The following is a 57,671-nucleotide window of genomic DNA, read 5'->3' as shown; positions in this document are numbered from 1 at the left end:
CTGAGCTACGTCACACATAAAAGATACCCAGTTTATGAAGTCTTCTTCACTCAATTCATTACCATAAGGGCGAGTTGTACCAGTTAAGAATTGATACCCTTTTTCGTCAACCTCACTCAGCTCTATTTCATAGTTTTCGCTGAGCTGTTGGGCTAATTTATTTAACTTCGATGAAACGTCACAAAAATGAGAAAAATCTATAGCGAAAACTGTTTCCTCATTTGCTCCAGAGCTTACAACAGCATTCCATAATTGAGTTGCTTCATCTATTTTTCTGTTTTTGATTCGGGCGTAATATTCTTCCCAAGTTTTTTGCGGATCGCTCATAGAACTCCCTGTATAGCTAACGCCCGCATAAACGGGGCAAAATGCTTGGCTATAATTTGAGAGGAACGTACACAAGCCAAGCTTTTTATGTCCGCCTCTTAATGCGCTCGTTAGGTGTTTTTACTAGTTTGCTTTCCTTGTCGATAGATACGCCGAATCATTTCATTTGCTTCGAACGTAGTACCCGAAAGATTTTCTCCTGTCCAATTTGGTCCGATACGTATATTTGACGCAACCAAATCAAGTACCCATTCAGCTTCAAATTCATCGAGTTCTATTGAAGTCGGTACTCCGCTATCAAAATCTTTAAGGAGCTCAATCACTTTTGTTACTCTGGATTCAGAAGACCAAAATGGAAGTACCTGTGAACCATCTTCTTCAAACCACTGCAATAAAGATTCATCTTCAAATTCAATAGTCCAAAGCAGTTTCGTCTTGTACACCTCTCTGCAGAATGCTGCCACCTGCGACATCATACTCATAAGAACACCTAACAGTGTATTACCCGCTCTTCTACTAGAAACCAACGAATAGAGTTGAACATTGGAATTAGCTGAGTAAATAATTTAATTATTCTAATAAGTTAGCATTAACCTCAGTATGGTATCAACGTTTTTCATCCTGAAAAATCGAGTCCCTATTAACCGAGAAGCATTTTGGCTTGTTAAAAAAGGAGGTGGATATCATTTGGTATTTCCTCTTACTTAGGAAATACAGTAAGGTGTAACAAGAGTTTGTTTCCTTTGACCAAAAACCAGCGTAAATCAGCTTCTTAGAAAACGTAGAGAGGGTTCGACTCCCTCAATACGTTTTGCACATTCGAGATAGTGAATAAGCCACTTATAGCGAAAATCTCCGTATGCTTTTAAAGCGACAGTTAACACTGATGTCCGAAAGGTGAGTCATGGTGATTTGCGAGACGACCGTCCGCCCCATGGACGGGGCGGTCGAGCATCCACGGATGGACTAGCTGCGTGTCGGTGAGAAAGTGCCATGACAAGCCTAAACTCTTGGGCTAATTAATAAAAAAGCCAGCAAAGCTAAATGCTTGCTGGCTTTTCTGTCTAACTTATTCACTCGCTTTATAACATCACACGAGCACTTAATCTCAGCGGCTCAACTATGACTTCTTAGGAAAAATCGGATAGGACTCAGTGCCTAACACTTTGCCATCAACAGTGAGACCATAGTAATCGCTGTCATTATGGTATTTTTCCTGCGCTTGCTTTACATCACTTTTGCTACGTGGGTCCTGCGGACGCTCATGGGAGTTGATATAAGCGGCAACATCCCAAGCCTGTTGGTTCGTCAACTGCATACTCTTACCAAAGGGCATGTTTTCATAAATGAAAAATGCGGCAGTATTGACCCTGTGCATTCCCGCTCCCCAGTTATAACTTTGAGGTCCCCACAGCGGCGGCAGTGCATAAACACCCGCAATGGCTTGACCTTGCCCATCAACACCATGGCAAGTTTGACAATGGGCGACATACACGGCTTTACCTCGTTCAGGTGAATAGGCTTGTTCGGGTTTTGGGATCTCAGGATAAGCGCGACCCGGCAAGTTAGCACGTTGCTCAACTGTCATCGCCTTAGCTAATGCCTCTGGTAGTGGGAAGTCATCCCGCTTGGCACCTTTGACTAACTCAGCATCACTGATCTCAGGAACAGGGCCGCTGATATTAGCCTCATCCATCAAGCCGCCCATGCCTAACCAATAGGCGTAGGCAGAAAGCGCCACTAACTCAGGGCTACCTGATGCAGGGGCTTTACCATTCATCGAATAGTTAAAACAACCTTGGATGCGTTCTTCAAAGCTACTGACTTTATTGTCTTTTTTACGATACGCCGGATAAGCAAAATACGCACCCCAAAGGGGTGATGCATTGGCTTTACGGCCTGCATCCATATGGCAATTGGTACAGTTAAGCTCATTACCCACATACTTATCACGCAGCTGTTGGGTATTCACAAACAGTTGATAACCTAAACGCACTTTGTCACCAAAGGCGCCTTCGGGAATCGCACTCAAAGGTCTAGGGGTAAGATAGGTTTGATCTGCTACCTTAGGGAAAGAAGGCAGCGGAGCTTGCTTATCTGGGCGTTCTTGTACTGGCTCAGTTTCAGCTTGCGCCTGAACGGTTAACGACCCCATCGCGGCCAGTAATAACATTGCGGAATATTTCATGGCCGGCTCCTTATTTTAAATTCGCAAAGTAGTTGGCTAACGCATCAATCTCGGCGACAGTGAGCTTATTCGCGACGCTCCCCATCATGCCATCGACGTCACCTTTACGTGTGCCCGACTGCCATGCCAATAATTGCGTTTTGATATAACTCGCCTGTTGACCTGCTAAGCGAGGAAATAAGCCACCACCTAATGCAGAAGGACCATGGCAGGTCACGCAGGCTGGTAAACCACGGGACCAATCACCTTGATAGGCTAAACGGGCGGTATCGTCATTAAAAACAACTTGTTCACCGCGGATAACAGGCTTGACGTCATTGGCAGGCTTAGCTGAAAAATAGCTCGACACTTGCTCAATACCGTCACCTTGGAGCGTCATTGCCATCGGCATCATGGTCGCATTTTGGCGAACGCCCGCTTGGAAATGCTGCAATTGTGTCGAGATATATTCTTTAGATAATCCCGCTAATCGAGGGCCGAGTGGTTCAATACCCTCACCCGCTGCCCCATGGCAAGACACACATAACTGTGCAGCTTGTGGAATAACGTTCATCGATTGTTTGTCAGAAGGCTCGGCGGCAGCGGCATAGCCGCTACATAGCGTTAAGCCTATGACTAATGTTTTAATCTTCATGTTCTATCCTTGAAGAGAATTAAGCTCTAAAGCATAGGGGTTATTGTTATTTATGTTTGTGCTCACACACTAAACCCATTTTAAAATCCGCCGCTCATTTTTAAAACAGCCAATAAATGAGACTTAACATTCATTAAGAGTCACTTATTGTTCAATTCAAACGGGATAAATTTACCTTACTCTGTACAAGGTTAAGCTGCAAGCCTTCAAGACTTAATGGCCTGCTCAATAACCAAATCGCGTCGATTCGAAACGATTCAATAACTTATGTATCAAATAGCATAAAAGTAACGTGCCAACGATAGCGATTAAAATACTGCTCACTCGGTATAAGGCACTGAAGATTAAGTCGTTACCTGGGGTCAAATACTGTCCAAACAAAATCCCTAACGTGGTCATAGCACCAAAACCGACACCTGAGCCATTCGCCTCGCGCACATGGGCTTGGCTAAAAATCATCAGTCCAATCCACAACAAGGGCACAACTAACATCAATAGCCCTGACCAATCATAGAGCAGCAACTGCACGAGTATCCCAAACGACACCCCCAACAGGGTGCCTATGGCGCGCTTACGGGCATAGTCGAGTGCACCATTCCAATGCATAGGAAACAATAGCAAAAGAGTGGTCGCTTGAGCCGACATCGAATCCCGCAGATCAAATATTTGGAACACCAGAAACGATGCCGTCGCTATGGTCGCGCCGAGCAAGGCTTCGTGGCGCATTCGATGCGGCGCCTTAGGCCCAGGTTTGCAAGCCGCTCTTGGTTCCACATCGGGCCAGAGTGCCGTCATAGCGTAGGCGATAACTACTGAAAGTGCTGTCGCCCAAAAATTACTGAAAACTAAGTCGTTTAAGTCAACGCCGGGATAGCTTGCAAAGTGCAGCATGATACTGAGACTCAGCACACCGTTGGCACCAAAGAGAAACAAACTGCCGCGGGACATGGCCGCAAAGCGGTATAAAAATAATAGGAAAACGATGGGAGTCATCATGCCGGGATGGCTGCCAAAGAAACCGCCGAGTAACCCAACCTCTAACCCAGCCATGGCAGATGAAGCCAATAATTGGCGCATAGCATGACCATTCATCACTGGCACTAATCCGAGTAGTAGCATAGGTGTCACAGTGAAAAAGACTCCATTGCTCCAACCAAAAATTTTACACAGGGTAAAACCTAAGGTCGCGCCAGTCGCAATCCGTAAACACTGGCGTAAATCGTTGGCCGTCAATGGGCTATGGCGTAGTAACATGCTCGTCGCCTTGTTCTATCGATACATTAAATGAGGATGTTTAGCTGGCTTATGCTACGTTCACACTTATGTTGCTTTGAAGCGTTCACTCAAGCCGCTCGCGGCAAATACAAACCAACCGCGAGTCACTCGTGCTCGTCAACACAGATAAGTACTAATGGATATGCCGGTAAAGATGCTGGTAAATACGCTAGTAAACATTCGAGTAAATAGGCTAGTAAATATAGTGCAGCAAGCTGATTGCTTTAATCTGCACCTTAGCGAGCAAGCTAAACAGGCTATTCTCGGGCAGCAGTTGCACGGTCGCGCGCGCACCCGCAGGTAAGCTGTTCATTGCCATACCATCTAACACTAGATGTAATCTCAATCTTTGGGCATCACGTACCCAACGGTCCGATTCCTGCGGCGCGGCTAAACGGCCATTGGCATCGAATTGCCCTGCACTCACGCCCGCATCAACACTGCTCACCGTCGCACGATATAAACGCCCAGGTTCGCCATCGAACGCAATCAAAGCGGTCGAAGAAGCATTCACGCCACGCAGGCTCTTCTCGCGAAAATCGGCAATAATATCCACTTTATCCGATACCACGGCCAACAGAGGTTGCCCCACGGTCGCAAAACTACCGACTTCTAATTGCAAGTTAGTCACTATCCCATCTTGATCGGCACGTATTTGGGTGTAAGACAGATTAAGCTCGGCTTGGGCTAAATGGTTTTGCGCCTGACGCACTTTAAGATTCTCTTCGCCATAACTGCCGCGACTCACTTTGAGTTTTTCTAAACGCGCATTGGCGGCAAGCAAATTGGCTTCAGCAGCTGCGGCATCGCTATCGGCTAGCTCCTTTTGCTGCTGCGATACACCATGGGTGGCATACAGGGCATCGAGACGTTTAGCCTCGCTGCGTTTTTGTTGTGAGGTGGTTTTATTGGCATTGACCTCGGCCTTAGCAGCCAGTAGCGAAGCATCTAACTCAGCATTATCTTGACGGGCTTGCTCTAAGGCCAATTTAGCTTGCGATACCGCTAACTCATAGGGTGCGGGATCGACTTGAAACAACAAATCACCCTTGGCAACCGCTTGGTTATTGGTCACGGCTATGGTCTGGATTTTACCGCTGATCTGCGGTGTCACTTTCGTCACTACACGGGTCGCCATGGCTTGAGGCGTCAATGGCATCATAGTGTCGGCCAGCATGAAATAGCCAAAAACCATCACAAAGCCAAACATGGCAAATTTTACTAAACGGGCAAACTGTTGATCCGGTGTCATCTTCTTTCTCACAAAAGGGTGTCTGTAACCTTGGTTAATTTGGCGCTGGCGTTGTCGCTGATCAGGCTAATAATGCGTTCAAATTCGCTCAACTCTTCGGCACTGATCCCGCCTAATAACTCACGGCGCACTTGAATAATCCGCGCTTCCATTTGCTTTAAAACATCTAATCCCGCTGGCGTCAGGCTCACAATCCTTGCCCGCTTATCTTTGTCACAACAATGACGCTCGACTAGACCTTGCTCTTCTAATTGCCCTAAGGTGCGCATTAGCGAAGCCAATTCAATTTCTAAGGCATCGGCCAATACTTTCTGGCTCACGCTGTCGCCTAAACGCAGCAGTTTCCAAAGGGCAGTCCAACGGGGATGAGTTAATCCTAAAGGTGCCAGCTCAACATCGGCCACGGTACGCCACAGTCGATGCAGACGGCCTAAATGCTCCGCCAGTGATAACTCTTTTAGTCGCTCTAATTCTTTTTGCATCTTGCTCACCCACTTAGTTAGCGTGCTAAGCATTATACTTAGTTAGCAGGCTAAGTAAATATTTAGGTCACAAATAGATCTGTGTCCAAGGGCACGAAACAAGCGTAAGAGGGAATAAATAACGTAAAAAGGTTCGCGCCCTCTCAAATCTTATCAAGTTGTATCTCTATAATATCAAACGGATAAATTGAGTTGATTTGCACATGAATTGGAGGCTGTTTTGATAAATCTAAAAATTAGTACGAGGATCGTTATTGGGATCTGTCTATTACTGTTAACAGTAATGAGCTTTATCATGCCGCTCGTTCTCTCTGAATTCAGTCGCCAAGTTGCAGAATCAGAGCAAAGAGAACTCCATAAGATCTATGAAACCGCTGTTGCCGAGATAGCCTCATCGGGCAAATTAGCCGAAGCAATGGCAACCATCATCTCACTCACGCCAGAAGTTCAAAGCACCTTTGCAACAGGTGAACGTGATGAACTCACCGCGCGTACCTTACCTATATTTACCCAACTTAAGCGCGATTTTGCGGTTCAGCAATTCCAATTTCATAGGCCACCAGCCACTTCTTTTTTACGCTTGCATCGTCCTGAAAAATTTGGCGATGATCTCACCAGCATACGCAAGACCATAGTTGAAACAAATAGCCAAAAGCGCCCTCTTTATGGCTTGGAATATGGAGTGGAAGGATTAGGTATTCGTGGTTTAGTTCCAATGACTTACAACGGACAACACACGGGCTCAGTTGAGTTTGGCATGTCCTTCGGTCAACCCTTTTTTGATAATTTTAAACAAGCCTATCAAGCAGAAATTGCCCTCATCTTGCCAGATGATTCTGGATATAAGTTATTTGGCGCTACATTCACGCCTGATACCCAAGCGACAGATGAACTCAATAACGTCATGCAAGGCCATGAAGTCATACGCACTATTTCCTTAAATAACAAAACCTATGCTCTGTATCGCAACGCCATAAAAGATTACTCAGGAAACGTGTTTGGCGTACTCGATATTGCGATGGATAGAACCCATTCAGAACAAGCGATAGCGGATATTCGCCTTAAGTTGATCCTTATCGGTTTAGTGGCTCTGGTCATTGGAACTGCCATTGCTTGGTTTATTGCCAAAGGGATTACTCGCCCTATCGCTGAAACCACCCAAGCCATGAATGATATCGCTGAAGGTGAAGGCGATTTAACCCGCAGAATCGCGGTAAAAGGTAAGGATGAAATTGCTGAATTATCGATGGCATTCAACCGCTTTGTAGAAAAAATCCACAACACAGTTTCCCACGTCGCCGACTCAACAAGCCTGCTCGCCACCTCTGCTGAAGAAATGTCGAGCATTACGCGGGAAACCCAGAAGATGGCGAGTCGTCAGCACCTCGAAACCGAGCAAGTTGCCACCGCAATGAATGAAATGGCCGCAACGGTTCAAGAAGTTGCCCATAACGCGACCGATGCGGCCGATGCCGCCAATCATGCCAATGACTCAACCGAACAAGGCAAATTGGTTGTACAAAAAGTGGTAACCACTATCGCCATATTGGCCGAGGAAATAGCCACAGCAGCGAGTGAAATCAATGAATTAGAGCGTAATACCGCTGAAATCGATTCTGTGCTTGTGGTTATCCGTAATATTGCCGACCAAACTAATTTACTCGCACTCAATGCGGCAATTGAAGCCGCAAGGGCGGGAGAACAAGGTCGAGGATTTGCGGTCGTTGCCGATGAAGTACGCACTCTGGCGAGCCGCACTCAAGCATCTACGACGGAAATTCAGCAGATGATCGAAGCGCTTCAGCATAAAGCTAAGTCTACAGTCAATGCGATGGAAACCAGCACCCGCACCACCCAAAGCTGTGTATCCCAAGTTCACCAAGCGGGTGAAGCACTCGAAGCCATTACCCATGCGGTTTCCACCATTAGCCAGATGAATATCCAGATCGCCAGCGCTGCAAATGAGCAATGTGCGGTTTCGGCAGAGATTAATAAAAATGTTAATAACATCAATGATATTGCGACCAATGCGACAGATAGTGCGGTACAAACTGCACGCGCTGGCGATGAACTTGCCCAACTCGCAGCCCGTTTAACAACTTTATTAGCTCAATTTAGAATTTAAGCAAAACAAAACGCCGCATTCTCTGCGGCGTTTTTATTAGTTTATTTTATAAGGTTTTATTTAGGACGCACGCCTAAAGTGTGGCAAATCGCGTAGGTCAATTCGGCGCGATTTAAGGTGTAAAAATGGAAATCCTTCACACCTTCGCGGGACAGCACTTTCACCATGTCGATGGCCACGTTTGCCCCCACCAATTGGCGTGTACCCGCATCGTTTTCTAGGCCGTCGAATTGCTTATGTAACCAATTCGGTAACGACACATTGGTCATACCCGCGAAACGTTTTAGCTGGGTAAAGTTAGTCACAGGTAAGATGCCCGGCACAATTTCAACGTCGATACCGGCGGCAACGCAGCGATCACGAAAACGCAGGTAAGATTCCACATCGAAGAAAAACTGGGTAATGGCACGGCTAGCGCCCGCATCAATCTTACGCTTAAGGTTGATCAAATCCGCCTGTGCATTGCTCGCATCGGGATGCACTTCTGGATAGGCCGCAACGGAAATATCAAAGTCAGCCACTGAGCGCAGCAAACGCACTAAATCCACCGCAAAACGGGTTGGCTTGGGGCTGCCTGCGGGCAAATCACCACGCAGTGCCACTATGTCACGAATGCCCGATTTCCAATAATGCTTAGCCAGCTCTAACAGCTCTTCATCGCTGGCATCCACTAAGGTTAAGTGCGGCGCGGCAACGAGGTCGGTTTCCTGTTGGATACGTTCAATCACGCCATGGGTGCGGTCGCGAACACCTGAGTTAGCACCGTAAGTCACAGACACAAACTTAGGATTCAGCGGCTCTAAACGACGGATAGAGTTCCACAGGATCTGTTCCATTTCGGGGGTCGATGGCGGGAAAAACTCAAAAGAAACATTAATATCGCCATTAAGCTCAGACAAGCTCTGGTTCAGCGATTGTGAATGTTGTGCGTGATGAAAAGCCATGTGTATTTCCTCAACCGCCCTTGGCGCTACTCTTTGCTAGTATGAATTCGTTCAAATGGACGTTTGGACGTCTACATGTCCATATACTAGAGAAACTGAGATGTAAGTCAAGCCCAAAAATACCCATAAACCGCATTTAATCTCGGTTAATTCAATAGATTTATTCTAACCAATAAAAAAGGACTCGAATGAGTCCTTTAAGAAGCTTGATACCGCGTTATTCCTGCAGCAGATCGCGACAGATCTGGGTCAGATCCGACTGCACCGCCGCCGCGGTCACTTCGCGTCCTGCGCCCGGTCCACGGATGATCAGCGGATTACCTTGGTAGAAGACACTGCGGATCACAAACACATTATCACCAGGGGTTAAATTGGCGTAAGGGTGATGAGTATCGATCCACTGTAAACCCACTTCGGCCTTGAGCTCTGGGCCGCTGTTGTCTAAGGATGCCACATATCTGAGCACCTTATTTTGCTCCGCCGCCGCACCATACTGTTGCAACAGATCGGCATCTAACTCGGCAATGCGGGTGAGAAATTGATCTAAGGGAATATCCGCCAAAGCGGCTGGTACGAGTGAGCGCAGTTCAATATCTTCGAGCTCGATTTCAAGGCCAATTTCACGGGCCAAAATAAGCAGTTTACGCTGCATATCACGGCCGGAGAGATCGTCGCGGGGATCGGGTTCAGTAATACCTAAGCCTCTGGCTTCAATCACTAATTCTGAAAATGGCTTGCTAGTATCGTATTTCTCAAACAACCAACACAGGGTGCCGGAGAAAATCCCGCCCACCGCTTCAACGCTATCACCACTGTTACGCAGATCATTTAGCGCATGTTGGATAGGTAAACCTGCGCCACAGCTGGCGTTATAGCGCCAAAATAATCGACGATTACCCAGTTGCTGCTTTAACTCTCGATAGAAAGGCAGTGGACCCGAGCCCGCAAGTTTATTCGCGCTCACCACATGGATGCCACGCTCGAACAATTCTGGATATTGCAGCGTCAAACTGGCGCTAGCACTGATATCTAAGGCCACCAGCTCATCGCAGTTAACTTGCTCTAATTGCTCGAATAAATGTTCATACTGCCAAGGCGTTGCTTCAGTATTAAACTCTGTTTGCCACGCGGCAAGATTAATCCCAGTGGATTTAATCAAGGCTTTACTCGAACTGACTAAACCGACTAACTCAACACTGGCTTCGAGTTCATGGTCTAGTGAGGGTGAAACCGACTTAAACAGATCGATCCAAGCCTCACCGATATTACCCACACCGAGCAGAAGGACGCCAATGCGTTTACGCGGCCCAGCGCAGCGACGGTGAACTTTTTGGGTTAACAGATTCACCTGTGACTGGGGCACTAACGTCACTAAACTTAAATCGCCACTGAACAAAGGTTTAGCATCACGGCTCAGTAAACGGGCGAAGCTGCGACGATAATGTTCGGCATCGGCACTCACTAATGCGACTAAACCAAAATCTGTGTTGATCTGCTGCTCGCTAATCCCTAATGCTTCTGCCTCGGCATCGAGTAATCTTTGAACTTGTTTTTGATTCTCAGCGGTATAGGCAAGTTCAACCCTTTGATGGGCAGAGGTCCAATGGGCCAATGGCGTTAAACCTGCGGCGATCAATAGATCTAATAAACGGGTTAACTCACCCGTGAGTTTAAAGCCGAACAGGACAACAGCATTAAGGTTAGTCACCACAGGTGCGCTCGCCGACGAACTGTGGGGAGCGATCAAGGTAAAGTCGGTGTGGGATGCATAACTTGAGCGTACCGCTAAACTCACTTCGGTATTAAACAAAGGCTGCAGAGTGCGCGAATGTAATACTGGCGAGCCTAAACGCGCTAGGCGATCGGCTTCGGCAAGTGACATGCTTTTCAGTAACTTGGCATCGTTGATTTTATTAGGATCGGCGTTGAACACCCCTTCCACATCGGTCCAAATGGTCACGCGCTCGATATCGGCGAGACTAGCAATCAGGCTGGCGCTAAAATCTGAACCATTACGACCAAGTAACAGGGTATCGCCACGCTCGTTAGCGCAGATAAAACCTGTGATCACTAAGCGTTCATTGGGATGCGCGGCTAATAGGGCTTGTACTTTAGCGCGGGATTCTTGTACCCGAATTTGTGGCACAGCGGCTTCATCGGCCACTAAAATTGAACAGGCATCCACATGGCTTGCCGCCACGCCAGATTCGCGCAGTAGCGCCGCCATTAAACGTGCCGACCAACGTTCGCCAAAGCTCACCACATGGTTGATTTGGTATTCATTGCGCTCATCTAAGGACAACAAGCTGATGAGTTGCGCTTTATCAGTGGCCAAACGCTCACGCAGATCGCGGGCTTGTTCATTCGACAACAACTGCTCAATCAACCCCTGTTGGTAGCTGATCAGCACTTGTAATTCTTCTTGCCATAGCTGACCCGCATCACGCAGCGCTAATAATTTATACAGGAAATTCGTGCTTTTACCCGCCGCAGAGACCACCACGAGATCATCACTATGACCGTGGGTTAACAGGATATGGGCGACTCGACGATAACAATCGGCATCCGCTAAACTGGAGCCACCAAATTTATGTAAGTGACAACGTGCCATCTATTATTCCTCTACTGACAAGCCGCAACGGCGGCTAATCCTGCTTGAATATCTGCAACTAAATCGGCGGCATCTTCAATACCCACCGATAGACGCAATAGGGTGTCCTTAATACCAGCCTCGAAGCGCGCCTGCGGCTCCATGGCTCTGTGGGTCATAGTGGCGGGCACTGCCACTAAACTTTCGACGCCACCTAAACTTTCCGCCACGCTAAATAAGCTGAGTGCACCTAAAAAGGCCACCACTTCGGCCTCGCCGCCTTTGAGCTCAAAGCTCAGCATAGCGCCAAAGCCCTGTTGTTGCTTGGCCGCAATGGCGTGGCCTGGGTGATCCGCAAGCCCTGGGTAATAGACTTTACTCACCACAGGGCTTTGCGTTAATACCTCAATAATACGCTGGGCATTGGCTTGATGCTCGCGAATACGCACAGCTAAGGTACGCAGGCCGCGCAGGGTCAGATAACTGTCAAAGGCTGACCCCGTTAAGCCTAGAGTGTTCGACCACCAATGTAAGCTTTCGCCGATTTGCGCGTCTTTGGCGACCACTGCGCCGCCGACTACATCGCTGTGACCATTGATATATTTAGTGGTGGAGTGGATAACGATATCCGCGCCTAACAATAGGGGTTGTTGCAATATCGGCGATAAAAAGGTGTTATCGACCACCACCAGCGCGCCGACCTCATGGCTCGCCTTAGCAATGGCTTCGATATCTACCACACGCAATAACGGGTTCGATGGGGTTTCGAGCCACACCATCTTAGGATTCTGCGCAATGGCGGCGGCTAACGCTTGGCTGTCGGTTTGGTCGACCACAATGAGCTTAAACTGGCCTTTCTTCGCCAAGTTGGTAAATAAACGGTAGGAACCACCATAGCAATCATGGGGCACAACTAATAAGTCATCGGGGCCGAGCAAAGTAGTCACTAAGGTGATGGCCGCCATGCCAGTGCACGTCACTATGCCAGTGGCGCCCTTTTCTAATTGCGCTAATGCTTCGCCTAAAATGCAGCGCGTTGGGTTGCCTGAACGACTGTAATCGAATTCGCGGGGATTTTTATGACCATCGAAGGCGTAATTAGTCGACAAATAAATCGGTGGCACAACTGCGCCATATTGAGTATCGCTTTCGATACCCTGACGCACTGCCAGTGTGGCTAATTGACGCTCTGCCATGGGTGGACTCCTAAATTCGATAGACTAATAGAGATGTCTGGACGTCTAAATGTACCTAAGCCCAACGCCATCGTCAATAGGCGTGAAGACGTTTAGACGTCTGAACATAAAGAAATCTGTTTGCAATCACAAAGAAATAGTAGCAATAATTTGACTGTTCTTTGTAAGGGTTTAAAATCTGCCCCGAATTTAGCGTTATAACAGGTGAGTCAATGACTGAATGGAATGGGGAATACATCAGCCCCTATGCTGAACATGGCAAGAAGAATGAACAAGTAAAAAAAATTACTGTGTCTATTCCGCTCAAAGTGCTTAAGGTCCTCACGGACGAACGTACTCGTCGTCAGGTCAATAATTTGCGTCACGCCACCAACAGCGAGCTGTTGTGTGAGGCATTTTTGCACGCCTACACTGGCCAGCCATTGCCCAACGATGAAGATCTGTCAAAAGATAACCCAGACAGCATTCCCGCCGAAGCCAAGTTGTTGATGGATCAAATGGGAATCGAGTGGGAAGACATGGAATAGCGACTCGTCGCTTTCAAAGTCATATCACAGTGCTCATCAATAGGGATCGTTAACGATCCCTTTTTGTTTATACCCAAGCGACTTCAAACTTTAAATTTCACCATCTTGAGGTGGTTTGGGATATAGGAAATCCTATGTTTTCTATGATAGATCCACAGACACTCGCCTTAGCCTCGCTGGTCGTGTTTCTGGGCGCCTTAACCCAAAGTCTGATTGGGTTTGGGCTTGCGGTTGTCGCCAGTCCTTTGCTGTATATCGTCGATCCACAACTTGTACCTGCGCCTGTTATTGCTATGGGTTTCTCCATCGCCCTGCTGACCTTAGTGCGTGAACGCGGTCACTTAGAATTCAATGGCTTGCAATATGCGCTCATAGGCCGCGTGCCCGGTGGTTTTATCGGCGCGAGTTTATTGCTGTTTGCGCCTCAACCCATACTGGGTTTATCCATCGCCGCCATTGTGACTGTCGCAGTGATCCTCAGCCTGTATAAATTCAGCCTGCCAGTGAATAAGAAAACCCTCTTCGGTGCAGGTGTGGTTTCAGGGATCTTCGGCAATATCGCCGCGATTGGTGGCCCACCGATGGCGATTTTGTTGGCAGGCAAAGATGCCTCGCAGTTTCGCGCAGCCCTGTCGGCCTTCTTCATTTTTAGCTCCATGATTGCACTGATCATTTTAGCGATCACTGGCTTATTAGAATTAAAACATCTGTGGCTGTCGTTGATGCTGCTCCCCTCAGTGATTTTAGGTTACTTAGTCGCAGGACGATTAGTGGGCCGTGTCGATAAAGAGAAGACAAAAATGGCGACGTTAGTCCTGTGCAGTATCAGCGCCTTAGTGCTAACGGTGAAGTCGGTTATCGAGTTATTACCCCAATAAGCGTCCTGCTTGTACTGGCAAACCTTCTCAAGATTCAAACAATAAAAAAGCACTGACATTGCCAGTGCTTTTTCTTTATCTATCAATATGTAAAGCCAGATTACACTCAGCTTAAATAGCTTTGCCCTGCGTACACAATAAAGTGTCTTAAGGCGAGTACGCCCGTTAAGCTCGCACAAGCCACCATGATCATCGCCCCCTTAGTGTGGCGAGTCGCGGCGGGTAGCAGCATAAACAGCAATGGAATACCAAAACCTATACCGACAACGCCTATCCAGAACACGCTTGCCCATAGCCCAGAAGTTAACGATGCTAAGGCCGCAGCCGCCGCGCCGCCCTTGAAGTACAAGGCGCAGAACAACATGAACAGGAACAGGATTTCAATCGCCATCACAGGCAATTCTAAACCGTGCATCTTCACTAAGGTTTTGTCGTGGCTGTCCGTCTTAAACATCAGCAACGCCAGTACCGCATTTGCCGCAGCGCCCGCCGATAGACCTGACACTAAAAACAGCGCAGGCAGTACCGCAGTGTTGAGCATAGGATAGGCATTCATCGCCGAAATTAAGAAGCCAGTGTAAGCCCCTACGCCAATGGCGAGGACAAACAACAATACTTCAATCAGCTTTCGAAATGGCATAAGTAACTTAGCGATAGGTGTTAGGAAACCCAAACCCCATTTTGGTAAGTCATTCCGCAGCACAATAATGGCGTATGCAAAGGCCAAGGGAGAATACGCCAGCAGCGCCAGCACCCCGATTGCCATAACTGACTGGAAGTTATAGTGAATTAAGATCAGCCAAAAGTGGAATGGTTTGGTTAAATCAAACACTAAGCAAGCTAAACCTAAGCTAATTGCCACAGGTCCAATAATCGCTGCCGCCTTAAGAATGCTGCTTTCAGCTCCCGCGCTGAGTTCCTTATTCGCCCAGCGCAAACCAATGCCAATCAGTAAACTGCCCGCGGATAAACCCGCCATAAACAGGTAAACGGCGATGACCCAGTGCCAAGTGACAGGATCATATTGCGCCATGTCGCCCCAAGTATTGTTCATAATCAAATCCCCCCTCTTTTGGTAGGAACGCGATATACCCTAGGTTTAGTGCCCAAATGGGTTTTATCTTGGTAAGTGATTTTAGTGTTGAGCATGATGGCCACTTCACTGCTTGGATCATTAGCATCACCAAACACTAAGGCATCGGTTGGACACACAGTCACACACGCTGGCTCTTCGCCCCGTGCTAAACGACTGTCTTTACAGAAGTTACACTTATCCGCGGCCTTGGTTTCTGGGTTCATAAAGCGCACTTTATAAGGGCACGCTGCCACACAGTACATACAACCGACACACTTCTCGGTATGGATAGAGATAATGCCATCTTCACCCACATAGGCCGCGCCTGTTGGGCACACTTTAACGCAGGGTGCATCTTCACATTGCTGGCAAGATACCCTGTGATATTTGAAATGCAGATTGGGCATCTCACCAAAGGGGCCTTCCACACGCACTTGCAGACGAGTTACGCCTTCGGGTACGCCATTTTCACTGCGACACGCCACGTTACAAGCTTGGCAGCCGATGCACTTATTCTCGTCGTGCACCATTACATATCGTTTATTCATTTAAGCCTCCGATTAGCGCTTTGCCAGCGTGACGCCCGTGGTGTGCACTGTCATGCCACACACAGGAGCAGTAACGTGCGGCAGTAAGTTACCGCAGTGGATACCTTTGCCCGTTGCTCTGACCAACTCTTTGTTTTTAGAACCAAAGCCCATGTAAGCAAACACAGTATCTTGGCGAATGCCCGGCGTGACTAAGGCATGGCCTTCTTCTGTGCCAACACTGCTGGTGAGGCGGATTGGGTCGCCATTGCTGATGCCTAATTTGCCCGCAGTGACGGGGTGAACCCACACAGCGTTATCCGACATCAGGTTAGCGAGCATAGGCACATTGTGGGTTGCACCATTGGTGTGCACCGCCACTTTGCCTTGGATAAAGTACAGCTCATCTGCTTTTTTAAGATTCACTTCGCGGAACTTGATCACCCCACGGCCCGGTGCCATGGCTTCGACTTTCGCGGAAGTGAGTTCAATCTTGCCGCTCGGGGTTTTAAAGGTCAGTGCACTGGCGTAAGTGCCGTCTTCATCGGCAGGTCGCGCATTGGGGTATGCCTTAATAAACTCGGCAACCATCTTAGGCTCGCACAACATAATTGGCTTACCGAAGCTCACAAAACCTTCGTCTTTGATCCGGCGCAGCAGGTCAGTGTCGCGGTTCACCTGCAGCATTTGCAGGGTTTCCATGTTTTCCCATGGATAGAACTCGCCAAGGCCCATAGCCACACCCACATCCTTAAAGATCTGCCAAGAAGGCTTAGTATCACCTAAGGTTTCAACGACCCGTTGGCGCACATAATAGGCCGGATTTTTACCTGACTTGTCAGCAATTTCTTCATCACGTTCAAGATAAGTCGACTCAGGTAAAATCACGTCAGCATAGGCGGCGGTTTCGCTGATATAAACATCACACACGGCGATAAAGTCGAGCTTTTTCATCGCTTCAACAACGCGTGCTCTGTCTGTCATGGTTTGCATTGGGTTAGTGCGTGACATCACCCAGCCGTGTAACTGGTAGGGCACTGCGCTTAAGGTGGCATCGAGAATGGTTTGGTAAACGCCGCCCGATGTCCACATCATGGCGTACTGTTCTTCCACTTGATCGATACGTTTCGCTGCTGGTTTTGGCATGTCTTTCACGCCAGGTTTGGCCAATACGGGCGCAACCGCTTCACCGGCAAGCTTGTTGTAATCACCGGGTTTCTGGCCGATATAAATCCCGCCCTTACGCTCAATATTACCAATCAAGACGTTAGCGGCGTAAAGGGCGCGGCGCATCTCAAACTCTTCGGTGGTAAAGGTGGCTCTGTGACCAAAATCGACCACAGCATGGGGCGCTTTAGCGGCATATTCGTGGGCGATGCGACGAATGTCTTTGGCAGGCACATCGGAGATAGTTTCTGCCCATTCAGGGGTATAGGCTTTCACTTCGGCGGCAAAGGCTTCGAAGCCTTCCACATAGCGCGCGACAAATGCCTTGTCGTAAAGATTATCTTCAATCAATACATGGCATAACGCCAAGGCGACGGCCACGTCGGTTCCGGGGCGAATGGCATACCATTCATCGGCCTTGTCGGCCACAATGGAGAATCTTGGCTCGAACACCACCAGCTTGGCACCTTTGTCCATTTGCGCCGCCATCATGCCGCGGGTTTCGGACATATTAATGCCTTCGTACAGGTTATGGCCGAAGTTAATGATGTATTTAGAATTACTTAAATCACGTTTGACCTTAGTGCCAAAAATAGCCTTAGCGGCAATTTCATAACCACCAGGGCAAGTCGACGCGTGGGTAAAAGTATTTGGACTACCAAAGGCGGTCGCAAGGTGAAACAAATGCTTTTCTTGTGAGCCAGATTTTGACGAGAATGCCACGGCTTCTGGGCCATGTTCTTTTTTGATTTTATTGAGGTTTTCAGCGATTAATTTATAAGCTTCATCCCAACTGATCTCAGCCCATTTGCCTTCGCCGCGCTCACCGACCCGCTTTAACGGTTTAACGATACGCTGTGGATCGTACAATAAACTATGGCCTGCGCCGCCACGGGCACACACTTTACCGCCAAAGGATTTAGCGGCCTTGTTGCCACTAATGAAGACGTTTTTGCCCTCAATCACCCGCGCCGAAATCGGGCAGCGAGTCGAACACATTTCACAAATACTGGCAATGTCTTTGCCCATGCCCTTTAGCTGCTTATTCTCTAATGCCGCTAAGCTGCCCGGCAGCAGACTGGCCAGCGCACACGTGGCGCTGCTCGCTCCTGCTCCCTTTAAAAAGGTTCGCCTATTAAGCTCAATCATGGTTACCTCCATCACGCTCATCCCACCCGTCAGTCGCCACATTGGACGCCATCGAGCAGAGGTTTGCTCACTGATTTGATTACTTTTTTAGTTATAAAGCGTTAAAACAGCGCCACCATATCTTCAAAATACACGGCATACGCTGAATACACTGCTCATCCACAGAGATTGTTATCCCGAAAGAGGTAGGTGGGTATTGTGGTAAACCACATGGGGAAGCTCGGTGTGATCTACCGCAACTAAAACCTAGGACTGACCTTGAAATACGTGAATAAGATCAATAGGTCTTAAAAAACGGACAGAAAAAGCCGCCAGATGGGACAAATGGCGACTTCAAAAACAAACAGATATTTCAGTAAATTGCGATAACACTCGTGGGATGAGCATCACTATGCTGAGTGAACAGCTGAGTAAAAACCTACCACAATCCTTAATCCATTAATTCTATATCAAGACAGTTGAGCAGCCGAATCGCTTCGTCGCGGCTAAACTTAGCGCCTTTGATTTTATTGTTAAAAATGTCGATATCGTAATTGGATGCCTCGCTGAAATCCGCCTCCAATAATTGAGTTCGGCCAAACAGACTATGACTAAAATCCGTGTAGGTGAAATTGGCTTGATTAAAACTGCCCTCGCGAAAATCGACATCGTGGGCCTTACACTCTTCGATGATAATTTCATCGAGGGACAAACCTAAAAATGAGCAATCATTTAAGATGGATTGCTTAAAGGAAAATGGCGCGGCAAAAGATAAACGTGACCACGCGGCGCGGGTCCAATCGATACCGACTAACTTACACTCTTCAAACTCCACCCCGCTGAACTGACACTGGGGCACTTTCACTAAACTTAAGTTGCAACGCACAAAGCGGCAATCGATAAACTTGCACTTACGGAAAGTGCTCTCACTAAAATGGCAATCTTGAAAGCAACAATCCTCAAACTCGATGCCCTGTAGATCTTGGGCTAATTCCGACAAGCCATTGAACTGTTTTGATAAAAAACTATTGCCCTGCAAAGCAGCGCTTTGCGCGAGTTGCGATGGCGCAAGCACCGATTGTTTAAGCACTGGTACTTCTTTCTGTGACGACATAACACCTCTAATCCTGCCCAATCCCCAGCAATAAAATATGCAGGGCAATTGGGCTAGATACTACTTATTGTTTACTCTCTGATACGAGGCTTGAGACTCATCAGCTAAATGCTCGCGACGAGTTCCTCAAGCTGATCGGTCGCCTTAGACCAACCCTGATGAAACCCCATATCCTCATGATTCTGCCTATCTTCGCTATTCCAATGCAGCACCCGCGCAGTGTACTTGGTCTTGCCATCTATAGGTTCAAACGTAATAGTAGCCGTCATAAAAGCTTTATCGGACGGCACCCAAGCCTCAGTAAAGGCATCAGTAAATACGATGCGCTCATTCTCAACCACCTCAAGATACACGCCACGATTCGGGAAATCCTGTCCCTCAGGGCTACGCATCACGATCACATTTGAACCACCGGCACGCACATCTAAGCTCGCGCTAGCCACAGTCCACGGCCTTGGCGTAAACCAAATTTTGAGGAGTTCTGGCTCGGTCCACGCGCGGAACAGTTTTTCTGGCGGCGCATCGATAATCCGCTCTAATACTAGCTCTCGTTGATTATCATTATGTACATGCTGACTTGTGCTCATATTCCCTCCATTGGATATTTGGCTTGATGGTCTTGTCGGCTGCAGCTACGTCATAAGCTCGCACATCAGCGCGCTAAAATACAGCCCTTCAACATTAGCTCGTCCGCAGAACACCAGCCCTCCATCATGCTCAGCACTGAGTGTTAGCGCGTGATTCCCTTGCAAATCCTTATGCCCGCTAGATTCAAGCCACAGAACTATATAAAGAGCAGTGTAAAGAGCTATGTAAAGATCTGTGCAAAGAGCGATGCAAATAGCCGTGGCAAATTTTGTCAAAAAAGGTAGAATGTCGCCACTTTTTCGCGGCAGTCTAGAACAAGGTTCTCTCGGATTAATGGTTAGCATTTTCGAGCAAAATGGCACGGGCCCAGCCCGCTTTCGCAGACCACTTTCACTGTGGTGCCAACCTTGCCCTGCGTTTGTTCCATCCCTTGCATTATCTCCACCCAACACACTTCAAACACCGCCCGAAAATACCACTTTTGCTGTTCAAGATTTAACATCAAATCCCGCAAACTGGCTGAATGCTTTACGCCCTAAGCCAAGCGCGAATAATAAAGCGGTTGCAATAAATCTGGCTGTTGCTAACGCCATAGTTCATCTGCAAACCGACACTTATAAAAACCTTATCCCTACACTCTCTATCCTAAGGAATACTCGTCATGAGTCTTGCTGATTCCGTATTAGCCGTAAATAACGATTTGCCAATCCGCACCGACAGCCCAGTCCACAGCGGCAAGGTTCGCAGCGTTTACTGGCTAACCGATGCCGACAGCCGCCGTTTAATCAAAACCAAGGGTTATAACGTCCCCGAAGATACCCCGCTCGCCATCATGGTGATCAGCGACCGTATCTCAGCCTTCGACTGCATCTTCCACGGTGAAGGTGGCCTCAAAGGCATTCCCGGTAAAGGCGCGGCATTAAACGCGATTTCTAACCACTGGTTTAAACTGTTCGCCGAAAACGGCCTAGCCGACAGCCATATTTTGGATATCCCGCACCCGTTCGTATGGATAGTCCAAAAAGCCCGCCCCATTAAGGTCGAAGCCATTTGCCGCCAGTACATCACAGGCTCAATGTGGCGCGCCTACTCAAAGGGCGAGCGCGTATTCTGTGGCATCACACTGCCAGAAGGCTTAGAGAAAGATCAAAAGCTCCCTGAGCTGTTAATCACCCCATCGACTAAGGGTATTTTAACCGGCATCCCAGGCGTGCCAGCCCAAGATGACGTGAACATCAGCCGCAGCGATATCGAAGCCAACTACCAAGCCTTTGGCTTTGAAAAGTTAGAAGATATCGACCTGTACGAGAAGCTGTTAAAAGATGGCTTTAAAGTGATTTCAAAAGCACTGGCCGACATTGATCAAGTGTTTGTCGACACTAAATTTGAGTTCGGTTATGTGACCGATAAAGATGGCAATTCAAAACTGATTTATATGGATGAAGTCGGTACTCCAGATTCATCACGCATTTGGGACGGCGCCGCCTACCGCGATGGCAAGATTTTGGAAAACTCCAAAGAGGGTTTCCGCCAATTCCTGCTAAATCATTTCCCCGATCCTGATGTGCTGCTCAACAAAGACAGAATGCCAGAGCGTGAAGCCCTCGCCCGCGACATTGACCTCCCACTTGAGGCCATGATGCAAGTGTCACGCACTTACACTGGCGTTGCCGAGAAGGTGACTGGCGCTCCAATCCCGCTGCCAGCGAATCCTAAGGCAGATATTATTAAGATACTCAAAGATGAGTATGATCTGATTGTGTAATCAAATCATTGTGGGATGGGGAGCTTTCCCTTTCCCCTAGAGTAAAAAGGCGCTTCGGCGCCTTTTTGTTTTTTAAACTTGGGTTTGGATTTATTTGTATGAGTCAATTTAACTCAATTCTGAAATGCAAATCTGAGAAAAATCAAAGTCAAAGTCGTGGGGCTTCACCCCACACCCGACCAAGGAGGACTGCTCGTCCTATCCTCCTTGGATTCTCCAAGACGCCCCTAGCGAAGTTACATGCATTAGAGACTGGCCTTGGTCTCATGGATAAATTGCTATCGCTTCCGAAGGCAACGTCCCTGTACCTACGAAAGCTAGCCGGTCATCCATGACCGGACTCACGCAATTTATTCCAACGCCCTGCGGCAACTTCGCAGGGGATGGAGAATCCCTTTAGCATCAGTGTTGTCTGCTGGTTATGCAAAACAAAAAATAATTATAGAAACCCGATTTACCCCTACCTTTTAAACACAAAAAGACCATCATTACTGATAGTCTTTGATTTGCTAACTTGCCAATAAGACAGCTGCATGCAGGCTAGCACTTCAAGCAACAAATTTGTAAAAGAGTTACTGGCGATTACGCCATTGTCTAACTAGAATCAATAAACAATAAATATTGCTTACAAGGACGTGAGACATGAAACCGAAAGTATTTTTACTATTATCAAGCTTAACTATCTTAAACGGATGTGTTGGATTAGATGGTTTCGTCAACCAAGAACGGATACAAGACCCATCAACAAAGCAAGAACAATTATATACTTACATTACTCGAGTTGATAAGTTACTGAATATTTATGCTGTTGATGAAACAACAAAAGCAAGCTTAAAACTTGCTTTAAGTAAGGTCGAAACCAATGCAGAAGGCGATATAAATAATTCTAAAGCGGCAAAAATGCTAGCAGCAGAACTCGATCAAATAAATTCACAAAACTATCCAATCTTATTTAGTGTCGTACTAGGTCTAAATTCAAATCCATCAAGTGAGAAAAACCAAGAACAATTTTGGAAGTCATTAAACAACATAACTAACCAAACTTACTCAACCAGACAAAAAGAAATTGAGTTAGAGATGGGAAAAATAGAGTTAGAAATAATTCAATTAAATAGTCGCCAGCCCATTAAAGTAAGTAAGTAAGTAAGTAAGTAAGTAAGTAAGTAAGTAAGTAAGTAAGTAAGTAAGTAAGTAAGTAAGTAAGTAAGTAAGTAAGTAAGTAAGTAAGTAAGTAAGTAAGTAAGTAAGTAAGTAAGTAACTTTATCTATAATCTCCAAATCAATTAGGAATAAATCAGGCCACCCATTGTAAAACAATAATATAATGCACTTTTGATATGGGGTAGAGTAACGGCAAGCCGCCATAGGCGACTTCCGCGCTAAAAGCACTAGAAAGCACTAGAAAGCACTATTCGAATGGACATTGCTTAGCTAAATAGGTCGATATGGTTTTCTAAGCCCGCTACAAAATGGAGGACAAGATTTATTCCTTCCAACACTAATTGTCAATTGCTGCAATTTTTTAAAGATTCCATCTAACTAATCATTATTATAAGTCGTTTCTTGAATTAAATGACCATCTTCACTATAGCTTTTCCAAATACCGTCTTTCTTACCATTTTTATAAGTTCCTTCTACTTCTATTATACCATTTTTATGATAACTCTTAAAAAGCCCCTCTCGCTCTCCGTTTTTATAATATTCCTCAACTTGCAATATTTCTTCCTCATCATAGGCTTTAGAAAGGCCATCTAATTGATCTTTTTTATAAACGCCTTCCACCTTTAATTTACCGCATTCATTATAATATTTAAACAGACCTTCCAGAACCCCATTAACAAAGGTTTTTTCTACTGTTAATCTACCATTTTCATTATAATACCTCCCAATACCTTCTAACTTTCCATTTATATATAACGCTTCATTCTCCAGTTCACCATTACAATGATAAGTTCGATAAAAACCGTCTTCTTTCCCATTTTTAAAAATTTGTACTGCTACCTTACCATTTTCATTGTAATATTTCCAAACACCGTCTAAATTCCCATTTTCATAAGTCAATTCCGACTCTAACTGACCGTTTCTATAATAGCTTTTACAAATACCATCTTCTTTCCCATTTACATAAAACTTTTCCTCCATTAGTTTTCCATTAGACCAATAATGCTTATAAATGCCTTCTCTATTGCCTTTTCTATAAGTTCCCTCTTTTTCTAACTGACCGTCTTTATAATAACTATTACAAATACCATCTAACGTTCCATCTTTATAATTTTCTTCTTTTTCTAACTGACCGTTTTCATAATAAATATTACGAATACCATTTAACTTTCCATCTTCATAATTTTCCTCAATCCTTAGTTGACCATTTTTATAATGACCTGTTACTTTTCCTGTAAATATTTTTTTACTCATTTTACTATACCATAATTAAGATAACTCAAATTCAACTCCGAAGTGCGACAATCTAATCGAAGAATAGAGGCAAGATTAACGCCCAAGAGTGCAAATCTCAATCTATCAGTTCTATTTTTAACCATAGCTTACTCAAAAGCATACTTATGTTAACCATAGATGTAAGAGACTATCACCATGAATTATCTGTATTTTACCATAGTAAGACGATACCAGGTTTTTATTCTTTTAGAACAGCGCTTTCGATATAAATGTACTGATTGTCATCGTCCTAATGACGATAGGCAATCCTCCCATGCCTAAAATCGGTGGGGTTTGCATGTTTAAAAACGCCTTTTTTAATGAATTAGTTTGACTTTTGTCCCATATATCGTCCCATCATTTTTAATGGTACTCGTTCAAGCAATTTTCGCCATAACAGATTGTAGGCAAAAAATGGAAAGTGAATTATATTGTTGTTTATAAATGGCTGCCAATACTTCTTATTAAATCCAATAACATCTACCATCAAGATAAAGTAAAAAAGGCGTGACACTTAAAGTATCACGCCTTAATAATTATGAATTGTTGATGAGATTACTAATTAGAAGCGATATTCAACACCGATACTGGCTTGATTAAAGTCTGTATCGGTTTTTACGCCATTGGCGATGCTATCGACATTAAGATCTGCATCATACCAAGTGTACTCAGCATTAATTAAAAATCGATCTGTGACTTTAAATGCCACACCAGCGCCGGCGAATACACCTTCGCCATCGTCATTGCCAGAAAAACCGACGACGTCATAATCTGTCGAATACCATAACTGACCACCTTTAGCATATAGCTCAACTCGGTCAGCAATGGGAAGCATGACTTTAAGGGCCGCCGTATAACCATCGGTTTCGGCATTTGCTAAACCATTACCATAATCACCAAAGTTAATGTAACTACCTTCAAGAGCAAGGTATTTATTGAACTTATAACCAACAAGACCCTGCATTACATCACTATTATCATCAAAATCATCATCGCCATCGACTTTTAAATAACCGTAGTTAGCGCCGACATAGATTCCGTTTTCTGCGGCATCACTGTTGCTCATGTTATCTGCATGAGAATATGCACTAAAAGAGGCTAAAGAAATAATGGCAGCTAAAGTAAGAATGGGATTTTTCATAAAGTACTCCTAGTTAATTATTTAAATACACTAAGGACATTACAAAAATAATGCCAACCTCGCAAAACCACACTCAGATCAATACACAATGAAAATAATAACCTTACTTATCAACAATATAGATTTATTTTAATATTTTAAATTCGAGTTAACTATTTTTATAAAACACATGAAACTTTTTTCATACTTACACTAAAGCCGTGCTAATTCTGTCTTAATGTATTTATTGCCTGTGAAATTGTAACTATTTCATAGGCAACAAAATAAACATACAAAATTATTACATTTAATTAATTCCATTATCATTTATATTGTGCGACTTACTTATTAAAGCAAGTTTATTAAAGCAAGCTTTAACGGGAATACTGTACGGCAGCGTTATGAACAAGAGTTATGAATGACGAGCTGATTGTTAAACATGGACGTTATTTGGCAAGGAATATCCAAAAGGGGAATGGTACTTTCCCCTTTTGGTCGACTCTTGATGAAAAATCAAGAGTGAAGCCTACAACTTTAATTTGGCTTTAAATAAAAACAGACTGAAAGAGAAGCGAGATTTAACAAGTCACACTGACATTATGAGCAGGCCTTCTGTTACCAACCTTCAACAGAAGGTCAAATTTTCACGCAAACAAACAGCGCATTACCTGATGCTAAATCCCACGGGACAATTTTTTCATAATCGTGTTCGAAAACATGCACTTCAAAATAGGGCGCTAACAATTCCTGCAGCTCAGTGAAACTGGTAGCGACCATAGCATGTTGATCTTGCCATTGCTCAATACTGTGGACTTCTTGTAAGCCCACTTCTTGCAAACCTGCGGCGTGTAACCCAGCTTCCAGCGAGCCTAAGCCTTTCATATCAGAGACAGGTAAAGGCGAGACATCAGCAAACGGCTGACTGCTTTTGGCAATACTCAACTTTAATGACTGTTTCTCACCTTGCCCACTGTAATGCCAGCCGGATTCGAAGGCGAAATGACTACCATCAAACTCGGCAAAATGCTTAACCGAACTTGTGTTATCGATTCTGTGCTTATCGACAGTATTAAAACAAAACAGCCCACCGTCATTAAGTGCGCTATGCACACTGGCGATACAGCTTTTAAGGCGTTCGATGCAAGCACTGTAATGGATGGAATATAAAAAACAGGTAATCAAATCGACGCGCTCTTCTAAATAAAAAGCCGTCATATCTTGGAGGTTAAACTGAGCTTCAGGACAACGACGCATGGCCATGTCTAGCATAGGCTGATTAATATCAAGGCCACTGCACTGATAACCAAGGTCGATAAAATGCCGCACATGTGGACCAGTGCCACAGGCTAAATCAAGATGTTGCTTACCATTATTGCCGAGAAACTGATGCAGACGATGGATACTCGCGCTCTGTTGCTGGTAGTTGATATCGGAACACATTAAATCGTAATAACCGGATAAATCGGTATAGAGCGCGTTGGAAGACATAGTAGCGAATAGGTAACAAGGGCAATTTTAGGTGGCGCATGATATATCAGTTAGCCGATATCAGAAACAAAGAATTATCCATCGAGTCTCTGCACGTGTTATCACTCTAATCGTGCAACGATATCAATCCACCTAACCATTTACTTTGGGGCGTGAAAGCTTAGCTCTTCATAGGAACTCAAATATTCGAGTTGTGGTTTGGCAAAATAATAACCCTGAAAATACTCAATCCCTATTCCAGCGAGATAATTAAGTTCGGCTTCAGTCTCAATGCCTTCGGCCAAAACTCTTGTATTCAGCTCTAAACAAATACGCAGTATTTCATCCACGGCTAACTGCTTTTCTCTATCGAGATCGATATCACGGATCAAGGTCATATCAAGTTTTAATACTTGAGGGCGCAGGGCTTCGAGCCAGCTTAAATCAGCAAAACCACTGCCAAAATCATCGATTGCCGTGATAAAACCACGCTTAGCATAGCTCTCGAAGATACGGACTAATTTTGCCCGATCAACAATTTGCTCACCCTCAGTCACTTCGAACATGATTTTGTGAATATCAAACCCATACATGTCGGCGGCTTCAATCGTCGCGCGGATACAGGTCTCAGGGTTATATACGGCATTAGGTAAAAAGTTGATACTGAGCATCTTATCGAGTCCCAGCTTTGAAGCGGTTTCTATCGCTTTAACACGGCAAGCCTGATCAAAATAGTATTTATTATTTTCATTAATCCGCTCAAACACCCACGCAGCCCCTTCACCATCAGGGCCTCTGACCAGAGCTTCATAACCGCTAATCTCACGACTAGGCCAATGGATAATAGGTTGAAATGCCATTCGAATTTCAAATCCTAATGACTTACCACTTAAGCAATCCATGCAAGTTTGTTGCTTTATTCGAGCGGGAAAATCCATAAACGGCCTCCTAAACATTAACCTTACTAGTGTGAGGATAAATACTTAAATTTGCCAGTTTTTACTGTTCATCATCCTAATAAAATCCATCACATATTAGAGTGAAGAATGCTATTTCCAAAAATATAAAACGATTGTAAACGGCATAAAAAATAAAATGGATGAATTCCAATAGGAGCTTCATCCATCACCATATGCCTCAGACTGATTTACTTCAGTTTATAAATCACTTCAACTCTATCTTCTATGCTCACTTGACCATATTGATAACTCTCGGCGGCGCCCATGGCATCGGCTTTAGCGCTCATACGCAACATGACAGGTTGCACAGGGCGTTGATCGTAATAACGGATCTGCCAGATCTTACCTAGATTTTCACCAAAGCCTTTAGCCAAAGATTCGGCTTTTTGTTTGGCATCCACAATCGCAGCTTGACGTGCTTTGGCGACGTATTCAGCTTCTTTACTCGACTTAAGGGCGATGTTATTCACCCGATTCATACCCTCTTCTAAGGCAGAATCTAAGATTGCATTCAAGCGGCTTAAGTCTGTTACCGTCACGGTAATTTGGCGACTGGCGGTGTAACCCGTCAGCTCAGGTGCCTTATCTTGCACATACACATATTGCGGTTGAAGATTTAAATTCGCGCTCTGGATCTGATCTTTAGTCACACCCGCTGCGGTGAGACGGGCGATAAACTTAGCCACGGCGGCATCGGAATTATCTTTGGCGGCTTTAGCGGTTTTTTCGGTCACGGCCACTTCCACATTCACATCAGCCATATCAGGCTCGACTTGGATTTGACTCACACCCATGGTTTCAATATGCGGGAAATCGACCTCAGCGGCAATCACTGCTGGCGCCATAAACGCGCTAGAAAAAAGACCACCCGCCACCAATACCGCTAAAAGAGAATTTTTCATAACTTACTCCAAAATAATGTGCTTATACCTAAACCACTTCAAATAGAACGCATATTCAAAACGAGACGGCTAAAACGACTGTGTCGCTTATTTAGCGCTTAGGCTATCAGTAAAAAGTGCCAATACTTGTGCCAATATGTAACAGCATCAAGAAATTGTCTCTTGCCCCTATAAACGCGGCCAATTTTAAAAAGGGTTAATTTTTCTGAAAATTTTTTAGCGCTTTTTATCCAGATGAGTTCGACCATGGATCTTTGGCTTATCTTCCTATATCCATACCCAAAATAGGCCTTAGGGTTAACTGGCATATTCAGTGCCCCAGTTGTACACTTTTCAGCCAAAGCTACTGTACCTTTTAATCACTTCAGGTATAATCCGCCAACTTTTTTAAGGCGGCTTATACCTCAGCGAGAAACCATGACAGTTGAAACTTTTAAACCCAAGCAAACGACCACGCTTGATATCCCAGTCAAAACATTAGAAGCAGCAAGCACTAATGCTGTTACCACTGGGAATCGCATCGGTTTCGTGTCTTTGGGCTGCCCAAAAAACCTCGTGGATTCAGAGCGTATTCTGACTCAGTTACGCATCGACGGCTACGAAGTCACTAACAGCTACGACAATGCCGACTTAGTTATCGTCAATACCTGCGGCTTTATCGATGCCGCGGTGGAAGAATCTCTGGATGCTGTGCGTGAAGCCTTAGAAGAAAACGGCAAAGTGATCGTCACTGGCTGCCTTGGCGCCAAAGAAAACCAAATCCGCGAAGTGCACCCAGATGTATTAGAAATCACTGGCCCACACAGCTACGAAGCGGTGTTGAAGCATGTTCACAAGTACGTACCTAAGCCAGAGCACAACCCTTTCACCTCGTTAATCCCACAAACTGGAGTTAAGTTAACGCCTAAGCATTACGCTTATTTAAAGATTTCAGAAGGTTGCGACAACCGTTGTACTTTCTGCATCATCCCTTCGCTACGTGGCGATCTCGACAGCCGCCCAGCGGGCAGCATCTTAGATGAAGCTAAGCGTTTAGTGGAATCAGGCGTACAAGAAATTCTAGTTGTGAGCCAAGACACCTCGGCCTACGGCAAAGACAAAGGCGGTCGTACCGATTTTTGGAACGGTATGCCAGTCAAGCAAGACATTACTAGCCTAGCGCGCCAACTGGGTAAAATGGGCGCTTGGGTGCGTCTGCATTACATCTATCCATACCCATGGGTTGACGATTTGATCCCCTTGATGGCCGAAGGTTTGATCCTGCCATATTTGGATATTCCAATGCAGCATGCTAGCCCGCGCATCCTCAAGATGATGAAGCGTCCAGGCCGTGTTGACCGTCAGTTAGAAGCGATTCAACGCTGGCGTGAAATCTGCCCAGATCTAGTGATCCGCTCAACCTTCATCGTTGGCTTCCCAGGTGAAACCGAAGAGGATTTCCAAATCCTGCTCGATTTCTTGAAAGAAGCTCGTCTCGACCGCGTAGGTTGCTTTAAATATTCTGAAGTCGATGGCGCTGTCGCCAACACTATCGCTGAGCTTATCAGCGAAGAGGTTAAAGAAGACAGATACCACAGATTTATGGAACTCCAAGCCGAGATCAGCGCCGAGCGTTTAGCCCGTTTCGTTGGCCGTACTTTAGATATTCTGATTGACGATGTCGACGAAGAAGGCGCCATTGGCCGCAGCTTCGCCGATGCACCTGAAATCGACGGCATGGTGTTTATCAATGGTGAAACTGAGCTGGAACCTGGTATGTTGGTTCGTGCCCGCATCACCCATTCAGATGAACACGATCTGTGGGCTGAAGTAGTCGACGCTGACACCCAAGACTAAGCTGTTCTGATATAGGACAGGCTATGACTCAAAAAGCGAACCTCTGGTTCGCTTTTTGTTTTTATCATTTCGTAAGCATTAACACTGCGAATGCTTCAGCATCCTTACTCCACTGTTTCTTCACACTGTCTTGGCCCACGATATTGATTCATTGCCAGCCTCAATTTCGCTGATTTATCAGCAGCTAGGATGAGACGTTATGAATTAAGCATTAAGCATCGGGTCCCAACATCTTATTGGCATCGACCCAAAGCTCGAATTCTTCTGCCGTGACAAACTCAAGTTCTAATGCCGCTTGGCGCAGTGTCTTATGCTCGCTATGGGCTTTTTTGGCTATCTTAGCGGCCTTTTCATAACCGATATGTTGATTAAGCGCCGTCACTAACATGAGTGAGTTCTCCACATGCAGCGCGATTTGTGGCTCGTTCGCCACTATGCCGACCACGCAATGATCATTAAACGATTGGCAAGCATCCCCCAATAAGCGCCCCGATTGCAGCACATTGGCAATAATCATCGGCTTAAACACATTGAGCTCAAACTGACCATTGCTGCCGCCAATCCCAACGGCAACATCATTACCCATGATTTGCGCGCACACCATAGTCATAGCCTCGACCTGAGTCGGGTTCACTTTTCCCGGCATGATCGACGAACCGGGTTCATTTTCAGGCAGTAATAACTCACCAATGCCACAGCGCGGGCCAGAACCTAACATCCTAATATCATTTGCGATCTTCATTAAACTAACCGCCGCCACTTTATAGGCCGCCGACAGGGAGACTAATTCATCGTGGGCAGCAAGGGCAGCAAACTTATTCGGCGCCGTCACAAAGGGCAAGCCCGTGAGTTTTGCGATATTGTCCGCCACCTTAACGGCGTAATCCTTGTGTGTATTCAGCCCAGTGCCCACGGCGGTCGCACCTAAAGCTAACTCGGCTACACGCTTGAGACTGTGCTCAATGCCTTCGATGGCATGACTTAACTGCGCGGCGTAACCCGAAAACTCTTGGCCTAAGGTTAACGGTGTTGCATCCATAAAATGCGTGCGACCGATTTTAACGATTTGCGCAAACTCCTCGACCTTCTTCTGTAAACTCTGCTGCAATAACCTCATGCAGGGCAAAACGAGCTCAACGGCTTGGCGATAGGCGGCAATGTGCATGGCGGTGGGAAAGGTATCGTTGGAGGATTGCGAGCAGTTAACATCATCATTGGGGTGCAAGCATTTAACCGCATCGATAAGTTGCCCACCCGAGAGCACATGGCCGCGATAGGCAATCACCTCATTGACGTTCATATTGGTTTGCGTGCCCGAGCCCGTTTGCCAAATCACTAAAGGAAATTGCGCATCGAGTTCGCCTGCAATCAGCTCATCGCACACTTGGGAAATCAGTTGAGCTTTATCTTGGAGCAAGACGCCAAGCTGTTGATTGGTAATGGCTGCGGCTTTCTTTAAATAGCCAAAAGCGTGGATCACTTCGACAGGCATAGATGCCTCAGCACCAATACGAAAGTGCTGCCGCGAACGCTCGGTTTGTGCGCCCCAATAACAATCGGCGGGGACTTTCACCTCACCCATAGTGTCGTGTTCAACTCGATATTGCTGTGCCATGTGCATCTCCTTCGCTAAAACGCTCTAAGCGTTCACCATACTCGCTCAGGGCGAAAGTACAATTAACCTCCAACAAGGAGTATCAATAATAAGGCTGATTTAAGCGTAAAGATTGGCGTAAAGGCAGGTGGAGGAGCATGAATTGGCAGGATTAACGAGGCACTAACACAGCAGACTAAAGCAGCGAACTAAAACAGTAAAAAGCAGATTAACAAAAGCGCAGACCTAGAAAGTCAAAAGGGGCATCGCCCTTGTGCTGATGCCCCTTTCGGTTTTGTGCTTTACGGTCGTATGACCCTTTGCCCTTTTTCGCTTTCTCGGTGCGGGTCCTAAACAAGGGACTCGTCACTAACGCTTTTAGTGCGTTGTCGGTAATGGTGCCTCGACCACTTTCGTGTTCTAAGGGCATATTTTGCGGTTTTTGCTTAGTCATTTTATGCCTCACTGCTTAATGAAAGTTAAGCCCATAGCCTAACAGCGCAAACTATAACGCAATCAAATCAGATGTACAGAGTTTGTGCACTCCAACATAAAAAATGACTTTGACTAGTAGGAAAGTATGATAGATTATTTAAATAAAAATAATATATTAGCTTAATAATCAATAAGATTTTATTAATAGGTTTAGTGAGTGGATTTTGCCATAACCTTTATTGGCACTCAGGTTACACTTTGTAATCGACAGATAAGGAGATCAATTTGGCATCCGTGTTAGTCGCTCAACCTTGGCTCGGCGCACTGCTCTTACTGATAACACTTCAAGCCCCGCTTGCCAGTGCTTTTTCCAGTTCAGACTCCTGCGTGATGACTATGGGGTATCGCACCAGCGAACGCTTACCCTTTATCGGAGACGAGTCCAATAACACGGGATTTTATCACGAACTCTACCAAGCGGCGGCGAACAAGATTGGCTGCAAACTCAATGTGGTACGCGCACCTAAATTACGTATTCTGCGGGATCTCAAACTCGGCAATATCGATTTTTATCCCGGCCTTAATTTCACCGAAGAGCGGGCTCAATACGCGCATTTTATCCCCAATGGACTTTCACAACGTGCGATTGGCATTAGCCGTGCTGGCGCCGCCGATATTCGCTCCATTGAACAGTTAGCCCATAATGAGATGACCCTCTTAATCGCCCCCGGCAGTTATGACTTTGGCGGCTTACCCGACAAAATTAAGGTACGCAAACCGCCTGAGCTAACCGTCCCTAAAGCCTTGGATTATTTACTTTCAAACCAAGGTGACTTTTTTATTTATGATCAAACCACTTTGCATTATTACCTCAAAAATCGCGACCAAAGCCAGTTTAAACTCCACTATCACTACAGCGAATTACCGCAGGAAATGTACCTCGGTTTCTCGAAAAAAAGCCGCCACTACCGCGGTAGACACAACCCCAACTATCGCGCCGATATCCCCATCAGCCCAGATAACAGTCCCACTGTGTTAACACCAGATTCTAAAGTCTTTGAATTTGCCAAAGCACTCGCCGCTATGGATTCCCAAGGTGAAACTCAGCGCTTGTATAGCAAGTATTTTAGCTAGCTTAAATCACAAAAAGTACCGCTAACGCAGAGTTCTATTGGACCTCTTATCAATTGAGGTACCAATAAAGAGCTAAGAGAATCATGCCTAACTGATTAAAAAGTGGAAAACTTGTCTTCTGCTCAAGCCATATTCTGATGTTTTAACTCGCTTTGTTACCCTCTGCGACAATATGCCGCACCTGCCACACTGAGATGCTCTTTATAATGCAGCGCAATTAATCCAAGTGAATGGAAGACAATAAGATGGCTGCAAATTCTGCGTATTTATCTCACCCGTTTAAAACTTCAGTAATTTCCTCATCCCTCGCAATCGCCATGGGCTTATCGCTAGCGCCACAGGCCATGGCTGACGATAGTGAATTAGCCAATATTGAACGCTTAGAGGTCCATGGCCAACAGACCGAAAACCGTAACGCCTTAGGCTCGGCTGAAAATCTACTGAAAGGGCAAGGAGTCGATTTCTCCGAAGCGGGCGGCGTATCAGCCCTACCTATCCTCAATGGCATGATGGGCGATCGCATCAAAGTGCTGGTTGATGGCGCAGACATTACCGCGTCCTGTGCAAACCAAATGAATCCCCCGCTGTCCTATATCTCCGCCAATCAAATCACCACAGCCGAAGTTATCGCGGGCGTATCGCCAGTCAGTGCCGGTGGCGACAATATTGCGGGTGTGATCAAGGTTAGCAGCCTTAACCCTAAATTTGGTGAAAGCGAGGCTATCAAGTGGAATAGTGGCGATATTTCAACTGGATATCGCAGTGTGAGTGACACCTTGCTACTCGGCACCAATGCCACAGTTGCCAGCAAAAATGTCAGCCTTAGCTATCAAGGCGCCTATGAAGATGCCAACAGCTATAAAGATGGCAATGGCGATAAAGTCATAGATACTCTATACCGCGCACAAAACCATGCACTGACAGCCGCATGGCGCGATGAGACTCAAGAAGTTGCCATCAAATTGACCCACCAAAATATTCCATTCCAAGGTTTTGCTAACCAATATATGGATATGACGGATAACAAGAGTTACGGTGCCCTCGCCCGTTATCAACTCAAACTCGACGATGACGGTGAATTCAGTGCCCAAGTAAACTGGCACGGCGTGAAACACGAGATGGGCTTTTTCACCCCAGAAAAAACCGGCAAGATGCCAATGAACACTGAAGGTGATGACTACAGCTATCAACTACACTGGCGTTTGCCAATGGGTGATGACAGCACCTTACTGGTCGGCCAAGAATACTATAGCTACCAGCTCGACGATGTTTGGCCTGCGGTGCCTGGCACTATGATGGCGCCCAATGACTACATCAACATCAACGATGGTGAACGCCGCCGCGCCGCCGTTTATGGCGAATGGCAGCAAGATTTAAGTCAAAGCTGGTGGTTATCGGCGGGCGTTCGCTTTGAGTATGTCACCACCAATACAGGTGAAGTCCAAGCCTATAGCAACATGCCTATGATGGGCATGCCCAATGTCGACGCAGAAGCGGCAAAAGCCTTTAATGCGATGGACAGAAAACGTGATGATAATCTGATCGATGCCACCTTACTGGCACGCTATCAATTATCGACCAATCAACAACTTGAGTTTGGTTTAGCCCGCAAGAATCGTGCACCTAATCTGTACGAACGTTACAGCTGGGGCCGCGGCACTATGGCGACCACTATGATAGGTTGGTATGGTGATGGTAATGGTTACGTAGGTAATCCGGATCTTAAACCAGAAACCGCCCATACCCTGAGCGCAGCCTACAAATATAACGATGATAGCTGGCAAGTCTCGACCACAGCTTGGTACACAGCTGTGACTGACTATGTCGATGCCGAAGTCATTGGTAGCTTCAATCGCACCAGTTCGCCTGATGGCAAACGCAATATTCTCCAATTCACTAACTTAGATGCCAATCTCTATGGCGCACGTTTTAATGCGCTCTACCAGTTTGCCGAAACCAGCACAGGTAAATGGCAAGTGTTAGGCAAAGTGAATGTAACCCGTGGCGAGCGAGATGAAGGTGATGAACCTTTATATCAAATCAAGCCGTTGCAAACTGAGCTGGCACTGCAACATCAGTTAGGTCAATGGGAAAACAGTCTTTCATGGCAATGGGTTGCGACCAAAGATCGCGTAGATGACCGCCGCCTTGAAAATGAAACCGACAGTTACTCCTTGCTCAATTTGAACAGCAGTATGAAATGGCAGGATCTGACTGTCACCTTCGCCGTGAATAACCTGTTCGACAGCTACTATGAGCTGCCACTGGGCGGCGTAAGTGTAGCGGAATTTAAGGCCGATAATACCAATGGCTTTAACCAAATTGCCGGTGCAGGTCGCTCGTTCGAACTCAGCGCAAGCTATGCATTTTAACGACTGATTTTAAAGGCACTGTTTTTAACAACATCGTTTTTAACCACATGGTTTTTAACTGCACGGCTTTTTAGGTCGAACAGATCTAATCCGAACGTTAAACAAAAAGGGCAAGCAGATTAAGTGATTAATCGCTTGCCCTTTTTTATGCTCAAACCACATTCATGCTACCAAGACTAAAATACTAGCACTAAAGCACTGAGACGACTTAAGCGCACTATGCAGCACGGCTGAACGAGTGACACTATGGATTAGTTACCCGCAATCTTCATTTCAGATAACAAGATACCGCCGGTACGAATCGATGAGCGCAAATCAAAATCCTTACTCACGGCTTGCACGCCACGGAACATCTCTTTTAAGTTACCCGCGATAGTGATCTCTTCCACTGGATATTGGATCTCACCGTTTTCAACGTAGAAACCCGCCGCACCACGGGAATAATCGCCCGTTACCATGTTCACGCCTTGGCCCATGACTTCGGTCACAATCAAACCTGTGCCCATGTCTTTCACCAATTCGTCGAAGGTTTGGCCTGTGTGGCCAAGCGTCCAGTTATAAATACCGCCCGCATGGCCCGTGTTGGTTAAGCCTAACTTGCGCGCCGAGTAACTGGTCAGCAAATAGGTTTCTAACATGCCGCGGTCAATAATGCGTCTGTCTTGGGTCGCCACGCCTTCACTGTCATAGTTCGCGCTCGCCAGTGCGCCCAGTAAATGCGGCTGCTCTTCGATATTGAACCAATCGGGGAAGATTTGGGTGTTGATCGAATCCAATAAGAAACTGGATTTACGGTATAAACTGCCACCGCTGATCGCTCCGATAAAGTGGCCGATTAACCCTGTGGCGATATCTGGCGCTAATAAAATGGGTAAACGCGTCGTCGCGATCTTGCGCGCACCGAGGCGGCTTACTGTCTTCTCGGCGGTCTTTAAACCTACCGTTTCAGGTGCAAGCATCTCGCTGAATTTACGGGCGATAGTGTAATCGTAATCCCGTTGCATATTGCCTTCGCTATCTTCACCAATCACGCTGCAACTCAAGCTATAACGCGAGCTGCAATAACCGTTTAAGAAACCGTGGCTGTTGCCATACACTTTAACCGCGGTGTGAGCATTGGCACTGGCGCCGTCGGAATTATTGATACGTGGATCGGCATCGAGCGCCGCAGTTTCGGCGCGGATTGCCAGTTGCGCTAACTCATCGGGGGAAATATCTTGTGGATAATACAGTTGAAGATCGCGGATCTGATTTGCCATCAAGGCTTTATCGGCAAGGCCACTGAATGGATCGGGAGAAGTATAACGGGCGATATCGTCGGCCGCTTTCACCGCGAGGGCAATGGCCTCTGGACTTAAATCCGACGTCGATGAACTGCCCTTGCAACCATCGCGGTAAACCGTAATCCCTAAGGCACCATCTTTATTAAATTCAACGGTTTCAACTTCTTTTAAACGGGTAGAAACCGACAAACCTTGTTGTTTACTGATCGCCACTTCGGCAGCGTTCGTTCCTAATTTGTTGGCATATTCCAGCGCCACAGCCACCGCATCTTTCAGCGCGCCCAATTCACTATCGATTCTGTTCAAAGACACAAAGCTACTCTTTCGTTGTCGGCAATTGCCGTAGCATAACAAACACAAATCCCATTCACATTAATTATTCGCGGCTGACTTAGGCTTGAGAGCGTATCCTATACCCAAACAACCTGAAGATGCAGGATTCAGCGGGAGTTTAACGCACTTTAGGCAAGGCGGTTATTTGCAGACCTAGCGGGCTAAGTTAAAAATAACCAACACAGCATAAAGTGCGTTACCCCGTGGTTAACATCAGCGCCGGGACGGAGCGCCTAGGGCACTCCACTTCCGTGTTGCATCAATTCAAAAGGTTGCCGACATTCTGTCATTGATGCGCCTTGAATTGAAGCACCCTAGGCGCTCTGAAACTCGTATCTTCAGGTAGCTTGGGTATAAACACATTCACCTAGGCGATTTTTGGCTGGAGATGTTATTATTAGCCAGTTATTTACTTGAGGTTTTATCTATATGAAGATTGTTGGTGATTCAGAACATTTTAAACAGCCCTACGACATAGATGAAGATTATGTCAGCAGCAAAACAACGGACAAGCGTGATAGCGAAGCCGTGCAAAAAGTCGGTATGGAGCTTGTTTCACTGAGCAAGACTCAGCTAGATAAAATCGAGCTGGATGAGTTTTTGTACGACGCTATCCTGCAAACACGCAAAATCAAAGTCAATACTGAGGCTTATCGTCGCCACATGCAGTATATCGGCAAATTGATGCGTAATTTTGATATTGAGCCAATCAAGGCTTCACTCGCTATCGTGTTGAATAAAAACAACAACGAGACAGCTAAGTTACAAATGTTCGAAAAAATGCGTGAACGCTTACTCACCCAAGGTGATGATGAGATTCAAACTGTCGTCGAGCATTATCCGCAATTAGACAGACAAAAACTGCGTACTTTGGTGCGTCAAGCCACCAAAGAACTGGCCAAAAGCCCAGAATCAAAATCATCTAAAGAGCTGTTTAAATATCTACGCAGCGAAATCCAAGACTAATTAACTTCAGCCCCACAAGGATGTTGCTTATGCGACTTAGCAAAACGTTATCGGTATTTTCTTGGGCATTACTGGGCGCATTAGCGCTCAGTGGTTGTAATGGCGCCGCTGATGGCACCGACACTGACGGAACAACAGACAGCTACAGCTTAACGCTGGGCTATAAAACTGTAGTTAACGGCAAGTGCGCCGATGCAACCACCAATTTAAGCTTTGCCTCCGATACGAGTTTTTGTGCCGTCGCTACCTTAAAAAAGGGTTCGAGTAAACTTAGCGGCCAACTGATTAGCTTCGCTGCGACCTTAGGTACTGTTGCGCCAGCAACAAAACTCACCAATGCAGATGGCGTTGCTGAAGTCATCATTTCTAACCCTGCATTAACAGCAGAAGCTGGTACGGTAACGGCGAGCTATACGCCGTCTGATGCAGACGCATTAACTGCAAGCCGTAACTACGAGTTCGTTGGTTCAGGTAATGATAACACCATTGAAACACCTAAACTCAGCGCCAGTATTTTAAGCAGCTCAGCCTTAGTCACTCGCTTTAAAGTCGATGAGTCGGTGCAATTACAAGCCATATTGCTCGATAGCGAAAGCAAAGGTATCGAAGGCGCTAAAGTCACCTTTACTGCTGGTTCAGCGGCGCTCAATCCTGCCAGTGCGCTGACCAACACTCAAGGTATTGCGCAGGTACCCTATACGCCAAGTGCAACTGAATTAGGGGCAAATGCCTTAACGGTCACTGTGGACTATCAAGGTCAATCGCTGCAAACCAGCAGTTTGTATGAAGTCTTGAGTAAAGATGCAGTCAATCAAGAAGGCACGCTGAAACTCGGCTCATTCAATGGCGCAGTCTTTACCGAAGGCAAACTGACGAGCACCTTAACGGCCGATGCCGATGGCGCATATAAAATCAGCGCAGGCGGTAGTTTTGGTGTAAGTGCAAGTTTAGTATTAGAGGCCAATGACGGCACGGTTACACGAGTACAAACCCCCTCTTCCATCAGCTTTAGCTCAGATTGCACCACAAACAATAGCGCCACACTCGATACCCCAGTTACGACTTTATCGGGTAATGCGAGCTCGACCTTCCAAGACACAAGTTGCAGTGGCAACAGTGAACGTAGCGACCAAATCATCGCCACAACCGTAGCTGGCAATCAGACGTTAACGGCGAATTTCCCATTCACACTGCAACGCCAAACCATTGCCAGCTTAAGTTTTGAGTCAGCAGAGCCAGCACAAATTCGCATCAAAGGTTCGGGCGGTACGGGTACAAATGAATCTTCTTTAGTCAGCTTCAAAGTCATCAGTGCCGATGGAAAGCCTATAAAGCAACAAAAGGTCAGCTTTACCTTAGATACAGTGGTCGGCGGTTTAAGTTTTGCCAATGGCACTGCGAACGCCGAAAGCCTGACTAACTCCCAAGGTATCGCCAGTGTACGTGTGCGATCAGGCACAGTACCAACACCCGTGCGCGTAGTCGCCACTGCTGTTGATACTGATACTAAAGAAGTCATCACTAGCCAGTCAGAGCAACTGACAGTCAATACCGGCTTACCGCAACAGCTTGGATTTAGCCTATCAACGACAGTATTCAATCCAGAAGCAGGTGACTTTAATGGTGAAACTGCAACGATCACCATTCGAGCCTCCGATAGTTTTGGCAATCCAGCGCCCGATGATACTGCTGTCAACTTCACGACTGAAGGTGGCCAGATCCCAACATCATGTTTAACTAAAAATGGGACATGTAGCGTTGTTTGGACTTCACAAACGGCACGAGTACCCGATCACCGCATCACGATTCTCGCTTATGCCTTAGGTCACGAAACCTTCTTCGATACCAATGGCAATAACATCTTTGATGATGCCGATATCAGTAAAGACATCAATGGCACGCCTGTGCCTGACTTGGCTTGTTTAACGAATTCAGGCGTTGCAAAAAAATGCACAGGTAATGGTATGGACATCGAAGCCTATCTTCCTAGTGGTTTTAGTGATCTAGGTGATGCGTTTAGGGATGACAATGAAGATGGCATTAGGAATTCAGCCGAACCATTTTGGAATACTCAAGCAAAAGAATATAGTTTTGCCGATGGTAAATTTAACGGTCCACAATGCGAAAGCGCACTCTGCGGCAAAGGCCAAGCCAATAAAACCTATATCCGCAAAGCCTTAGTAATGAGCATGTCAGGCTCACAGGCTTATATCAGTGTAATGCAAGACGGTGTGTTATTGCCGAGTGTGAATGACATCAAACCTGTAGCCGTTGGTGCTAGTTCTGAGTTTGTAGTATTTGTCCACGACAGTGCGAATCAAATCATGCCAGCTCAGACAAGTATCGAATTGTGCGTGGATTGTGCTGGAGCGCCTAAAATCTTCGAGGTTCCCAATACTGTGTATGCGAAAGGCAGTCTAGGTTCACCACTGAAATTTACGGCATCGGCCAACACCAGCGTATCGGTGAAAGTCACGACCCCTAAAAATGTGGTCACTGATAACTTAGGTTTCACAGTACCAGCGCTTTAAAACTCAATTAAGCAAACTAAAAAGACCCGCAAATGCGTAATGCCGTTCACTTAAGAGTGAACGGCATTTTTCTTTGGTCTAACCGGGAACTTGTTTTTGCTCATTTTAAGAACTCGTGGATATGCCCTTTCCCGTTTACCATCCAGCTTAAATTGCCGTGCATTTCGTTCTATATCCAATACGTCTCTCGGGACATTCCCCGGTGTTTGTGATGACAGTTGTGTCAACTTGAAGATGATATAACTCGCCGCATCTCGAAAACTCAGTTGATTGGGGTGGACCGATGGCAAGCTTTTAGCCATCAGCAACATCTTATATCTAATGAGATTATAGGCCAGTAGCACGCCCCATAACTCTTGAGTCACCAGCTCCGGTAGTTGACTACGGAGCGTAAAACGGCTCTCCAGTAGATGTTGCTTCATCTCTCTGTAGCCCAGTTCTATTTCCCATCGATGGGCATATAAGTCGACGATGTCTTCGCTGGGGTAACGCATCGGGTCTGTCAACGAGGTCAAAATGGCGACTGGCTTACCTTTCACTGTCTTAGTCAATAAACGCGCTTCAAGAGTTTCAGGCAGCTGCGGCCATTTCTTTCTGGCCTGAGGTGTAGTGGTGAGTTTCACCCACTGATCATGCTTTCCTAGCGTTCGCACCACCTCATATTGAGTGCCTTTCTTCAATGGCAACAACCAGTGGCTATCAGGTTGCGCTTGCTGCCAAGCGTGTAACAGGCCGAGCGAGTAAAATCCTCGGTCAAATAGGGTTAGGCTGTAATTGGGAATGCTAGGAATGAGCTGGGATGCTAAGTTCATTTCATTTTCGGCAACCGAATCAAAGGCGCTGTTGACCAACAAATGGCTGCTTAATTCCATCAAGCAAACCATGCGAATTTGCGGATAAGCAGCTTCGCCTGAAGCGTTTGCGGTACGCGCAAAGGCGGCTTGATTTTGGACACTATCGGGTGTCCGCCACACTACACCGTCAACACCATACAAGTTAAGGCCGCACCAATGAGGATGTTCAGCTCTCGCGTGCCAGGTATTGGCGCTGCGACTAAATACTTCTCTAATAACCTCACTGCCCAATCGTTTACGCGCCTGAGTCACGGCGCTGCGTGCAACATAATCAATCTCTTGCGGCAAAACAATGTCGAGTTTGTTGATGAGTGACCGAACAGATTCCCCTCGGAACAAAGCCATTCCGATAACGGCCCAAATCATCGCGTCCATCGGCAATTTACGCCGTCTTAACGTCGCAACGCCCTGAGAGTCTAGGCAAGATTGAATTAACTCAGGTTCTAACACATCTGCTAAGCAGGTGAATTCGGTTAGGCGGGTAATATGAGTACGGGCGAGTGCTTCTGAGAGTTGCATAAAAAAATCCGATGACATGAGGTCATCGGATTTTGATCTTTTCAGCGAGATCGTCAAGCGATCTGTCTTAACTGATCGGCATTACGCAAATGCGGGTCTTTTTATTGGAATATTTTATTAGAGGATGACAACCCACAGTCCTTAGATCTACTACACATCTTTAGTTATAGCTGTGCATCTATGAGCCATGACTCTCACTAATTTTATAACTCTTAATTTTATAGCTCTACTGCGCGGCGTAAACGGAAACTCCGTAAAGCCAAATACAATGCTCCCACTGCCGCCCAAATGAGCCCTAACTCTAGTGATTGTGGCTCTAAGTTCACCCAAAGCACACCAATAGTGCCGGCGCCACACAGGGGTAATACTAAGTATTGTAAGTGGTCTCTAAAAGATTTATTACGCTGCTCCCTTAGATAAAACTGCACAATCACGGATAAATTTACGAAGGTGAACGCCACTAAAGCACCAAAATTCACTAAGGCTAGCGCCATTTCTAAATCAAATGAGACGGCAGACAGCGCAAGCGCCCCCACCAACAAGACATTAAATGCAGGGGTTCGCCATCTAGGATGGATATAAGCAAACCCTTTACGTGGCAACATATTATCCCGCCCCATCACATATAAAATCCGTGCAACCCCAGCATGGGCAGCCATACCGGATGCCAATACAGCAACTGTGGTCGCCACTAATACGATGGACTGGAATAGATTACCACCCACATAGAGTGCAATTTCAGGCAATACCGCATCAAGCTGTTGAAAGCGGGAAATATCGGGGAAATAGAGCTGCAAAAAATAAGACACGCCAACAAAAATCACGCCACCGAGCAAAGCCGTCAACACAATCGCGCGAGGAATAACACGTTGAGCATCTTTAGTTTCTTCAGTCAGTGAACTTAACCCGTCAAAGCCGAGGAAGGAGAAACACAGAATCGTCGCCCCTGTGAATAATGGCGCCATCGCCATATTATCGGCATAAAATGGTCGCACACTCGCGACGACACCTTCGCCTTCACCGAGGGAAATGCTATAGGCCATTAGACCAATGAACACCACAATAATGGCGATCTGTGCAAACACTATCACCCCATTAAAGTTCGCGACTAGATCAATCCCCTTGAGATTAAGCAAGGTCATTATGGTCACAAGAGCGAAAATAAAGATCCAAGGTTCGACGCTGGGAAATATGGCGGTTAAATAGATTTTTGCGAGCAACATATTGATCATTGGCATAAACATATAGTCCAGCAGCGATGACCAACCCACCATAAAACCAACATTCGGGCTAAAGGTTTTTTGAGCATAAGTGTAGGCTGAACCCGCATAGGGATATTTACGTACCAAATGACCGTAACTAAACGCGGTAAATAAAATCCCCGCCAATGCGAATAGATAAGACGTAGCCACATGGCCAGAGGTGATCTCGGAAACAATACCAAAGGTGTCAAAAACGGCCATCGGCGTGAGATAGGCAAGCCCCATAACCACCACTTGCCATAAGTTGAGGGTCTGCTTCAAACCCGGATTTTGTTGGCTCATCAGCACCCCCCCATTGTACAGGGTTGAACACCTAAGCACGCATCTGCAATTAGTTTTTGCTTGCGGCTAACCGTCTGCACTCTAGGTTTAATGGCTAACGCAACAACTTGATTTACAACAACTACCGACAATCCGGTACACAACAGCCCCATTGGTCTTTCCTCAGCAAAATAGGTTCAACTGAACCTCATATCATTTCCGGATGTTTACCGGCCTCAATTGTTTTAAAACACATACGCCATAAATAAAAAATAACCGAGATACTGAGTATCTCGGTTATTTTTTCGGCGCGCATTCTCCCCCAAAACCAACAAGAAGACAACCCAATAAAAATATTAAGTGATCCGCAATTTGTGATGGCTTAGCGAAAAACGACAGAATTCAAGTACAAGACTTGATATCAACTCACTATCCTCAATCTGCTTTAATCAGAACCAATATCTCCCTTTGTCGATACATTAGAAGAATCACCAGCAGCACTGCGCAGCAAGGTTTGTAATTGTTGTAGCTCGAGTCTGATGGCTTTCAACTCCTCGTGCATTTGTCTTTGTTCCTGCTCCAAGACTTGTTTGTCCTGCTCACGCTCTAATGCATGCTCTTCGTCACTGAAGGTTTGCATGGTATTGACGATAATCGCAATAAACAAATTTAGCATAGTGAAAGTAGCCACCAGAATAAATGGCACGAAAAATACCCAAGCATAAGGGTAAACTTCCATCACTGGCCGCGAAATTCCCATAGACCAACTTTCAAGCGTCATTATTTGAAATAGGGTATAAAACGAATCAGCAATGGTACCAAACCATTCCGGAAACGTACCACCAAAGATTTTGGTGGCGATCACCGCAAACACGTAATAAATCAACAGTAATACCGTGGCGATCGATGCCAATCCAGGAAGTGAACCCAACAGAGCTGACACGACCCGTTTCATTGATGGCACAATTGTTAACACTCTCAGCACCCGCAACACCCGTAGCGAACGCAGTACAGCCAGAGGCCCAGATGCAGGGATCAGTGCAATCACTATCACGGTAAAATCGAACACACTCCAAGGGTCTTTAAAAAATTTCCCCCTGTAGGCATAAATCCGCAGCAATAACTCCACGACAAATACACTCAGCAGCACCTTATCAAGACTCATCAACAAAGTACCGTATTGCGCCATCAGGCTGGCTGAGGTCTCCATACCTAACTGCACCGCGTTGATTAAAATCAATGCCAAAATAAAATGACCAAACCAGTTTTGCTCAACCAAGCTAATCACTCGTGCCTGCAAACCCGTTGGTACGTTAAGTAAAGATGTACTCATGTCGACTCCTATAATCACAATTGCGGCGATTGTAGCGAGTGCGCTTTCAGATGCCCAGTTTTTACGGTGGGTTAAATAACAACAGGGTTAAATGCAGTGGATTGAGCAAGATTTGGATAATATGAACAGCAACTTTTATGAGGGGGTGGGTAAAACGTCATTACGTCCTCAGTAAACGATTAACACTCGCCAATAAATATAAATCTAAGGTATCGCTAAAAACTAATGGGTACCAATCAGCAACAACTTCGTTCTTCGCTTAATCCCCAACATCGCTAGGCCGAAAAATACCGCAAATAAGCCCCAGAGTTGCAGCCATTTTGGCATCACACTCGCCCAACTTGCACCCATTTGATTGAGTTCTAGCATACCCATAATCGCGGGTACGGCGGGAATAAACTGTGAGCCGAGTACTAAAGGTTCTGGGATCAACGCTATCGGCCACACAAAACCTGACACGAATAGAATAGGCATAGAGATCAGCAATAGCACTTGGGTGGGTAAATCGCGGCGGGTGAATAAGGTGCTCATGGCAACACCTGCGGCGGCGGTGGCCAGTAAAAACGGCAATAACCACAGCGCAACTAAGCCAAGGCTCGCTTGAATACTCACGTTATACCAGTGATAACAATAGCCCACATAAAAGCTGGTAAAGAAGATATAAATCAACATGAAAGCAAGAATACGACCACAGACTAATTGCACCGGTGACACCTGCTGCCAATACCCTTTATGCCGCCATTGCCCTGCCCCCAAAATGCCAGTACCTATGAGTAAGGTTTGGTGCAAAATCAGCAAGAACAGTCCAGGTACTACATAGGGCGTATAACCTAGGCTCTGGTTAAAGGCTGGCACACTGTTAAGATGAAGCGAGTTTAAACTCTCTTGGGCCTGCTTAGGATTTTGTCCTTGAGCAAGCATGCCAATCAATTGCACTTGTTTACCCGCATCCATTCCAGCGCTAACTAAGCCTTCAACAACCGCGGAATAAATCAAAAAGTAACTAGCATCACCGCCATAGCTTAGCGTCACACCTTTACCAAGCAATAAATCGCGGCGGAATCCTTCTGGGATCACGAGTAAGCCGTGGGCCTTACGCGTCTCAATAAAACGCTTCGCCTCAGTAATCGAACCGACTTGGCCTATGACTTGAATTTTTGCGCTGGCATCGGCATGACGGATCAATTGACGGCTTAGGGAAGAATGATCTAAGTCCACCACGATCAGTTGTTGCTCGGTCGGCACTTGATTCAAATAGGGCAAAGGATACAAAACCGAATAAAACAGTACACCGCCAAATAAGGTCACAGCGATCGCTTTATCGCTAATAATGGCCTTAAACTCAGTGAGGATCAGTCGCCACAGACTGAGCTGATGTGGTGTGTTTGCGTGTTCGCTCTTGGATAAATTCATCCTATTGCCCCTTCGCAGATATAGCTGCGTCCGAGTCATAAACCGTCACCGCAGCATTGGTGTTAACTGTGGTAGGCAGCAATTTACGCGACAGAAAATATATCAAAGGTATCAAACAGATAAAGCCCCAATAACTGGTGATTTGGCTCGCTACACTTGGCCAAGTGGCGCCATAACTCACGATACTAACATGGGACTCAATATAATGGCTCGATGGCATGATAAGTCGCCACCACTGGGCTAATTGCGGCATTTCGTGAGTCGGAAAAGTAATGCCCATAAAAGCAAACGCTGGCGCAAATAAAGCGGTACAAAAGCTGATGACCCGCGCACTGTCACGCATCACTACAAATATTAATAACACTAAGCTCCAGACTGCCAATAACATGACTAATTGCGCGAGCAATAATAGGGCTAAACTCCCCGCCATCGGCAGAGCAAGATACAAATACAGCCAAGCTAAAATAAAGCCGCCCTGCAGCATCAATATCGGCGTAAACAGCACCATTTTCGCCCACACTTTAGGCCAAAAATGTTCAGTTAAGAGATTCGACATGCCATCGGCCTGAGTGGTAGGCGCTAAATGCAGCTCTCGATTTAAACTGTTTGCCATCACTAACATAGATAACAACTGCCACAGCGCAATCAGCACTGGCGGTACTAAGAAACCTATGTAGTTGTTATTTCGGTTAAACAGGGCTGTTGTTTGGCTTTTGACTGGGCTTAAATTCACTGCGACTTGGGATTTCGGTGTACCATTAGCGAGCTGCTTTAAACCCGCCACTTGCTGTAATCCGTCGCCTAAACTCAGCTGAATTTGGCTTGAGAGTAACTTACCCACCAGCAAAAATTGACTGTTGTAGCGCACATCAATTGTAGGCTTATGGCCTGTAAGTAAATCCTTTTTCATATCATAGGGAAAAATCACAATAGCGTAGACTTTCGCCTGTTGCATCGCGCTTATCGCCGAGGATAAGTCGGTAAAACTTTGCGGATCGGTAACCGGGTTTGCCTTAAGCTGACGGGTCAACATGCGGCTCAATTGACTATGATCTTGGTCAACAATCGCTACGGGCAGTTGCCTTGGCAAACCTGCACTGAACAACCACCATAAGCATAAAATCCCCAGTAGTGGAATATAACTTATCAGCGCTAACTGCCAAGGGTCATGCCATAGGGCACGCAGCTCACGGCGAACTAACGCTGTGAGCAACGCCATAAAGCTTATGCTCGATGGCTGTGATTCGCCCTTAATCTTGTCCGCCGCGTTGGCGTGAGGCGTACGTTCAGTCACGACTTTTACTCACTGCGCAGCAGCACAGACATGCCGACACGCAGATCGGTAATCGGCTGGTTTGGACGCAATTCCACTTCAAAGGTTCGCATATCAAAATCATGGCCACTTTCGGTCGAACGCCAAGTGGCAAACTCACCCATCACACTGATATGGGACACAGTAAAATCTACATCCTGTCCGAGTGCCGGAATCGTTAATTGAATTTTTTGACCTTTTTTGAAACGTTTAAGTTGGTCTTCTCGCACTTGGAACACGGCCCAAGCATCCTGCATATCAATCAAACTGACAATCGGAAAACCACTGGGTGCCAATTCACCCGCCTGTAACAGCACGTCGCTGATCTCACCCGATTTAGGTGCGCGCATTTGGCTATCTTCCATAATGGCGCTAACTTCTTTCACTGCACCTTCAGCCTTACGGGCATTACCTGCAGCAGCCACTTTGGTTTCCGTCCGCGCGCCTTCTTCTGCCATTTGATACATGGCTAAGGCAGCTTGTTCTGTGTATTTTGCCGCTTGCCATTGGGTAAAGGCTTCATCGCGTTTTTGTCTTGCCGCCACACCTTCATTAAATAAGTTTTCGACTCGGGTATAGGTGGTTTTAGCGAGCGTTGCCGCCGCCTGCGCCTTGAGCCATTGCTCCTTGGCTGCCATCACTTCTTGACTGCGAGCACCGTTGTTGGCTTCTAGCTGCATCGCCTTAGCGGCATCACGGCCACCTTCGGCCTGCATTAACTTTGCATCTAGCTCAGGACTGCGGATCGCAAATAATAAATCCCCTTGGGCAACACTATCACCGCGGCGCACGAGCACTTGCTCGACTCGGCCTGGCACCTTGGACGAAACATTGTACTCACGGGCTTCAATCTGGCCCTGCAACAAACTCGGCTGCGGGCTATAAGCGAGCTTGAGTCCATAGGCTAAGATAAGGCCTAATGCGACCAACGCCACAAGGGCAAGTATTCTGTTAGCGCGCATTGTTTGTCTCCTGCACTTGGGTAGGGGCTGTGGTACGACCGATAAATTCATCTAGTTGACCACTAATGGCCATTAATCTGGCATAGGCTTGCACATAACGATAACGGGCAGCCAATTGCTGAGTTTTCACCGCGCTTAGTTTCAGCTCCGCATCGACTCTGTCGATAGAGGTTGAAAGCCCTTGATTAAAGGCGATTTCCCTAAGACGCAGGTTTTCAATAGCAAGTTCGAGCGAAGTATCGAGCGCCGTCACTTCTTCCTCGGCCTGTAATAATTGGCGATAGCTTTGATCCACCAGCAGGCTCAAGTCTTGTTTAGTTTGTGCCTTGGTATAACGAGCTTGTAAGAGTGCACTTTTCGCCGCTTCGACTTTACCGCTACGACCATCGCGGCTGATCAGTGGCACATTGACCCCAACCCCAACCATCCAGTCAGGTGTGATGCTCGTCAAGAGTGTGTCTTCTTCATACAAGGTGTAGTTACCGAAGAGGAAAACCGTTGGATGGTATTTACCTTTTTCCAACGCTATTAAACCGTTCGCTTGCGTTTCTTTCGCTTCGAGCAATTTGAGCGCCGGATGTTGGCTAAGGGTAATTTGGCTGAGTTGAGCGAATGAAGGAGCCTGTGGCAGTACAAATAAGGGAGAATTTGTGCTCACCTGACTTTGCTGTAGCATACGTGCCAACGCGATCACTGCCATTTCGTGTTGCCGACGAGCACTGCCTAAATTGACTTTAGCATTGTCTAGGGCGACCTGCGCATTGAGGCGCTCAACCTTAGCAATTTGCCCTTCGCGCTCTAGCGCTAAAGCATGATCAACATGCTTAGCTAACGAGCCAACCAGATCAGTCTGAGTATTCACCAATGCCAACGTCACATCGACAGCGTAATATCTATCCACCAGCAGGGTAAATAAATCACGAGTAGCCAATTGTAATTCTTGTTGCTTCTCGGCCACCATAGCCGCGTGTATACCTTGAGCCGCAGTGATTTGTCCGCCCGTATAAATCGGCCACATTGCCTGTAAGCTGGCGCTAAAAATATCTTGTTCACTTAAGGGCAGCGGCGGAATACCCGCAATAATGCCGCCAAGCGATGGCGGGATAGAAATCACAGAATTTAATTCTTTCAGATCAAACTCAATCGGTTTATCCAAATGAATATAGTTACCGCGAATGTCTAATGAGGGCAAATTTAAGCTCTCACCCGCCTCTTGTTCACCCTTAGCGCGGTTAACTTCCTGCGATTGCGCTTGCAACTTGTCGCTCACCTTCAGCACTTGCTGCCAAGCATCAGTAAAGCTAATCGGCTGGGCATAGCCAGCCGAAGGCAATGATAATAGGCACAGCCATACCACACGTGATAGTTTCATTAACACCTCTAGAGTAGTTACTCTAATTTCCTTTGCGAATGATAACATTCATGGTGGGCAGCGACTAGAACCCATAGACGTAAGGTTCTAGGTTTTATGCTGTTCCGCCCACGGTAAGCTTATCGAGTTTTAGGGTCGGTTGACCCACACCCACAGGCACACTTTGACCATCTTTACCACAAACGCCCACACCTTGATCTAAAGCCATATCGTTACCGACCATAGAAATCTGGCTCATAGCCTCAGGGCCATTACCGATTAAAGTGGCCCCCTTAATGGCTTGAGTCACTTCACCATTTTCAATCAAATAGGCTTCGGATGCTGAGAACACAAACTTACCCGAAGTGATATCGACTTGGCCACCACCAAAATTAGGGGCGTAAATCCCCTTCTTCACTGACTTAATAATCTCACTGGGATCTGACTCACCGGCCGTCATATAAGTATTAGTCATACGTGGCATAGGCAAATGTGCGTAGGATTCGCGGCGACCGTTACCCGTTGGCGCAACGCCCATTAAGCGAGCATTGAGTTTGTCTTGGATGTAACCCTTTAAAATACCGTCTTCAATCAATACGGTTCTTTGGGTTTGTACACCTTCATCGTCGATGCTGAGTGAACCACGACGATTAGGCAAGGTGCCATCGTCGACCACAGTCACTAACTTAGACGCAACTTGCTGACCAACCTTGCCGCTAAAGGCACTGCTGCCCTTACGGTTAAAGTCGCCTTCTAAACCATGTCCAACCGCTTCGTGGAGCAATACACCGGGCCAGCCATTACCTAACACCACTGGCATTTCACCCGCTGGTGCATCGATGGCGTTAAGGTTAACTTGCGCTTGACGCACGGCTTCGCGGGCAAAGGCGAAACACATAGGTAAACCTGTGTCATCGCTTGCCATTAAAACACCGTAGTCATGACGACCACCACCACCAGCGCCACCACGTTCACGTTTACCGTTTTCTTCCAAAATCACGCTACAGTTAAAACGCACCAGAGGACGGATATCGGCCGCCAGAGTGCCATCACTCGCAGCAACGAGGATTTCTTCGTGCACACCAGCAAGGCTAACCACCACTTGAATAATCCGGCTATCTAGACTGCGAATAAAAGCATCGGCTTCTTTCAGCAGGTTGATTTTTTTGACTTCTTCCATCGCCGCAATCGGATCTAAGCTGTCGTATAACGCCAATGCTTTTTGACGCTTAAAGGCTTGTACCTGAGTCTGCTCACCCGCACTAGCAATGCCACGGGCAGCCTGTACTGCAGCGCTTAAGGCGGCAGGAGTGATATCGTCGGCATAGGCAAAACCCGTTTTCTCACCGCTGATGGCCCGCACGCCTACACCGCGTTCAATATGGAAACTACCGTCTTTAATGATGCCGTCTTCCAGCACCCAAGATTCGTGGCGACTACCTTGAAAATAGAGATCGGAATAATCGATTTTGTGCTGATGTATGGTGTTTAGATAGGTTTGCAGGCCCTCTAACGCTAACCCATTCTTCAATAAACTTTGCTCTACTTGTGCTAAAAATGGCATCTATGCTCTCTTTGACCCCAAGGGATCTTGATATTCTGAGTGTAAATTCGGTGTACTAATTCTATGTGTTAATGCTGCGTATCGACTCAAGCGCAAATTCAGCATTTCAACTCGTCTGCTGGCTACTGGCACATTATTTCAAGTTTGGTTCAAGGAAACGATTATGCTGCATGACGTGCATTTTACTGCGAATACTGTGCACTTCGGTTAAGTCGACCTCTGCCTGTACCCAACCTGTACCGGTTTTGAGTTCAGCCAAAATATTCCCCCAAGGACCGACTATCATGCTCTGCCCCCAGGTTTCTCGGCTCCCTTCATTATGCTGCCCCCATTGCGCCGCTGCGAGAATCACACATTGGGTTTCAATCGCTCTGGCCTGTAACAATACTTGCCAATGGGCTTCCCCCGTCACCTTAGTGAAGGCAGAAGGAACAGTAATAATCTCAGCCCCCGCAAGGCGCATCGCCCTAAACAAGTCGGGAAAGCGTAAATCATAACAGATAGTTAAGCCAATTTTGCCAAAAGGTGTATCGATAACGCTAATGTGATCACCGGGGCAGAAGGTTTCGCTCTCGCGATATTGTTTTGTACCATCGGCAACATCCACATCAAAAAGGTGCAGTTTATCGTAATGCCCTAAAGTATCACCTTTATCATCAAACAGATAACTGCGGCTATAGACACGACCATCCTCAGCCAACGCCGGAATAGTCCCCGCGACCATAAACACCCGATACTTGGCGGCCAGTGCACTTAACGCCGATTTGAGCGGACTCTGATGGACATCGCCCGCATAGGCAAGTTGCTGACTTTCATGGCCACCAAACAGTAAACTGCATTCGGGTAACACGACTAAATGGGGCGCATCGGCATCCCGTTTGAGTTCGTTAAGCTGCGATGCGATAAACTGCAGATTGGCGCTGACGTCGCGACTGCTCTGACATTGCAACAGGCTGATATGCATTTTGATCTCCCTGAATTTGCTTAATCGGTTCTACTGCTGGCTGATTCTCTGGTGTGGCAGGCGTGTTCGGCGCTTCAGGCGAAGGCGTCACTTGAGGTTGCTCCCGCTTTAAATCGGGCGCTTTAATTTGATCTGTTGCTGGCTTTAGCTCTTCTGACTTTGATTCTTCAGATCTGGCCTCTTCAGGCTTAACGTCTTGTGGCTCGAGCGCTTCTGGTTGTGTTGCTTGAAGCTGTTGCTCAGATTTAGCGTTGCTTGGTTTGACTTCAGTTGACTGAGCTTCAGTTAACTTAGTTTCAGTTGGCTTAGCTTCTGCTAATTGAGCCTCGGTCGATTTAGTCTCTACCGGCTGAGTGATATCGGCGTTATGACTCGCGGCTTCGGTCGGCACCGCTGGGCGCTCAACGCCAACCACAGGTAAAATAGATTCTGGAATTTCAATCTCTTTACTCTTTCGCTCTAACTCTTCGACCACAGGCTCAGCCATAGTCCCTGTCACCCGAAAACGAATTTCTGAAATCACTTCAATCACAGGCTCAAGCACTTTTGTTAGGGCAAAGGCCCCCAGACCCAGTGTCCAAGCGCTGGTACTGAGCAATACGACAGTCGGCACACTTGAGGCCAACTGCGGCACAAAGCGGATATCGTAATTCAAACTTTCAGTGGTGAGATCCGTATAGCCACGCACCTTCATATTACCCGCGATGGCATCCATTTCAGTGTCAGTGGTTTTCACCACGCCATTATCAATCTGCAGATTGCCATTGAAAGAGTTGAAATACATGCCCTGACCGAAGACATCGGTGAAATCCAGCGACAGTTTACGCACCAGAGAATCTAAACTGAACAGGGAGAAAATCCGTGCGCCCTTGTCACTCACCTGAGATAAGTGACCTTTGCCTAAGTTGAATTTCACCTTGCCATTTAAGGTTTCGAGGGAGAAGGCATAGGGAGCACCTTGCCAAGATAAGTCCGCATTCACCTTCAAGGGGGCTTCATTAACGCCAGGCTCTATACCCAATTGAGCAGATAGATAACTAAACTGAGTGGCATTTAACTCAACACTGAGATCAGTTTTATTCTGTCCAGCCTGTTGCTGCCAAATGCCACTGCCCTGCAAATTGACATTGGGCGTAGTCAAAGACAATGTTTGAATCTTATATCCTGCCGCTTGTGGGCTCGCCTGCAAAACTAGCTTTCCAAAGGATTTATCGAAGAAACGAAAATCTTCCACATTCACTGCCACGGGCGGCAAGTTAGTAAGCACTTGATCACTGGCAAAATCGGCATTCGTGTTCGGCTTTACCTCAGGTGAAAAATAGAATTTATTCGCCACAACTTTGAGACCTTGAGTTTTCCAATTTGGATAGAAATCGATCCAACCGTCAAATTCGTTGGCAACGGTATTAAAACGCCATCCCGTCTCGTTAGGCTTAGCATTAAGCCTAAGCTCCGTCAGTTCTTGCCCTAAAAGATCGAGTCGACCGATATGAGAATCGATACTCGCCACCGCGGGAAATAAACTTTTATGTGGAATATCATCAACTAAAATGCCCGTTTTCGGTATTTTCTCTTGACCAACAAAGGCATTAATCACAGGTAACCATTCGGCTAATTTGGCCTTACCGAGATCGATTTGAATATGACCTTGTTCCGTATTTCTGGCTTCATCCTCATCAAATAAACGCCCCAATAACAAGTCAAAATAACTAAAATTTGCACCTTTATCGGCATCAAAACCACCGATAAACTCGGCATGACTGGCAAGTTTGACATCGAGCGTCGCATTATCTTGATCACCAACAAACTCAGCGACTAAAGGTCGTGGTTCATTTTCGGGTTTAGCAAAGTATCCTGGGAGCAACAGTTGCGTCCCCAGCATATCCGAAGTCACTTTGGCTTGGATTTGATAACCTTGCTCAGTAAATAGCATAGTCATAGCACCGTCCCAACTGATTTTTCCCTGATAAAAATCGCTCAAGGGATTGTGTAATTCATCGGGGAGACGGCTGAGATCCCAACGACTTTTCAGCGAAAGATTAAGGCCAAAATCTTTACCTTTAGGCTGAGTGTCGAAAGTTAAACTGAGCGGTTGTTCGAACAAGCGCGCTTTGATGCCTTTTCCTGTCACAACTTCATTCGCAAAGTCGACTACACCAGTCACGCCATGAAGTTGAAGCCCTGGCTGAGCAATATATACAGGCGTATTATCAAAACGGATTTGACCACGAATATCTTCAGCTTCACCTTCATACAGTGGAATGCTGATGTCTAAAGTGCCAGTGACAGCACCTTGTACTTGCACGACATCTAAGGTTTTGCCTACTGAGTTCGCCAAAGGTGAGGCTTGTAACACCTTAGTCGCCGCACTGCCTTGAGTAGCCAGTTCGGCTTCAATCCTTAGCAGCGTCTGTTCACCAATGGCGGGAATAAATACATGGGCACCTGTGGCATCCACATTCATCAGCTTGCCTTGGTTTAACCAAAGATCCATACGGGTATTTTCAAACAAAGCGTTAAGGGACAGATCTGTGACCGCTGGCCAGTCGGGTTGAAACTGAAATTTGGCATCTGTTAAGGTAAATGCTGCCTGAAACACGCCGCTATTATCGTCGAAGGGAAAACCACTTAACGGACCACGCCAAACAACTTGCGCATCTTGGGTCTGACCCGCTTTAAGCCCAGTATCCAAATACTCGGCCAGTGATTCACCCATCGCCTTATTGGGGAAATACTTGTCGGCATTGGCCACATTGTTAATACGAACATTGGCCGCCAGCGCCATGTGTGCAGCACCGCTAAAGTCCAAATTCAATGCCGCATCAACACCGATATCTTCATTTTCAAACTGCAACTGAGGCACATTTAAACTCAGATGTTCAGTATCGAATTGACCATTAATTGGCGCCCCATTGAACACTAATGGCGCCGAAAATTCATCACCAAAATCGAGGGTGTACAATTGTTCAGGTAGAGAGAAATACAGCGTCTTATCTTGCCAGCGCAGGTTCACATCTACAGGATGAGTATTGGGAATACCGTCAACCTTCTGCCAATGCAACTGCTTCACCTCGGTACTGGCGAGCAAAGGCTGGTCGGCTTTTTGATACAGGCGGATTGGTCCAATATTAGCCTCGGGAGCTAATGCATGCCATTGACGTAATACGGCTCTATCGACTCTAGGGAATAGCGGCAGCAGCGGCAATAGACTCTGAGTATTAACTTGATTCACATAGGCAAATAATTCATCATTTTGACGCTTCGCGGCCAGCGTTAATGCCGGCCAATGCTCACCATTGGTGACAAAATCCAGTCCTGAACTTTGTACTTCCCAACCCGTCGCCTTTGGCTGCCAAACAATATCGCCCGCTTGAATTTCAAATTTCTGCGGCTCTTGCTTTAATGTCCATTGCAGCCAGCTCGGCTCAAAATGAACCATAGCAGAACTGATGCTGCGGTCGGCAAACGTAAGCCAAGCCTTAAGATTGACAACCCCTTCTAAGGGTAACTTTTGAGTGGAATCATAGGGATTAGGTTGACGTGAAGCCCATTCACCTAAGTCTAAAGAGTTAGCCGCCAAATAAATCTGCCCAGTCAAACTGTCGGGATTTGCACCATCGCCCTTGATATCTAACTGTAATCCGAGAGATTCATGCTCAGAGGCATGACTATCAAGATACAACTCTCCCGCACCGCGGTGACGTTCACCCTGATTGCGCCAGTTCAAATGACGGATATGGATCGGGCGAAACTCTTGGTGCATGCTCAGCAATTGCACTGTGGCATTGGTTAAGGAGAATCTATCGAGTTGTTTGAGTAATAGGGCATAGAGCCAATCGAGTTGCGGGGCTTTATTAATTGTGGCGGGATCGTTTTCAGTAAGCTTATCCATGTCTAAAGCGACATGGACACCCTCAAAATTAACATCTTCGATTCGCGGGGTGAGCGTGAGCAGCGATTGCCAAAAATCTAACTTCACTTGTACGTTCTTGATCATCAAGGTCACAGGCAGTTGTTCCTGTGGCGGGATCACTAAGTCATCGATGTTAAGTGCAGGACCAAATGCCTGCCAATGGGCGGATAACTCCCCCACTTGCACATCGACTTTATATTCGCTTTTTACGTAATTCACCAGTTGCTGGCGAACTTCATCAACCTGCGGTAATAAACCACGGATCAAACTGACGGCAAGCGCAAACAAGACCAAAATAAGCGCCAGAAATTGCCAACAAAAACGGCTAAATTTTTTTGCAGTAAAAAGCGTAGCCACTACATCATCACCACATCGTATTTGTGCTGTGAGTACATAGGCTCATTTTGCAAACGGATGCGCTTACCTATGTAAACCTCAAGTTCAGCAATAAGATGATTATCATCGGTATGCAGACTTTGATACACGGCAGGCGAACAATACAACAGGAACTCATCAGCATCGTAGGCACGGTTTAAACGGATTATTTCGCGAAAGACCTCATAGGAAACCGTCTCGACTGTCTTCATGCTCCCCGTGCCATGACAGGCCGGACACTCGCCGCAGACGACATGCTCTAAACTTTCGCGGGTACGCTTACGGGTCATTTCGACTAGACCTAACCCCGAAAAACCACTCACATTGGTTTTCACCCTGTCTTTAGACAAAGCGCTAGTTAAGCTGCTAAGAACACGAGCCTTATGATCCGCCGTCATCATGTCGATAAAATCGATAATAATGATACCGCCGAGATTA

The 57,671-nt window shown here is 46.4% G+C and carries 45 protein-coding genes (2 of these 45 cut by a window edge); 11 read left to right on the top strand and 34 right to left on the bottom strand.

Translation table 11 applies throughout. The annotated features are described in order from the left end of the window. The 7 genes from RA178_RS02945 to slyA all read right to left on the bottom strand — a co-directional run. Nucleotides 1–327: the 5' portion of a hypothetical protein gene (locus RA178_RS02945; protein ID WP_263186130.1), read on the bottom strand. The gene continues 96 nt to the left of window position 1, outside the view; only the first 327 of its 423 coding nucleotides appear in the window; it begins with the start codon at nucleotides 325–327; its stop codon lies off the left edge, out of view. 110 nt (nucleotides 328–437) lie between these two features. Further along, nucleotides 438–809, bottom strand: a complete 372-nt coding sequence (locus RA178_RS02940) for a DUF2750 domain-containing protein (RefSeq protein WP_011626036.1) — start codon at nucleotides 807–809, stop codon at nucleotides 438–440. A 638-nt stretch (nucleotides 810–1,447) separates the two neighbouring features. Then, complete coding sequence (locus RA178_RS02935; RefSeq protein ID WP_306684464.1) at nucleotides 1,448–2,515, bottom strand: c-type cytochrome; 1,068 nt, start codon at nucleotides 2,513–2,515, stop codon at nucleotides 1,448–1,450. A gap of 10 nt (nucleotides 2,516–2,525) precedes the next feature. After that, complete coding sequence (locus tag RA178_RS02930; RefSeq protein WP_113940045.1) at nucleotides 2,526–3,149, bottom strand: c-type cytochrome; 624 nt, start codon at nucleotides 3,147–3,149, stop codon at nucleotides 2,526–2,528. Between the two features lie 225 nt (nucleotides 3,150–3,374). Then, a complete protein-coding gene (locus tag RA178_RS02925) occupies nucleotides 3,375–4,403 on the bottom strand; it encodes a DUF2955 domain-containing protein (protein WP_306684462.1) in 1,029 nt (342 codons plus the stop codon). A gap of 214 nt (nucleotides 4,404–4,617) precedes the next feature. Further along, nucleotides 4,618–5,676 (bottom strand): HlyD family secretion protein, encoded by a 1,059-nt coding sequence (locus RA178_RS02920; RefSeq protein WP_263172872.1) that lies wholly within the window; start codon nucleotides 5,674–5,676, stop codon nucleotides 4,618–4,620. A gap of 8 nt (nucleotides 5,677–5,684) precedes the next feature. Beyond that, nucleotides 5,685–6,158 carry a transcriptional regulator SlyA gene (slyA, locus tag RA178_RS02915; protein WP_105251323.1) on the bottom strand — a complete coding sequence of 158 codons (474 nt, stop codon included), beginning with the start codon at nucleotides 6,156–6,158 and terminating at the stop codon, nucleotides 5,685–5,687. A 223-nt stretch (nucleotides 6,159–6,381) separates the two neighbouring features. Here slyA and RA178_RS02910 point away from each other — a divergent pair, with 223 nt between their 5' ends. After that, nucleotides 6,382–8,283 carry a methyl-accepting chemotaxis protein gene (locus RA178_RS02910; RefSeq protein ID WP_263183974.1) on the top strand — a complete coding sequence of 634 codons (1,902 nt, stop codon included), beginning with the start codon at nucleotides 6,382–6,384 and terminating at the stop codon, nucleotides 8,281–8,283. Nucleotides 8,284–8,339: 56 nt separating this feature from the next. Here RA178_RS02910 and metF read toward each other — a convergent pair whose 3' ends face one another. The 3 genes from metF to metB form a co-directional block, all read right to left on the bottom strand. Beyond that, nucleotides 8,340–9,227, bottom strand: coding sequence for a methylenetetrahydrofolate reductase (gene metF, locus RA178_RS02905; RefSeq protein WP_012088154.1), 888 nt, complete (start codon nucleotides 9,225–9,227; stop codon nucleotides 8,340–8,342). A 217-nt stretch (nucleotides 9,228–9,444) separates the two neighbouring features. Beyond that, nucleotides 9,445–11,838 (bottom strand): bifunctional aspartate kinase/homoserine dehydrogenase II, encoded by a 2,394-nt coding sequence (locus RA178_RS02900; RefSeq protein ID WP_105251321.1) that lies wholly within the window; start codon nucleotides 11,836–11,838, stop codon nucleotides 9,445–9,447. An 11-nt stretch (nucleotides 11,839–11,849) separates the two neighbouring features. Then, the gene (metB, locus tag RA178_RS02895; RefSeq protein ID WP_198573399.1) at nucleotides 11,850–13,013 is read right to left on the bottom strand and encodes a cystathionine gamma-synthase; all 1,164 of its coding nucleotides are present in this window, start codon (nucleotides 13,011–13,013) and stop codon (nucleotides 11,850–11,852) included. Between the two features lie 212 nt (nucleotides 13,014–13,225). On the opposite strand from metB, the gene metJ reads away from it, so the two are divergent. Then, nucleotides 13,226–13,540 (top strand): met regulon transcriptional regulator MetJ, encoded by a 315-nt coding sequence (gene metJ / locus RA178_RS02890; RefSeq protein ID WP_105251319.1) that lies wholly within the window; start codon nucleotides 13,226–13,228, stop codon nucleotides 13,538–13,540. A 134-nt stretch (nucleotides 13,541–13,674) separates the two neighbouring features. Next, nucleotides 13,675–14,418 carry a sulfite exporter TauE/SafE family protein gene (locus RA178_RS02885; protein WP_131524361.1) on the top strand — a complete coding sequence of 248 codons (744 nt, stop codon included), beginning with the start codon at nucleotides 13,675–13,677 and terminating at the stop codon, nucleotides 14,416–14,418. A gap of 106 nt (nucleotides 14,419–14,524) precedes the next feature. Here RA178_RS02885 and nrfD read toward each other — a convergent pair whose 3' ends face one another. The 5 genes from nrfD to RA178_RS02860 all read right to left on the bottom strand — a co-directional run bounded on the left by nrfD (nucleotide 14,525) and on the right by RA178_RS02860 (nucleotide 20,016). Beyond that, on the bottom strand, nucleotides 14,525–15,472 hold the full coding sequence (gene nrfD / locus RA178_RS02880; protein ID WP_263256631.1) for an NrfD/PsrC family molybdoenzyme membrane anchor subunit: 948 nt from the start codon (nucleotides 15,470–15,472) through the stop codon (nucleotides 14,525–14,527). A gap of 2 nt (nucleotides 15,473–15,474) precedes the next feature. Then, nucleotides 15,475–16,041: a 4Fe-4S dicluster domain-containing protein gene (locus tag RA178_RS02875; RefSeq protein ID WP_198573398.1), complete on the bottom strand. Its 567-nt coding sequence runs from the start codon at nucleotides 16,039–16,041 to the stop codon at nucleotides 15,475–15,477. Between the two features lie 12 nt (nucleotides 16,042–16,053). After that, nucleotides 16,054–18,336, bottom strand: a complete 2,283-nt coding sequence (gene phsA, locus RA178_RS02870; protein WP_105251315.1) for a thiosulfate reductase PhsA — start codon at nucleotides 18,334–18,336, stop codon at nucleotides 16,054–16,056. A gap of 430 nt (nucleotides 18,337–18,766) precedes the next feature. Continuing rightward, on the bottom strand, nucleotides 18,767–19,429 hold the full coding sequence (locus tag RA178_RS02865; protein ID WP_107402699.1) for a pentapeptide repeat-containing protein: 663 nt from the start codon (nucleotides 19,427–19,429) through the stop codon (nucleotides 18,767–18,769). A gap of 104 nt (nucleotides 19,430–19,533) precedes the next feature. Next, the gene (locus RA178_RS02860) at nucleotides 19,534–20,016 is read right to left on the bottom strand and encodes an SRPBCC family protein (RefSeq protein ID WP_306684453.1); all 483 of its coding nucleotides are present in this window, start codon (nucleotides 20,014–20,016) and stop codon (nucleotides 19,534–19,536) included. Between the two features lie 247 nt (nucleotides 20,017–20,263). Between RA178_RS02860 and RA178_RS02855 the strand changes: the two genes are divergently transcribed. From RA178_RS02855 to RA178_RS02845, 3 genes are all read left to right on the top strand, one after another. Beyond that, a complete protein-coding gene (locus RA178_RS02855; RefSeq protein WP_306684451.1) occupies nucleotides 20,264–20,692 on the top strand; it encodes a hypothetical protein in 429 nt (142 codons plus the stop codon). After that, entirely contained in the window at nucleotides 20,679–21,782 is a 1,104-nt protein-coding gene (locus RA178_RS02850) for a phosphoribosylaminoimidazolesuccinocarboxamide synthase (protein ID WP_306684449.1), read from the top strand. The genes RA178_RS02855 and RA178_RS02850 overlap by 14 nt, the downstream gene beginning before the upstream one ends. 642 nt (nucleotides 21,783–22,424) lie before the next feature. Further along, nucleotides 22,425–22,925, top strand: a complete 501-nt coding sequence (locus RA178_RS02845; protein ID WP_131526164.1) for a hypothetical protein — start codon at nucleotides 22,425–22,427, stop codon at nucleotides 22,923–22,925. Between the two features lie 396 nt (nucleotides 22,926–23,321). On the opposite strand, the gene RA178_RS02840 is transcribed toward RA178_RS02845, so the two are convergent. The 5 genes from RA178_RS02840 to RA178_RS02820 form a co-directional block, all read right to left on the bottom strand. Beyond that, on the bottom strand, nucleotides 23,322–24,197 hold the full coding sequence (locus RA178_RS02840; RefSeq protein WP_306684446.1) for a toxin-antitoxin system YwqK family antitoxin: 876 nt from the start codon (nucleotides 24,195–24,197) through the stop codon (nucleotides 23,322–23,324). 583 nt (nucleotides 24,198–24,780) lie between these two features. After that, nucleotides 24,781–25,359, bottom strand: coding sequence for a porin family protein (locus tag RA178_RS02835; protein ID WP_306684444.1), 579 nt, complete (start codon nucleotides 25,357–25,359; stop codon nucleotides 24,781–24,783). Nucleotides 25,360–25,974: 615 nt separating this feature from the next. Then, nucleotides 25,975–26,826 (bottom strand): class I SAM-dependent DNA methyltransferase, encoded by an 852-nt coding sequence (locus RA178_RS02830; protein ID WP_306684443.1) that lies wholly within the window; start codon nucleotides 26,824–26,826, stop codon nucleotides 25,975–25,977. A gap of 140 nt (nucleotides 26,827–26,966) precedes the next feature. Continuing rightward, the gene (locus tag RA178_RS02825) at nucleotides 26,967–27,743 is read right to left on the bottom strand and encodes an EAL domain-containing protein (RefSeq protein ID WP_113940061.1); all 777 of its coding nucleotides are present in this window, start codon (nucleotides 27,741–27,743) and stop codon (nucleotides 26,967–26,969) included. A 209-nt stretch (nucleotides 27,744–27,952) separates the two neighbouring features. Continuing rightward, nucleotides 27,953–28,666 (bottom strand): oxidative stress defense protein, encoded by a 714-nt coding sequence (locus RA178_RS02820; protein WP_219250654.1) that lies wholly within the window; start codon nucleotides 28,664–28,666, stop codon nucleotides 27,953–27,955. Between the two features lie 417 nt (nucleotides 28,667–29,083). Between RA178_RS02820 and rimO the strand changes: the two genes are divergently transcribed. Then, complete coding sequence (rimO, locus tag RA178_RS02815; RefSeq protein ID WP_198573078.1) at nucleotides 29,084–30,502, top strand: 30S ribosomal protein S12 methylthiotransferase RimO; 1,419 nt, start codon at nucleotides 29,084–29,086, stop codon at nucleotides 30,500–30,502. Between the two features lie 211 nt (nucleotides 30,503–30,713). Here rimO and fumC read toward each other — a convergent pair whose 3' ends face one another. Both fumC and RA178_RS02805 read right to left on the bottom strand, forming a co-directional pair. Further along, nucleotides 30,714–32,117, bottom strand: a complete 1,404-nt coding sequence (gene fumC / locus RA178_RS02810; protein WP_168825651.1) for a class II fumarate hydratase — start codon at nucleotides 32,115–32,117, stop codon at nucleotides 30,714–30,716. Nucleotides 32,118–32,325: 208 nt separating this feature from the next. After that, nucleotides 32,326–32,550: a ribosome alternative rescue factor ArfA gene (locus RA178_RS02805; protein ID WP_131523432.1), complete on the bottom strand. Its 225-nt coding sequence runs from the start codon at nucleotides 32,548–32,550 to the stop codon at nucleotides 32,326–32,328. Between the two features lie 266 nt (nucleotides 32,551–32,816). Here RA178_RS02805 and RA178_RS02800 point away from each other — a divergent pair, with 266 nt between their 5' ends. Together RA178_RS02800 and RA178_RS02795 are read left to right on the top strand one after the other, a co-directional pair. Beyond that, nucleotides 32,817–33,665 carry a substrate-binding periplasmic protein gene (locus RA178_RS02800; protein WP_306684439.1) on the top strand — a complete coding sequence of 283 codons (849 nt, stop codon included), beginning with the start codon at nucleotides 32,817–32,819 and terminating at the stop codon, nucleotides 33,663–33,665. Between the two features lie 245 nt (nucleotides 33,666–33,910). Then, a complete protein-coding gene (locus RA178_RS02795; protein ID WP_131523434.1) occupies nucleotides 33,911–36,037 on the top strand; it encodes a TonB-dependent receptor in 2,127 nt (708 codons plus the stop codon). 251 nt (nucleotides 36,038–36,288) lie between these two features. On the opposite strand, the gene pmbA is transcribed toward RA178_RS02795, so the two are convergent. Next, nucleotides 36,289–37,632, bottom strand: a complete 1,344-nt coding sequence (gene pmbA, locus RA178_RS02790; protein ID WP_105251299.1) for a metalloprotease PmbA — start codon at nucleotides 37,630–37,632, stop codon at nucleotides 36,289–36,291. Between the two features lie 450 nt (nucleotides 37,633–38,082). Here pmbA and yjgA point away from each other — a divergent pair, with 450 nt between their 5' ends. Together yjgA and RA178_RS02780 are read left to right on the top strand one after the other, a co-directional pair. Further along, complete coding sequence (gene yjgA / locus RA178_RS02785; RefSeq protein WP_198573074.1) at nucleotides 38,083–38,619, top strand: ribosome biogenesis factor YjgA; 537 nt, start codon at nucleotides 38,083–38,085, stop codon at nucleotides 38,617–38,619. A 29-nt stretch (nucleotides 38,620–38,648) separates the two neighbouring features. Next, a complete protein-coding gene (locus tag RA178_RS02780) occupies nucleotides 38,649–41,150 on the top strand; it encodes an Ig-like domain-containing protein (protein WP_306684433.1) in 2,502 nt (833 codons plus the stop codon). Between the two features lie 50 nt (nucleotides 41,151–41,200). On the opposite strand, the gene RA178_RS02775 is transcribed toward RA178_RS02780, so the two are convergent. The 11 genes from RA178_RS02775 to rng form a co-directional block, all read right to left on the bottom strand. Next, a complete protein-coding gene (locus RA178_RS02775) occupies nucleotides 41,201–42,523 on the bottom strand; it encodes an IS4-like element ISSba6 family transposase (RefSeq protein WP_259216148.1) in 1,323 nt (440 codons plus the stop codon). Between the two features lie 218 nt (nucleotides 42,524–42,741). Then, nucleotides 42,742–44,067 (bottom strand): APC family permease, encoded by a 1,326-nt coding sequence (locus RA178_RS02770; protein WP_306684430.1) that lies wholly within the window; start codon nucleotides 44,065–44,067, stop codon nucleotides 42,742–42,744. A 424-nt stretch (nucleotides 44,068–44,491) separates the two neighbouring features. Further along, nucleotides 44,492–45,379 carry an ion transporter gene (locus RA178_RS02765; protein ID WP_212600528.1) on the bottom strand — a complete coding sequence of 296 codons (888 nt, stop codon included), beginning with the start codon at nucleotides 45,377–45,379 and terminating at the stop codon, nucleotides 44,492–44,494. Between the two features lie 222 nt (nucleotides 45,380–45,601). Continuing rightward, nucleotides 45,602–46,792 carry an ABC transporter permease gene (locus tag RA178_RS02760; RefSeq protein ID WP_306684427.1) on the bottom strand — a complete coding sequence of 397 codons (1,191 nt, stop codon included), beginning with the start codon at nucleotides 46,790–46,792 and terminating at the stop codon, nucleotides 45,602–45,604. A gap of 1 nt (nucleotide 46,793) precedes the next feature. Continuing rightward, on the bottom strand, nucleotides 46,794–48,011 hold the full coding sequence (locus RA178_RS02755; protein ID WP_306685387.1) for an ABC transporter permease: 1,218 nt from the start codon (nucleotides 48,009–48,011) through the stop codon (nucleotides 46,794–46,796). Nucleotides 48,012–48,091: 80 nt separating this feature from the next. After that, complete coding sequence (locus RA178_RS02750; RefSeq protein WP_168825663.1) at nucleotides 48,092–49,066, bottom strand: HlyD family secretion protein; 975 nt, start codon at nucleotides 49,064–49,066, stop codon at nucleotides 48,092–48,094. Then, nucleotides 49,056–50,438: a TolC family protein gene (locus tag RA178_RS02745; RefSeq protein WP_263172904.1), complete on the bottom strand. Its 1,383-nt coding sequence runs from the start codon at nucleotides 50,436–50,438 to the stop codon at nucleotides 49,056–49,058. The genes RA178_RS02750 and RA178_RS02745 overlap by 11 nt, the downstream gene beginning before the upstream one ends. A gap of 94 nt (nucleotides 50,439–50,532) precedes the next feature. Continuing rightward, nucleotides 50,533–51,981, bottom strand: a complete 1,449-nt coding sequence (tldD, locus tag RA178_RS02740) for a metalloprotease TldD (RefSeq protein ID WP_105251291.1) — start codon at nucleotides 51,979–51,981, stop codon at nucleotides 50,533–50,535. A gap of 133 nt (nucleotides 51,982–52,114) precedes the next feature. Beyond that, on the bottom strand, nucleotides 52,115–52,945 hold the full coding sequence (locus tag RA178_RS02735; protein WP_306684423.1) for a carbon-nitrogen hydrolase family protein: 831 nt from the start codon (nucleotides 52,943–52,945) through the stop codon (nucleotides 52,115–52,117). After that, complete coding sequence (locus RA178_RS02730; RefSeq protein ID WP_306684421.1) at nucleotides 52,869–57,215, bottom strand: YhdP family protein; 4,347 nt, start codon at nucleotides 57,213–57,215, stop codon at nucleotides 52,869–52,871. Before RA178_RS02730 ends, RA178_RS02735 begins: the two co-directional genes overlap by 77 nt. After that, nucleotides 57,215–57,671, bottom strand: the end of a protein-coding gene (gene rng, locus RA178_RS02725) for a ribonuclease G (RefSeq protein ID WP_168825804.1). It continues 1,010 nt past the right edge of the window; the window shows 457 of its 1,467 coding nt (coding positions 1,011–1,467); its start codon lies beyond the right edge, outside the window; its stop codon occupies nucleotides 57,215–57,217. Before rng ends, RA178_RS02730 begins: the two co-directional genes overlap by 1 nt.

Source organism: Shewanella oncorhynchi (assembly GCF_030848765.1).
Lineage (GTDB): Bacteria > Pseudomonadota > Gammaproteobacteria > Enterobacterales > Shewanellaceae > Shewanella > Shewanella oncorhynchi.
This window is presented reverse-complemented; position numbering and strand designations above follow the sequence as displayed.

Coding starts and splice junctions, on each gene's coding strand:
- RA178_RS02940 (WP_011626036.1), bottom strand. CDS start 809: ATGAGTATGATGTCGCAGGTGGCAGCATTCTGCAGAGAGGTGTACAAG.
- RA178_RS02935 (WP_306684464.1), bottom strand. CDS start 2,515: ATGAAATATTCCGCAATGTTATTACTGGCCGCGATGGGGTCGTTAACC.
- RA178_RS02930 (WP_113940045.1), bottom strand. CDS start 3,149: ATGAAGATTAAAACATTAGTCATAGGCTTAACGCTATGTAGCGGCTAT.
- RA178_RS02925 (WP_306684462.1), bottom strand. CDS start 4,403: ATGTTACTACGCCATAGCCCATTGACGGCCAACGATTTACGCCAGTGT.
- RA178_RS02920 (WP_263172872.1), bottom strand. CDS start 5,676: ATGACACCGGATCAACAGTTTGCCCGTTTAGTAAAATTTGCCATGTTT.
- slyA (WP_105251323.1), bottom strand. CDS start 6,158: ATGCAAAAAGAATTAGAGCGACTAAAAGAGTTATCACTGGCGGAGCAT.
- metF (WP_012088154.1), bottom strand. CDS start 9,227: ATGGCTTTTCATCACGCACAACATTCACAATCGCTGAACCAGAGCTTG.
- RA178_RS02900 (WP_105251321.1), bottom strand. CDS start 11,838: ATGGCACGTTGTCACTTACATAAATTTGGTGGCTCCAGTTTAGCGGAT.
- metB (WP_198573399.1), bottom strand. CDS start 13,013: ATGGCAGAGCGTCAATTAGCCACACTGGCAGTGCGTCAGGGTATCGAA.
- metJ (WP_105251319.1), top strand. CDS start 13,226: ATGACTGAATGGAATGGGGAATACATCAGCCCCTATGCTGAACATGGC.
- RA178_RS02885 (WP_131524361.1), top strand. CDS start 13,675: ATGTTTTCTATGATAGATCCACAGACACTCGCCTTAGCCTCGCTGGTC.
- nrfD (WP_263256631.1), bottom strand. CDS start 15,472: ATGAACAATACTTGGGGCGACATGGCGCAATATGATCCTGTCACTTGG.
- RA178_RS02875 (WP_198573398.1), bottom strand. CDS start 16,041: ATGAATAAACGATATGTAATGGTGCACGACGAGAATAAGTGCATCGGC.
- phsA (WP_105251315.1), bottom strand. CDS start 18,336: ATGATTGAGCTTAATAGGCGAACCTTTTTAAAGGGAGCAGGAGCGAGC.
- RA178_RS02865 (WP_107402699.1), bottom strand. CDS start 19,429: ATGTCGTCACAGAAAGAAGTACCAGTGCTTAAACAATCGGTGCTTGCG.
- RA178_RS02860 (WP_306684453.1), bottom strand. CDS start 20,016: ATGAGCACAAGTCAGCATGTACATAATGATAATCAACGAGAGCTAGTA.
- RA178_RS02855 (WP_306684451.1), top strand. CDS start 20,264: ATGCAAATAGCCGTGGCAAATTTTGTCAAAAAAGGTAGAATGTCGCCA.
- RA178_RS02850 (WP_306684449.1), top strand. CDS start 20,679: ATGAGTCTTGCTGATTCCGTATTAGCCGTAAATAACGATTTGCCAATC.
- RA178_RS02845 (WP_131526164.1), top strand. CDS start 22,425: ATGAAACCGAAAGTATTTTTACTATTATCAAGCTTAACTATCTTAAAC.
- RA178_RS02840 (WP_306684446.1), bottom strand. CDS start 24,197: ATGAGTAAAAAAATATTTACAGGAAAAGTAACAGGTCATTATAAAAAT.
- RA178_RS02835 (WP_306684444.1), bottom strand. CDS start 25,359: ATGAAAAATCCCATTCTTACTTTAGCTGCCATTATTTCTTTAGCCTCT.
- RA178_RS02830 (WP_306684443.1), bottom strand. CDS start 26,826: ATGTCTTCCAACGCGCTCTATACCGATTTATCCGGTTATTACGATTTA.
- RA178_RS02825 (WP_113940061.1), bottom strand. CDS start 27,743: ATGGATTTTCCCGCTCGAATAAAGCAACAAACTTGCATGGATTGCTTA.
- RA178_RS02820 (WP_219250654.1), bottom strand. CDS start 28,666: ATGAAAAATTCTCTTTTAGCGGTATTGGTGGCGGGTGGTCTTTTTTCT.
- rimO (WP_198573078.1), top strand. CDS start 29,084: ATGACAGTTGAAACTTTTAAACCCAAGCAAACGACCACGCTTGATATC.
- fumC (WP_168825651.1), bottom strand. CDS start 32,117: ATGGCACAGCAATATCGAGTTGAACACGACACTATGGGTGAGGTGAAA.
- RA178_RS02805 (WP_131523432.1), bottom strand. CDS start 32,550: ATGACTAAGCAAAAACCGCAAAATATGCCCTTAGAACACGAAAGTGGT.
- RA178_RS02795 (WP_131523434.1), top strand. CDS start 33,911: ATGGCTGCAAATTCTGCGTATTTATCTCACCCGTTTAAAACTTCAGTA.
- yjgA (WP_198573074.1), top strand. CDS start 38,083: ATGAAGATTGTTGGTGATTCAGAACATTTTAAACAGCCCTACGACATA.
- RA178_RS02780 (WP_306684433.1), top strand. CDS start 38,649: ATGCGACTTAGCAAAACGTTATCGGTATTTTCTTGGGCATTACTGGGC.
- RA178_RS02775 (WP_259216148.1), bottom strand. CDS start 42,523: ATGCAACTCTCAGAAGCACTCGCCCGTACTCATATTACCCGCCTAACC.
- RA178_RS02770 (WP_306684430.1), bottom strand. CDS start 44,067: ATGAGCCAACAAAATCCGGGTTTGAAGCAGACCCTCAACTTATGGCAA.
- RA178_RS02765 (WP_212600528.1), bottom strand. CDS start 45,379: ATGAGTACATCTTTACTTAACGTACCAACGGGTTTGCAGGCACGAGTG.
- RA178_RS02760 (WP_306684427.1), bottom strand. CDS start 46,792: ATGAATTTATCCAAGAGCGAACACGCAAACACACCACATCAGCTCAGT.
- RA178_RS02755 (WP_306685387.1), bottom strand. CDS start 48,011: ATGGCGTTGCTCACAGCGTTAGTTCGCCGTGAGCTGCGTGCCCTATGG.
- RA178_RS02750 (WP_168825663.1), bottom strand. CDS start 49,066: ATGCGCGCTAACAGAATACTTGCCCTTGTGGCGTTGGTCGCATTAGGC.
- RA178_RS02745 (WP_263172904.1), bottom strand. CDS start 50,438: ATGAAACTATCACGTGTGGTATGGCTGTGCCTATTATCATTGCCTTCG.
- tldD (WP_105251291.1), bottom strand. CDS start 51,981: ATGCCATTTTTAGCACAAGTAGAGCAAAGTTTATTGAAGAATGGGTTA.
- RA178_RS02735 (WP_306684423.1), bottom strand. CDS start 52,945: ATGCATATCAGCCTGTTGCAATGTCAGAGCAGTCGCGACGTCAGCGCC.